Raw genomic sequence first — 57,239 nt, 5'->3', positions numbered from 1 at the left:
GTCACCGACGGCACCATCGACTCCGCCGTCAAGCTCGCCGACGACATCAAGGGCAAGCGGTACGACGCCGTGGTCGGCCTCGGCGGCGGCAAGATCATCGACGTGACGAAGTACGCGGCGGCGCGGGTCGGCCTGCCGATGGTCGCCGTCGCGACGAACCTCTCGCACGACGGTCTGTGCTCGCCGGTGTCCATCCTGGACAACGACAACGGCCGCGGCTCCTACGGCGTACCGACCCCCATCGCCATGGTCATCGACCTCGATGTGATCCGCGACGCCCCGGTCCGGTTCATCCGGTCCGGGATCGGCGACGCGATCTCCAACATCTCGGCGATCGCGGACTGGGAGCTGTCCCACCGCCTCCACGGCGAGCCGATCGACGGACTGGCCGCCGCCATGGCCCGTACGGCGGGAGAAGCCGTACTCCGCCACCCCGGCGGGGTCGGCACCGACGAGTTCCTCACGGTCCTCGCCGAATCCCTCGTGCTGTCCGGTATCGCCATGTCGATCAGCGGCGACAGCCGCCCCTCGTCCGGCGCGTGCCACGAGATCAGCCACGCCTTCGACCTGCTGTACCCCAAGCGGGCCGCGAGCCACGGCGAGCAGGTCGGCATCGGCGCCGCCTTCGCCATGCACCTGCGGGGCGCGTACGAGCAGTCCGGTCTCTTCGCCGAGGTGCTGCACCGGCACGGCCTGCCGGTGCTGCCGGAGGAGATCGGCTTCAGCGTCGACGAGTTCGTCAAGGCCGTCGAATACGCACCGCAGACCCGCCCGGGACGCTTCACGATCCTGGAGCACCTCAACCTGTCCACCGACCAGATCAAGGACGCATACGCCGACTATGCAAAAGCCATCGGTAGCTGAGCTGCGACCGGTCGTTCACCCCCCGGGTGTGAAGGACCGGCGCAGCGGCGAGCACTGGGCCGGCCGGCTCTACATGCGCGAGGTCTCGTTGCGCGTCGACCGGCATCTGGTGAACACACGGGTCACGCCCAACCAGCTGACCTATGTGATGACCGTCGCGGGTGCCCTCGCCGCTCCGGCACTGCTCGTGCCGGGCATCACGGGCGCCCTGCTCGGCGTGCTGATGGTCCAGCTCTATCTGCTGCTCGACTGCGTCGACGGCGAGATCGCCCGCTGGAAGAAGCAGTACTCGCTCGCCGGGGTCTACCTGGACCGGGTCGCCGCCTACCTGTGCGACGCGGCGGTCCTGGTCGGCTTCGGCCTGCGCGCCGCCGACCTGTGGGGCGAGGGGCGAATCGACTGGCTGTGGGCCTTCCTCGGCACCCTGGCCGCACTCGGCGCGATCCTGATCAAGGCCGAGACCGACCTCGTCGGCGTCGCCCGTCACCAGGGCGGGATGCCCCCGGTGAAGGAGTCGGCGTCCGAGCCGCGCTCCTCGGGAATGGCACTGGCCCGCAAGGCCGCCGCGGCGCTGAAGTTCCACCGGCTGGTCCTCGGGGTCGAGGCATCCCTGCTGATCCTCGCCGCGGCGATCGTGGACAGTGTCAGGGACGACCTGTTCTTCTCGCGGCTCGGTGTCGCCGTCCTGGCCGGCATCGCACTCCTGCAGACCCTGCTCCACCTCGTGTCCGTCCTCGCTTCCAGCAGGCTGAAGTGACGGCCGCGGGCACGGGCACCGGCCTGAAGGTCGGCGCCGTCATCATCACGATGGGCAACCGGCCGGACGAGCTGCGCGCCCTCCTCGACTCGGTCGCCAAGCAGGACGGCGACCGCGTCGAGGTCGTGGTGGTCGGCAACGGCTCCCCGGTCACCGGTGTCCCCGAGGGCGTACGGACCGTCAACCTCCCGGAGAACCTCGGCATCCCGGGCGGCCGCAACGCCGGTATCGAGGCGTTCGGACCCAGCGGCGCCGAGATGGACATCCTGCTGTTCCTCGACGACGACGGTCTGCTGGCGCACCACGACACGGCTGAGCTGTGCCGCCAGGCCTTCGCCGCCGACCCGAAGCTCGGCATCATCAGCTTCCGGATCGCGGACCCCGACACGGGTCAGACCGCGCGCCGCCACGTGCCGCGGCTGCGCGCTGCCGACCCGATGCGCTCCTCGCGCGTGACGACCTTCCTCGGCGGCGCCAATGCCGTACGTACCAAGGTCTTCGCCGAGGTCGGTGGGCTGCCGGACGAGTTCTTCTACGCTCATGAGGAGACCGATCTGGCCTGGCGGGCGCTCGACGCCGGCTGGATGATCGACTACCGCGCGGACATGGTCCTGTACCACCCGACGACCGCTCCTTCCCGGCACGCCGTCTACCACCGCATGGTGGCCCGGAACAGGGTCTGGCTGGCGCGCCGCAATCTGCCGGCCCTCCTGGTGCCCGTCTACCTCGGCGTATGGCTGCTGCTCACGCTGGCGCGGCGCCCGTCCGTACCGGCGCTGAAGGCATGGTTCGGTGGCTTCAAGGAGGGGTGGACGACCTCGGCGGGACCACGCCGTCCGATGAGATGGCGTACCGTCTGGCGACTGACCCGGCTCGGACGACCTCCTGTCATCTGACAAGCTCGGGTCTGAAAGCATCGGGTGCACGCGGACCTGTAGCCCGTTCCTGCGCCTTACTGCCTGCGCATCTTGAACACGAAAGTTTCAACTTGTGAGTGACACAACCCATGACGGTGCGGTCGCGACGAGCGCCCCGCCATCTCCCGACGACGGACTTACCCCGGCGGAGCTCGCCGCCAAGTACGGCCTGTCGGTGAGCGGTGCCCGGCCGGGGCTGATCGACTATGTCCGGCAGCTGTGGGGCCGCCGCCACTTCATCCTCGCGTTCTCGCAGGCGAAGCTGACCGCCCAGTACAGCCAGGCGAAGCTCGGCCAGCTGTGGCAGGTGGCGACTCCGCTGCTGAACGCCCTCGTGTACTTCCTGATCTTCGGCCTGATCCTGGAGGCCGACCGGGGCATGAAGCGGGAGGTGTACGTCCCCTTCCTGGTCACCGGTGTGTTCGTCTTCACGTTCACCCAGAGCTCGGTGATGGCCGGTGTCCGGTCGATCTCCGGCAACCTGGGCCTGGTGAGAGCGCTGCACTTCCCGCGCGCCTCGCTGCCGATCTCGTTCGCGCTCCAGCAGCTCCAGCAGCTGATGTTCTCGATGATCGTGCTGGTGATCATCGCGATGGCCTTCGGCAGCTACCCCTCGCTCGCCTGGCTGCTGGTCGTCCCCGCGCTCGCCGTGCAGTTCGTCTTCAACATCGGCCTCGCGCTGATCATGGCCAGGCTCGGCAGCAAGACCCCCGACCTCGCCCAGCTGATGCCCTTCGTGATGCGTACGTGGATGTACGCGTCCGGCGTGATGTTCAGCATCCCGGTCATGCTCGCCGACAAGGACCTGCCCGGCTGGGTCACGGACGTGCTCCAGTGGAACCCGGCGGCCGTCTACATGGATCTCATCCGCTTCGGCCTGATCGACGGGTACGGCTCCGAGAACCTGCCCCCGCACGTCTGGGGCGTCGCCCTGGGCTGGGCGCTGCTCGTGGGCCTCGTGGGCTTCGTGTACTTCTGGAAGGCTGAGGAGAGGTACGGCCGTGGCTGATGACAACAAGCAAGGACGCGTCCCCACGGTCATCGCGGACGACGTGCACATCGTGTACCGCGTCAACGCCGGCGCGGGCGGTCGCGGCAGCGCCACCGCCGCCCTGAACCGCATGATGAAGCGCGGCAAGGGCGATTCACCCGGGGTACGCAAGGTGCACGCGGTACGCGGTGTCTCCTTCACGTCCTACCGGGGCGAGGCGATCGGCCTGATCGGTACGAACGGGTCGGGCAAGTCGACCCTGCTGCGTGCCATCGCGGGCCTTCTGCCCACCGAGCAGGGCAAGGTCTACACCGACGGCCAGCCCTCGCTGCTCGGCGTGAACGCGGCGCTGATGAACGACCTGACCGGCGAGCGCAACGTCATCCTCGGCGGCCTCGCCATGGGGATGACGCGCGAGGAGATCCGCGAGCGCTACCAGCAGATCGTCGACTTCTCCGGCATCAACGAGAAGGGCGACTTCATCACGCTGCCGATGCGCACGTACTCCTCCGGCATGGCGGCGCGCCTGCGCTTCTCCATCGCCGCCGCCAAGGATCACGACGTACTCATGATCGACGAGGCGCTGGCGACCGGTGACCGGAAGTTCCAGATCCGCTCCGAGCAGCGCATCCGCGAGCTCCGCAAGGAGGCCGGCACGGTCTTCCTGGTCAGCCACAGCAACAAGTCGATCAGGGACACCTGCGACCGCGTCCTGTGGCTGGAGAAAGGCGAGCTGCTGATGGACGGTCCCACGGACGAGGTCCTCAAGGCGTACGAGAAGGAAACCGGCCGCTAGGACACCCGGGGGCGGAGCTCGTCGACCTCGTCGACGGGCGGGGTACCCCCGTCGGGGCGTCCCGGCGGGGGTACCGCGTTGTCTGCGTGCCCGCGTGTCTCCGCGACGCGAGCGGTCCGGCGCGCCGTAACATGCCGGAATCGTCAACTCCCGCCACCTTCGGGAAGGTTGAGGCATATTGCTGCCTTGTTGTAATGCGGCCAACACCCCGGGACGGTGCTGGTCGTTGTACAACGTAAGCTGTACCGGTGGGCGGCGTGTCCGAAATGGGATGTATTAGGTCGGCAGTGTAGAACGGGAGATGTGACGGCAATGGCTATGGGAACTCTCCAGCTCGAAGACGCTTACGCCGTCCCCGCACCGGGCAGCCCGCGATGACCGGAACCCGGCAGGTGCGCACCGACGCACACGCGCGCACGACCCTGGACAAGGCCGCCGACGAGAATTTCCCGGTGGCTCCCTTCTTTCTGCCCCGCGCCTGGCGGGACGATCTGATGGCCGTCTACGGCTACGCCCGCCTCGTCGACGACATCGGCGACGGCGACCTCGCACCTGGCGGCGCCGACGCCCGCCTGCTCGGCCTCGACCCCGCCCTGGCCGACGACCGTCTCCTCATGCTCGACGCCTTCGAGACCGACCTGCGCCGCGTCTTCGACGCCTCGGGCGACGGCCCGCGCCACCCGCTCCTGCGCGCCCTCGTCCCCACCGTGCGCCGCTGCTCGCTCACCCCCGGGCCGTTCATCGGGCTCATCGAAGCCAACCGGCAGGACCAGCTCGTACGGCGCTACAAGACGTACGACGACCTCCTCGCGTACTGCGAGTTGTCAGCGAACCCCGTCGGCCGGCTGGTCCTGGCGATCACCGGCACCGCGAGCCCCGAGCGGATCCGCCGCTCGGACGCGGTCTGCACCGCCCTGCAGATCGTCGAACACCTCCAGGACGTCGGCGAGGACTTCGGCCGCGACCGGATCTACCTGCCCGCCGACGACATGGCGCGCTTCCACGTCGGGGAAGCCGATCTCGCCGCGCCGTCCGCGAACGCCTCGGTGCGCGCGCTGATCGCGTACGAAGTGGAACGCGCCGGGTGCCTCCTGGATGAAGGCATCCCCCTCGTGGGCAGCGTCAACGGCAGACTCAAGCTGCTGCTCGCCGGTTTCGTCGGCGGCGGACGCGCCGCGCTCACGGCGATCGCCGCCGCCCACTACGACGTGCTTCCCGGACCGCCCAAGTCCACCAAGCTCAGCCTGCTGCGCGCGGTGGGAGCCGTTCTGCGATGAGACCGAAGAGAGGGGTGAGCCGGCCCGTGGAAGGACTCACGCAGATGTCCGCACCCGTACTCGCCGCGTACAGCTACTGCGAGGCCGTGACCGGACAGCAGGCGCGCAATTTCGCGTACGGCATCAGGCTTCTGCCGACCGACAAGCGCAACGCGATGTCGGCCCTGTACGCGTTCTCGCGGCGCGTGGACGACATCGGTGACGGCGTCCTCGCGCCCGGCGTCAAGCAGGTGCGGCTCGAAGAGACCCGCGCGCTGCTCGACCGGATCCGCGCCGGCATCATCGACGACGACGACACCGACCCGGTCGCCGTCGCGCTCTCGGACACGGCCCGCCGCTTCCCGCTGCCGCTGGAAGGACTCGACGAGCTCATCGACGGCGTCCTCATGGACGTACGCGGCGAGACCTACGAGACCTGGGACGACCTGAAGGTCTACTGCCGGTGCGTCGCGGGCGCCATCGGGCGGCTCTCGCTGGGCGTGTTCGGCACCCAGACCGGCGCGCGCTCCACCGAACGCGCCGCCGAGTACGCCGATACGCTCGGCCTCGCCCTCCAGCTCACCAACATCCTCAGGGACGTCCGCGAGGACGCCGAGAACGGGCGCACGTACCTGCCCGCCGACGACCTGGCCAAGTTCGGCTGCTCGGCGGGCTTCCAGGGCGCCACCCCGCCGGAAGGGTCCGACTTCACGGGCCTGGTCCACTTCGAAGTGCGCCGTGCCCGCGCCCTGTTCGCCGAGGGATACCGGCTGCTGCCCCTGCTCGACCGGCGCTCCGGCGCCTGTGTCGCAGCCATGGCCGGCATCTACCGGCGGCTTCTGGACCGCATCGAGCGCGACCCCGTGGCCGTGCTGCGGGGCCGGGTCTCGCTGCCGGGACGCGAGAAGGCGTATGTCGCCGTACGCGGCCTGTCGGGCCTCGACGCCCGCCACATCACCCGCCATCACACCAGGAGGCGGGTCTGATGAGGCCCGTTGCGGCCGGCGGGACGAACGGGCACAAGGGAGGCGCGACCCCCCGGCGGGCTGACGCGTCCCTGACTGCAACGGCCCGTCACGCGTACATCGTCGGCGAGGTCCGAGGGGAGGGCGCATGACACGCTCCATGCCGGCCAGGCCCGGGGTCCCGGGACACGCGGTCGTCGTCGGAGGAGGACTGGCCGGAGTCACGGCCGCGCTCCAGCTGGCGGACGCCGGGATGCGGGTGACGCTGCTCGAAGGGCGCCCGCGCCTGGGCGGCCTCGCGTTCTCCTTCCGCCGCGGCGACCTCACCGTCGACAACGGCCAGCACGTCTACCTGCGCTGCTGTACCGCCTACCGCTGGTTCCTGGAGCGGGTCGAGGGCGCCGCGCTGGCGCCGCTGCAGAGCCGTCTCGACGTACCCGTGCTCGACGTCGGCCGGGCGGCGGGGCCCCGGCTCGGACGGCTGCGCCGCACCGCGCTGCCCGTACCGCTGCACCTGGCCGCGAGCCTGGCGACGTATCCGCACCTGTCTTTCGCCGAGCGCGCGAGCGTGGGACGGGCCGCGCTCGCCCTCAAGAAGCTCGACCCGGCCGATCCGGCCCTGGACGGCGTGGACTTCGCCACCTGGCTGGGCCGGCACGGGCAGTCGCCGCGCACCATCGAGGCCCTGTGGGACCTCGTCGGCGTCGCGACGCTCAACGCGACCGCGCCGAACGCCTCGCTCGGCCTGGCCGCGATGGTCTTCAAGACCGGGCTGCTCTCCGAGCCGGGCGCCGCCGACATCGGCTGGGCGCACGTACCGCTCGGTGAACTGCACGACACGCTCGCCCGCAAGGCGCTCGACTCGGCGGGTGTACGGACCGAGCTGCGCACCCGGGCCGGCTCCATCTCCCGCTCGACAGAGGGCGATTGGGAGGTCGAGGCGGCGGGGGAGCGGATCGCGGCCGACACCGTCGTGCTCGCCGTACCCCAGCGCGAGACGCACGGACTGCTGCCCGAGGGCGTCATCGACACCCCCGACCGGCTGCTCGACATCGGCACCGCCCCGATCCTCAACGTCCATGTCGTGTACGACCGCAAGGTGCTGCGCCGGCCCTTCTTCGCCGCGCTCGGCAGCCCCGTCCAGTGGGTCTTCGACCGCACGGAGTCCTCCGGGCTGAAGGGCGGCGGACAGTACCTCGCCCTCTCCCAGTCCGCGGCCCAGGACGAGATCGACGCGCCCGTGGCCGAGCTGCGCGAGCGCTATCTGCCCGAGCTGGAGCGGCTGTTGCCCGCCGCGCGCGGTGCGGGCGTACGCGACTTCTTCGTCACCCGGGAGCGGACAGCGACGTTCGCCCCCACCCCCGGCGTCGGACGGCTGCGCCCCGGCGCCCGTACGCACGCGCCCGGCCTGTACCTGGCCGGCGCGTGGACCGCCACCGGATGGCCCGCGACCATGGAGGGCGCCGTGCGAAGTGGCATCACCGCCGCCGGCGCGGCCCTCTCCGAACTCGGCCGCGTCCATGAACATCCGTTGCAGGAGGCGGTATGAGCACTGGTATGGAAACAAGAGGAGAGCCTGTGACCCCGGTGAATCCGGTCGACAACACCACGGTGGACATCGCCGCGCTGCTCGAGCGCGGCCGCACCATGTCCACGCCGGTGCTGAAGGCCGCCGTGGACCGGCTCGCGCCGCCCATGGGCACCGTCGCGGCGTACCACTTCGGGTGGATCGACGCCCAGGGGCGGCCGGCCGACGGCGACGGCGGCAAGGCTGTACGGCCGGCGCTCGCGCTGCTGTCGGCGGAGGCGGCGGGCGCGCCGCCCGAGGTCGGCGTCCCCGGCGCCGTCGCCGTCGAACTCGTACACAACTTCTCGCTGCTCCACGACGACCTGATGGACGGCGACGAGCAGCGCCGGCACCGCGACACGGTGTGGAAGGTGCACGGTCCCGCGCAGGCGATCCTCGTCGGTGACGCGCTCTTCGCGCTCGCCAACGAGCTGCTGCTGGAGATGGGCACCGTCGAGGCGGGGCGCGCCACGCGCCGGCTCACCACCGCGACCCGCAAGCTCATCGACGGCCAGGCACAGGACATCTCCTTCGAGCACCGCGAGCGGGTCACCGTCGAGGAGTGCCTGGAGATGGAGGGCAACAAGACGGGCGCGCTGCTCGCCTGCGCGGTCTCCATCGGCGCGGTGCTCGGCGGGGCGGACGACCGTACCGCCGACACCCTGGAGGCGTACGGCTACCACCTCGGTCTCGCTTTCCAGGCCGTCGACGACCTGCTGGGCATCTGGGGCGACCCGGATGCCACCGGAAAGCAGACCTGGAGCGATCTGCGCCAGCGCAAGAAGTCCCTGCCCGTCGTGGCGGCGCTGGCCGCGGGCGGTCCGGCGTCGAAGCACCTCGGCGAGCTGCTCTCCGCCGACGCCAAGAGCAGCGACTTCGAGAGCTTCTCCGAGAAGGAGTTCGCCACCAGGGCGGCTCTGATCGAGGAGGCGGGCGGCCGCGAGTGGACGGCGCAGGAGGCCCGCAGGCAGCATGCCGTCGCCACCGAGGCGCTGGACGGTGTCGACATGCCCCCGCAGGTCCGTGCGCAGCTCACCGCGCTCGCGGACTTCGTCGTCGTACGAAAGAGATGATCAGCATCCGCCTCATATGACTCGCAAGTCGCCGTCCGGCGTCAGGGAAACCTGGCGCCGGACGACGTCAGACCCCAGCACAGCAGATGACCAACTGCCACGAAGGGGAAGCCATGACAGCGACGACCGACGGAAGCACCGGGGCCATGAAGCCCCGCGCAGCCGCGGCCAGCGAATTCGCCCATCAGACCAACACCCCCAACGCCAACACAAACACCACCGACGTCCTGGACGCGGCGCGGCGGGCCACGGACCGCGCGGTCGCGCATCTGCTCGCCAAGCAGGACGACCAGGGCTGGTGGAAAGGTGACCTCGAAACCAATGTGACGATGGACGCAGAGGACCTGCTGCTCCGTCAGTTCCTTGGTATCCAGGACGAGAAGACCGTCGGGGCCGCCGCCCTCTTCATCCGCGGCGAGCAGCGCGACGACGGCACCTGGGCCACCTTCTACGGCGGACCCGGCGACCTCTCCACCACCATCGAGGCGTACGTCGCCCTGCGGCTCGCCGGAGACCTGCCCGACGCCGCGCACATGGAGCGCGCCGCAGCCTGGATCAGAGAGCGCGGCGGGATCGCCGCGAGCCGCGTCTTCACCCGGATCTGGCTGGCGCTGTTCGGCTGGTGGAAGTGGGACGATCTGCCCGAGCTGCCACCCGAGCTGATCTTCCTTCCCCCGTGGTTCCCGCTCAACATCTACGACTTCGGCTGCTGGGCCCGGCAGACCATAGTGCCGCTGACCGTGGTTTCGGCGAAGCGGCCGGTGCGTCCCGCGCCGTTCGCGCTCGACGAGCTGCACACCAACGCGCGCGTCCCGAACCCGCCCAAGCAGCTTGCCACGCCCACCAGTTGGGAAGGCGCCTTCCAGCGGCTCGACAAGGCCCTGCACGTCTACCGCAAGTTCGCGCCGGCCCGGCTGCGAGGCGCCGCGATGAAGCGCGCCGCGCGCTGGATCATCGAGCGGCAGGAGAACGACGGCTGCTGGGGCGGCATCCAGCCGCCCGCCGTGTACTCGCTGATCGCGCTCCACCTGCTCGGATACGACCTGGACCATCCCGTGATGCGCGCCGGCCTCGAATCGCTCGACCGGTTCACGGTGTGGCGCGAGGACGGCTCCCGCATGATCGAGGCCTGCCAGTCGCCGGTCTGGGACACCTGCCTCGCCACCATCGCGCTCGCCGACGCGGGGGTACGGCCCGACGACCCGGCGCTCGTCAAGGCCGCCGACTGGATGATGCGCGAGCAGATCGTGCGGCCGGGTGACTGGGCCGTACGCAGGCCGGAACTGGAGCCGGGCGGCTGGGCGTTCGAGTTCCACAACGACAACTACCCGGACATCGACGACACCGCCGAGGTCGTTCTGGCGCTGCGGCGCGTCGCGCACCCGGACCGGGCGCGGGCAGAAGAGACCATCGAACGCGGCGTCCGCTGGAACCTGGGAATGCAGTCCAGGAACGGCGCCTGGGCCGCCTTCGACGCCGACAACACCAGCCCCTTCCCGAACCGGCTGCCCTTCTGCGACTTCGGCGAGGTCATCGACCCGCCGTCCGCCGACGTCACCGCCCATGTGGTGGAGATGCTGGCCGTCGAGGGCAAGGCGCACGACCCGCGCACCCGGCGCGGCATCGAGTGGCTGCTGGGCAACCAGGAGCCGAACGGCGCCTGGTTCGGACGCTGGGGCGTCAACTACGTCTACGGAACAGGGTCGGTCGTACCGGCACTGACCGCGGCCGGGCTGCCCACCGCCCACCCAGCGATCCGCCGCGCGGTCGACTGGCTGGAGTCCGTCCAGAACGACGACGGGGGCTGGGGCGAGGACCTGCGCTCGTACCGTACGGCCGACTGGGCCGGTCGCGGCGCCTCGACCGCCTCGCAGACCGCGTGGGCGCTGCTCGCGCTGCTCGCGGCAGGGGAGCAGGAGGCCAAGTCCGTCGAGCGGGGCGTCGCCTGGCTCGCCGAGACCCAGCGGGAGGACGGCTCCTGGGACGAGCCGTACTTCACGGGGACCGGATTCCCGTGGGACTTCTCCATCAACTACAACCTCTACCGACAGGTCTTCCCGCTCACCGCTCTCGGGCGGTACGTCCACGGGGAGCCCACTTTCCCGGACCTGGGAATCCGGGAAGGGACCTGATGGGCCTGACGGATCCGATGGATTCCATGCGCCGGACCTCGCAGCCGCTGCGGCCCGCACCGCTGCTGATCGCCTGCGCGCTCGGCATCGAGCGGTTGGCGCTGCGCAGCGGTGCGCGCAGGGAGGTGCCGGGGCCGCCGGTGACCGTTGTGCGTACGGGCATGGGGCCCAAGGCGGCCGAGGAGGCCGTCACCCGGGTGCTCGCCCCCGGCGGACCGGCCGAGGACGCCTGTGTCATCGCGTCCGGCTTCTGCGCGGGACTGGCACCCGGGATGCACCCCGGGGACCTGATCGTCGCCGACGAGACCCGCGGCCCCCGCGGCAGCACCGCCTGTACGGGAGTGGAGCTGCTGGCGAAGGCGCTGGCCAGGGCGGTGCCCGGGCGCACTGTCCACACCGGCCCGCTGACCGGCGCCGACCACGTCGTACGCGGACACGAGCGGGCCGAGCTGCGGGCCACCGGCGCCATCGCGGTGGACATGGAATCCGCCGCGACGCTCTGGAGCGCGCTGCGGGCCGGGCCGCGTCCGGTTGCGGCCGTCCGGGTGGTCGTGGACGCTCCGGAGCACGAGCTCGTACGCATTGGGACGCTTCGCGGTGGAATATCAGCCTTTCGTGTTCTCCGCTCAGTTCTGCCGGCTTTTTTTGAATGGCACCGTTCTTTGCTGCTCCCCAGGAGGTGAGCTAGATGGCCATGCCGCTCCGTCAGACCATCAGGGTCGGGACGTACCTCGTTGAACAAAAGCTCCGCAAGCGTGAGAAGTTCCCGCTCATCGTCGAGCTTGAACCTCTTTACGCCTGCAACCTCGCATGCGAGGGCTGCGGCAAGATCCAGCACCCCGCCGGGGTTCTGAAGCAGCGCATGCCCGTGGCCCAGGCCGTGGGTGCGGTACTTGAGTCGGGTGCTCCGATGGTGTCCATCGCAGGCGGCGAGCCGTTGATGCACCCACAGATCGATGAGATCGTGCGGCAGCTGGTGGCGAAGAGGAAGTACGTATTCCTCTGCACCAACGCGCTGCTGATGCGCAAGAAGATGGAGAAGTTCACGCCGTCGCCGTACTTCGCCTTCGCCGTGCACATCGACGGGCTGCGGGAGCGGCACGACGAATCGGTGGCGAAGGAAGGGGTGTTCGACGAGGCGGTGGAGGCGATCAAGGAGGCCAAGAAGCGCGGCTTTCGGGTCACCACCAACTCCACCTTCTTCAACACCGACACGCCGCAGACGATCATCGAGGTGCTCAACTACCTCAATGACGACTTGCAGGTGGACGAGATGATGATCTCGCCCGCCTACGCGTACGAGAAGGCTCCCGACCAGGAGCACTTCCTCGGCGTCGAACAGACCCGGGAGCTGTTCAAGAAGACGTTCGCGGGTGGCAACCGGCGACGCTGGCGGCTGAACCATTCGCCGCTCTTCCTGGACTTCCTGGAGGGCAAGGCCGACTTCCCGTGCACGGCGTGGGCGATTCCCAACTACACGCTCTTCGGGTGGCAGCGGCCCTGCTACCTGATGAGCGACGGGTACGTCGCGACGTACCGGGAGCTCATCGAGGACACCGACTGGAGCAAGTACGGGCGGGGCAAGGACCCGCGGTGCGCCAACTGCATGGCGCACTGCGGCTACGAGCCGACGGCCGTCCTCGCGACCATGGGCTCGCTCAAGGAGTCGCTGCGCGCGGTCCGCGACACCGTCTCGGGAAGCCACGGGTGACGTGATGAGCGTTGCTGAGCCTGTAGCACTGGGGCTCCCCGAGCTGCCAGCCCGGCCGCTGGCGGTGCGTCGCGCTTCGCGGCGTATCCAGGTCGGGTCGGTGGCGGTCGGCGGGGACGCGCCATCCTGGAGGCGCTCAACCTCAAGCAGCGCCGCCTGGAAATCGTGTCCTGCCCGTCCTGCGGCCGCGCCCAGGTCGATGTGTACAAGCTCGCCGACCAGGTCGCCGCCGGCCTCGACGGCCTGGAGGTCCCGTTGCGCGTCGCCGTCATGGGGTGCGTCGTGAACGGTCCGGGCGAGGCCCGCGAGGCCGACCTCGGTGTCGCCTCCGGCAACGGCAAGGGTCAGATCTTCGTCAAGGGCGAGGTCATCAAGACCGTGCCCGAGTCAAAGATCGTCGAGACGCTCATCGAAGAGGCGATGAAGATCGCCGCGGGCATGGAGGACGAGGGCACCCCTTCGGGGGCACCCGCCGTCACTGTGAGCTGAAGTATCAGAGAGAGGGGGCCCGAGCATGACGATCTTGGAAGGCATCCGGGGGCCGCGCGACCTGAAGGCTCTGGCAGAGACCGAAATCTGTCAGCTGGCATCCGAAATCCGGGAGTTCCTGGTACAGGCAGTGGCCCGGACGGGCGGTCATCTCGGCCCCAACCTCGGGGTGGTGGAACTGACCATCGCCTTGCACCGGGTCTTCGACTCACCCGTCGACCGCGTCCTGTGGGACACCGGCCACCAGAGCTACGTACACAAACTGCTCACCGGCCGACAGGACTTCTCGAAGCTGCGTGGCAAGGGCGGCCTCTCCGGCTACCCGTCGCGCGAGGAATCCGCGCACGACGTCATCGAGAACTCGCACGCATCGACGGTCCTCGGCTGGGCCGACGGACTCGCCAAGGCCAACCAGGTGCTCGGCAGGCGCGACCACGTCGTCGCGGTGATCGGGGACGGCGCGCTCACCGGCGGCATGGCCTGGGAGGCGCTCAACAACATCGCCGCCGCCCGCGACCGGCCGCTGATCATCGTCGTCAACGACAACGAGCGCTCGTACGCCCCCACCATCGGCGGGCTCGCCGACCACCTCGCCACCCTCCGCACGACGGACGGGTATGAACGGTTCCTCGCCTGGGGCAAGGACGTGCTCCAGCACACGCCCGTCATCGGGCAGCCGCTGTACGGGTCGCTGCACGGCGCGAAGAAGGGCTTCAAGGACTTCATCGCCCCGCAGGGGATGTTCGAGGACCTCGGGCTCAAGTACATCGGTCCGATCGACGGCCACGACGTTGCCGCCGTCGAGTCGGCACTGAGCCGCGCGAAACGCTTCCACGGGCCGGTGCTGGTGCACTGTCTGACCGAGAAGGGGCGCGGTTACGCCGCTGCCGAGCAGGACGAGGCCGACCGTTTTCACGCGGTCGGTGCGATGGACCCGCTGACCTGCGAGCCCATCGCGCCGTCGAACGGCCCCTCCTGGACATCGGTGTTCGGCGACGAGATCGTGCGGATCGGCGCCGAGCGGCCCGATGTCGTCGCGATCACGGCGGCCATGCTGCACCCCGTGGGGCTGACCAAGTTCGCCGAGGCGTTCCCCGACCGGGTCTGGGACGTCGGCATCGCCGAGCAGCATGCCGCGGTATCCGCCGCCGGGCTGGCCACCGGCGGGCTGCACCCCGTGGTCGCCGTCTACGCGACGTTCCTCAACCGCGCCTTCGACCAGCTGCTGATGGACGTGTCACTGCACAAGTGCGGCGTAACCTTCGTCCTCGACCGGGCTGGCGTCACTGGGGTCGACGGCGCCTCGCACAACGGCATGTGGGACATGTCGATCCTCCAGTGCGTCCCTACGCTGCGGATCGCCGCGCCGCGCGACGCCGACCAGCTTCGCGCCCAGCTGCGCGAGGCCGTCGACGTCGACGACGCGCCGACCGTCGTGCGCTTCCCCAAGGATTCGGTCGGGCCCGCGATCCCGGCGGCCGGCCGGCCGGGTGGGAGGGATGGACGTACTGCGCCGCGGCGGCGAATCCGAGGTACTCCTGGTCTCCGTCGGCGCGCTCGCGTCCGTCTGCCTGGAGGCCGCCGCGCTGCTGGCGGAGCGCGGTGTCGGCTGCACGGTTGTCGACCCGCGCTGGGTCAAGCCCGTCGACGAGCAGCTCGCACCGCTCGCGGAGCAGCACCGCCTGGTCGCGGTCGTCGAGGACAACAGCCGCAGTGGCGGGGCAGGTTCGGCCGTCGGGCAGGCGCTGCGGGACGCCGGAGTCGACGTACCTCTGCGTACGTACGGCATTCCCGAGCGGTTCCTCGCGCACGCCAAGCGCGGTGAGGTGCTGGCCGACATCGGGCTCACGCCCGCATCGATCGCGGGGCGGATCAGCCTGGCCCTGGCAGCCGGGGAAGAGCGGGCGGCCCCACTGGTGAACGCTAAGGAGACCGTGGAATGACGGACGGCGCAGGGGAAGGGTTCGACCTGGCGAAGCTTCTCGCCGAGCGCGGGGCCGAGCGCTACGAGCTGCATGGCAGACACCTGAACCACCAGTTGCCCCGCATGCTGCGCACCATCGGATTCGACAAGGTCTACGAGCGGGCAGAGGGCGCCTACTTCTGGGACGCCGAAGGCAACGACTACCTCGACATGCTCGCGGGCTTCGGCGTGATGGGCCTCGGCCGGCACCATCCCGTCGTACGCAAGGCGCTGCACGACGTCCTGGACGCCTCGCTCGCCGACCTGACGCGCTTCGACTGCCAGCCGCTCCCCGGTCTGCTCGCGGAGAGGCTGCTCACCCACAGCCCGCACCTGGACCGGGTGTTCTTCGGCAACAGCGGCACGGAGGCCGTCGAGACCGCGCTGAAGTTCGCCCGGTACGCGACCGGCAAGCCCAGGATCCTGTACTGCGCGCATGCCTTCCACGGACTGACCACCGGCTCGCTGTCGGTGAACGGTGAGGCGGGCTTCCGGGACGGGTTCGCGCCGCTGCTGCCCGACACTGCGATCGCGCTCGGCGACCTGGACGCCCTGGAGCGGGAGCTGAAGCGCGGCGACGTGGCCGGTTTCGTTGTCGAACCGATCCAGGGGAAGGGCGTTCACGAATCCCCGCCCGGGTTTCTCCGGGCCGCCCAGGAGCTTCTTCGGCGGCACAAGGCGCTGCTGATCGCCGACGAGGTGCAGACGGGGCTCGGCCGGACCGGTGACTTCTACGCGTACCAGCACGAGGAGGGCGTGGAACCCGATCTGCTGTGCGTCGCGAAGGCGCTCTCGGGTGGTTACGTACCGGTCGGCGCGACCCTCGGCAAGGACTGGATCTTCAAGCGGGTCTACTCGTCGATGGACCGGGTGCTGGTCCACTCGGCCAGCTTCGGCTCCAACGCGCAGGCCATGGCGGCGGGGCTGGCCGTCCTCGCGGTGATGGAGGACGAGGAGATCGTCGCGAACGCCCGGCGCTCCGGCGACCTGCTGCGCGAGCGGCTGGCCGCGCTCATCGGCCGTTATGAGCTGCTGCACGACGTACGCGGGCGTGGGCTCATGATTGGCATCGAGTTCGGCCGGCCCAGCTCGCTGAAGCTGCGCAGCCGGTGGACCATGCTCCAGGCCGCTCGCAAGGGACTCTTCGCACAGATGGTCGTTGTACCGCTGCTTCAGAAGCACCGCATCCTCACCCAGGTCTCCGGCGACCACCTTGAGGTGATCAAGCTGATTCCGCCACTGACGGTGGGCGAGAAGGAGGTGGACCGCTTCGTCGACGCGTTCACGGCTGTGATGGACGACGCGCACAGCGGCGGCGGTCTGATGTGGGACTTCGGCAAGACGCTGGTGAGGCAGGCGGTGGCCAGTCGGTAGCTCTGAGTGGCTCCGCCGAATCGCTGCGTAAAGCATCTGGTACGCTCGTCGCTCCGTCGGGGACGACAACCAAGTCCCCGACGACCCGAGTGAGTCACGTACTTGCTCCGGCGGCCGGGAGGGTCGTCGCCGGACAGGCATGCCTGTCAAACTCCCCGGAGCGATCCAGGAGAGAGTCTCCTGGGTTCAACCGGGAGAGAACTTCAAGGTACGACGGTGTCCGCCCTCCTCGGCGAGACACCGGCTGATCGGGACGCCGTACTGCGTGCGGATGAGGCCGAGGCGGACGAGGTCGACGGCTGGACGTACCACAGGGCCGACGGTCCGGGCCTGTGGTACGCAGGCGCTGCGGGTGCATGTGCCGTACGGCGCTCAGGGCGACCTGGTGCGGGTCCACTCCTGTGAGGAGTGGCTGTACGTTCTGTCGGGGCGGCTGCGGCTGGTGCTCGGTGAGAGCGTCCATCAGCTCGATGCCGGGGACAGCGCGCATTTCGACTCGCTGACCCCGCACCGCATCGCGGCCACAGACCCGGCCGGGGCGGACCTGCTGTTCGTTCACACGTTGTTGCAGAGCGCCGCCGCCGGGCTGTGCCTCCCCCAGGAGACCTGAGATGCCGTTGCCCGATGAGAAGACTCCCGCGCGCCGTTTCGTGGAAGAGAAGATCCCCGGGGGGCTGGCGATCCGTGTCTTCGTGTACGTCGTCGCGGGCCACCTCTTCGCGGCCTTCGTCTTCCTGCTCTTCACGCTGGGTGGCGAGCGCTGATACCGGCTGCGCTCAGCTCTCGTCGAGCAGGCGCGTCCGCAGCCGCTCGCGGATCTCGGGCGTGACGTTCAGCCCCTGCGAGAGGTAGCGGTCCGTGGTGCCCCAGACATCCTCGATGGTCTCGAAGGCGGCGGCCAGGTACTCCGCGCGGGCCTCGAAGAGAGGGCTGAGCAGCTCCATCACCTCGGGCGACATACCGGTCGACGAGTTGTCGCTGCGATGCACCTTGTAGCGGCGGTGCGGGTCGTTCGACTTCAGGTAGTCGGCCTCGATGGCCTCGCGCTCGACGCCGACCGCCAGCAGGGTCACGGCTATCGACAGGCCCGCGCGGTCCTTGCCCGCCGCGCAGTGCATCAGCGCGGGGACGGCTTCCCCGGCGAGCGCGTGCAGCACCTGGCTCTGCTCGGCCTTACGCTCCTTGATGATCATCCGGTACGTTGCCGACATCCGGTCCGCGGCCTTGCCGTCCGCGAGGATCTCGCGCAGCTCGTCGAGGTTCCCGTCGCGAACCATCTTCCAGAACACCGCGCCGTCGGCCGGGTCCGTCAAGGGCAGGTTGACGTTGCGCACCCCCGGCAGCTCGATGTCGGGGCCTTCCAGCTTCTGGTCCGCCTCATTGCGGAAGTCGAAGATCGTGTGGAGGCCGAGCGAACCGAGGAACGCCGCGTCCGCGGGGGTGGCGTGCGCCAGGTGACCGCTGCGGAAGAGGACGCCGTGCCGGACCCGTCGCCCGTCCACCGTCGGCAGGCCGCCCACATCGCGGAAGTTGCGCACTGCGGCAAGCTCGGGCTCGGTCTGCTCGGGCTCTGTCGACGGGACCTGCGGCAGCTGCTGTGTCACGTGGGCTCCTGAAGTCTGCCGTCGGCGCTGCTCGCCGACTTCGGCGCGTCTCGACGATACGACATGGGTTCCTGGGGCAATCATCTCGGACCGGCCCGCGCGGTCGTTGCACCGGAGAGACCGGACGTACGAAGATGTTCGTACCTGTGCGAATCTGGGGGACTTGATGATCGAGACCCGTGGCAACGGCCGTACCTGGCTGCTTTCCGGGGCGGCAGGCAGCTACGCGCTGCACCTCACCGACCGCGACGAGCTGGTTCACCTGCACTGGGGGCCACGGATCTCCCTCGCCGACGCCGAGTCGCTCGCCGCCGAACCGCCGCCGCAGTACTGGCCCTTCGAGTCGCAGCTCGACGGACGTGAGGAGTACCCCGTCGAGGGCGGCCCCCGTTTCGTGCGGCCGGCCCTGTCGGTGCGTACGCCCGCCGTACGCGGCACCGAGTGGCGCTGCGCCGGGTCCACCACGGCCGGCGACGAACTGCGGCTGCGCTTCACCGACCCCGTCCATCACCTCGGCCTCACCCTGCACTACCGGATGCGCGCGGACTCCGACGTCGTGGAGCGGTGGGCCACCGTCGCGCACGAAGGACCGGCCGACGCCCCCGCCCTTGAGCTGCTGCGGGCCGACGCCGCCGCCTGGACGCTGCCCCGGCGCGAGCGGTGGCGGCTGAGCCAGCTGCACGGCCGGTGGGCGGCCGAATCCCGGCTCGTACGATCGGACCTCGCCCCCGGCGAGAAGGTACTCGGCAGCCGGCGCGGCCACACCGGCCACCAGCACCTGCCCTGGGTCGCTCTCGACGCGGAGGGCGCCACGGAGGAGAGCGGCGAGGTGTACGGCTGCGCGCTCGGCTGGTCCGGGTCGTGGCGCATCGCCGTACAGCAACTGCCCGACGGGACGGTGCAGATCACCGGCGGGGCGGGACACGACGACTCGGGTCTGCTGCGGCTGGCGCCCGGCGGAACGTACACCACGCCCGTCTTCGCCGGACTGTGGAGCGACGGCGGGTTCGGCGGGGCGAGCCGGGCCTGGCACGCCTGGCAGCTCGCGCACGTCATGCCCGACGCTCGGAGCTCGCGGCCCGTTCTCTACAACTCCTGGGAAGCGACCGGGTTCGACATCTCCGAGGGCCAGCAGCTCGCGCTCGCGCGGCGGGCCGCGGACATCGGCGTCGAGCTGTTCGTCGTGGACGACGCGTGGTTCGGCGCGCGGGTCAGCGACCGCGCCGGGCTCGGGGACTGGACGCCGAATCCGGACCGCTTCCCCGGTGGGCTGAAGCCGCTGGCTGATGAAGTGCACGGGCTGGGCATGCGGTTCGGGATCTGGGTCGAGCCCGAGATGGTCAACGCCGACAGTGATCTGTACCGGGCGCATCCCGACTGGGTGCAGCATCATCCCGGGCGCACCCGCACGGAGTTCCGTAACCAGCTCGTCCTCAATCTGGCGCGGGACGACGTCCAGGCGTACCTCTGGGAGCAGCTCGACGGGCTGCTGTCGAGCGCGCCCGTCGACTATGTGAAGTGGGACTTCAACCGCTGCTTCACCGACGCGGGCTGGCCGGGCGAACCGTACCCGCAGAGGCTGTGGACCGAGCACGTGCACGCCCTGTACGCGCTCCTCGACCGGCTCCGGGCCGCGCATCCCGGCGTCGCCTTCGAGTCGTGCTCGGGGGGCGGCGGCCGGATCGACCTCGGGATTCTGTCCCGTACCGACCAGGTATGGACGTCCGACAACACCGACCCGCTGGACCGGCTCGCCATCCAGCACGGCTTCAGCCAGCTGCACCCGGCGCGGGCGATGGCCGCGTGGGTCACCGACAGCCCGAACACTCAGCTCAACGGACGGGTCAGCTCGCTGCGCTTTCGCTTCGTGAGCGCGATGGCGGGCGTGCTCGGCATCGGGGGCGATCTGACCGGGTGGGGCGAGGACGAGATCGCCGAGGCGCGCGAGTGGGTGGACCTGTACAAGGAGATCAGGCCGGTTGTGCAGCACGGCGAGCTGTACCGGCTGCGCGCGCCCGACGGCGGGCTCAGCGCCGTTCAGTACGTGCGCGGTGACGACACCGTCGTCCTCGCCTGGCTCCAGGCGCAGCATTACGGCGAGGAGCAGCCGCCGCTGCGTCTGCGCGGGCTGGACCCGGATGCGGCGTACGCCTGCCTCGACACCTCTGCCGTGCACCGGGGTTCCGTACTGCTCCACCGGGGGCTGCGCACCGCGCTGCGCGGCGATCTCGACGCGGCGGTCTTCCGGCTGCGGAGGATGTGAGCCCTGGGATTTGACGCCCTTAAAGTGCAGTGTGGGAGGTAAGTGGCAGTTGGGGCGAAACGGACCATTTCGGTGTAACTCCCCCTGGGGGTACGGGAAATGGCGGGGCCGCTGGTGAGCAGGATCATATTCGTGACGGTGCGTGGCGAAGCTCCGCGAGTAAATGCCAGTTGGCGGGCGGGGCGTAAAGATCCGTAATCCACAGAGGGTGACGGGAATTGCGTCATGAATTCTCGTGGGGCAATGGCGTAATGAATGGACCGGCTTGTACGGGAGAGCCGCGTCGGCTTACGGTCACCGTCAATCCGGGTGGACCGCCGAATCCTGCCACCTCCCGGAATCCGCACTCACACTCACTCACGCGTGGCAGGAGCGGGGGACCCAGGTAAGTACGCCGGTCATCGGGGAAGTTTCACCGTCCGGACCGGCTTTGGGGTTAAGTCGCGCACCAGCGCGGCCGGGCATCTCCAGCCCGAACCCGACAGCTCACCTCGTAGGCGCCGGAGAGGAATGTTCCATGCCCGCAAAGGGTAAGCACCGCCGCCCGAGGTCCAACTCGCTCACTCGCGGATTTGTCGCCGCCGGAACGGGCGGGGCCGTACTCGCACTTCCCCTCATCGCCGCCACCGGTGCGAACGCCGCGGAGAAGGCAGCCCCGGCCGCCGCGTCCGCCGGCAAGTCCGCCGCCTCGGCCGTTCCCGAGAAGGCCGCGCCGAAGAAGAAGACCGGCACCAAGACCTACTCCGTGGTCTCCGGCGACTACCTGTCGAAGATCGCCGACGAGCAGGACGTGCGTGGCGGCTGGCAGAAGCTGTACGACGACAACCGTGAGGTCGTCGGCGGCAACCCCTCGCTGATCCTGCCCGGCATGAAGCTGACCATCGGTGCGAAGGCCGCTGCCCCCGCGAAGGCTGCCGCCCCGGCGAAGGCCGCTCCGGCGAAGCCCGCCCCCGTGAAGGCCGCCCCGAAGGCCGAGGCCCCCAAGGCCGCCCCCGCGGCTGCCGCGCCGAGCACCGGATCCGGCTTCACCGCCCCGGTCTCCGCGGGCGTCACCACCCCGTACCGCATGGCCGGCGGCAGCTGGTCCAGCGGCTACCACACGGGCGTCGACTTCTCCGCGTCCAGCGGTACCCCGGTCAAGGCGGTCGGTGCCGGCACCGTCGTCTCCGCGGGCTGGAGCGGCTCGTACGGCAACGAGGTCGTCATCAAGCACGAGGACGGCCGCTACTCGCAGTACGCCCACCTGTCCTCGCTGTCCGTTTCCTCCGGCCAGAGCGTCGGCGGCGGCACCCAGATCGGCCTCTCCGGCAGCACGGGCAACTCCACCGGCCCGCACCTGCACTTCGAGATCCGGACCGGCCCGAGCTACGGCTCGGACGTCGACCCGCTGGCCTACCTGCGCGGCCACGGCGTCACCATCTGATCTGTCTGATCCGACTGGGCGCTTCTGAACGCTCCTGTACGCCCCCTTTTCGCTGCCACATCCGGCGGCAAAAGGGGGCGTACGTGCTTTTTCGGTCTATTCCGGGTTGGGTGAATCTTGACCGGTGTCGTATATCACGCCGCGTCAACCCCTCCCTACGGTGGCGTAGGTCACTCGCTCCAGTGAAGGATGTACCGACGTGGCAGACGATTCGAGATCATTCAATGCAGTCACCATCGGGTCGTACGCGGCGATCGGCGACAGCTTCACCGAAGGCGTCGGCGACCCCGGACCCGACGGTACGTTCATCGGCTGGGCCGACCGGCTCGCCGTACTCCTCGACGACCGCGTCCCCGAGCACACCTTCCGCTACGCCAACCTCGCCGTACGCGGCCGCCTCCTCGACCAGATCGTGGCCGAGCAGCTCCCGCGCGCAAAGGAGTTGGCGCCCGATCTGGTGAGCTTCTGCGCCGGGGGCAACGACATCCTCCGGCCGGGCAGCGACCCCGACGACGTCGCCGAGCGCTTCGAACGGGCCGTCGCGGACCTCACCAACGCCGTGGGCACCGTCATGGTGACCACCGGCTTCGACACGCGCGGCGTTCCGGTGCTGCGCCATCTGCGGGGCAAGATCGCCACGTACACGGCGCACGTACGGGCGGTCGCCGACCGCTACGACTGCCCGGTGCTCGACCTGTGGTCGCTCAAGTCGGTGCAGGACAGGCGCGCCTGGGACGGCGACCGGCTGCACCTCTCGCCCGAGGGACACACCCGGGTCGCGCTGCGCGCCGCCCAGGTGCTCGGGCTCGACGTACCGGCCGACCCGGACCAGGCGTGGCCGCCGCAGGCGCCGCGCGGCACGCTGGAGGCGCGCCGGGACAACATCCAGTGGGCGCGGGAGCACTTGGTGCCGTGGATCGGGCGGCGGCTGCGCGGGGAGTCGTCAGGTGATCACGTCGAGGCGAAGAGGCCCGATCTGCTGCCCCTCTGAGGGGAGACGGGTGGCGGCCGGGACGCGCTCCAGGACGCCGCCCGCGAAGACGTCGTACAGCGGCAGCGTCTCCAGGTGGACGTAGCCGATGTGACAGTCGCAGGCGGCGAGGGGGCAGGCGCGGGGGCGCAGTGACCGGCGGTACGAACCGTCGTAGAGGTTGCCGAGTTCGGCGGGCACGAAGTGGCAGCGGCGTACCGTACCTTCGCCGTCCACCGAGATCACCGACTCGCCGGTCCGGCAGGGGAGACCGGCGGAGCGGTGGGGGTGGCGGCTGTACGGGAAGAGGGGGTCCAGGGCCGTCCAGTGGCCGGCTTCCTCGTCCGTGTAGGTGCGGCCTTCCGCCGCGTTGATCCACAGGTAGACCTCGGAGGGGAGCGCGGCGCGCAGCCTGCGCGCCTCTTCGAGATGTTCGGGGAAGCCGACGACGCCGACACTGAAACGCACGCCACGGGCGGTGAGTTCGCGGCACTTGGTGAGGAAGCGGTCGTACGGCGTCTGGCCCGGGTGGTACGTGCACCACAGCGCGAGCGTGCCGAGATCGGCCCCGGATTCGGATTCGGCTTCGGTGAGCCAGTCGGTGCGGAAGCTCAGGTTCGTCTGGATGGCGACGCGCCGGATGTGCGGCAGCCGGGACAGCTCGGTGAGGGCGCGGCGGTACCAGGAGCGGACCAGGCCCTCGCCCCAGGGTGTGAAGAGCACCGAGAGGCGGTCGCCGGTCTGCGCGGCGGCCCACTCGGTGAAGCGCTCCAGTGCGGCGCGGTCGGCGCTCAACTGCTCACGGCTGTCGCGCCGCTTGGCGAACGGGCAGTACGGGCAGTCGTAGTCGCAGGAGGCGAGGGGGCCGCGGTAGAGGATCGTGAGGTCCATGGCCGGGCTCACTTCAGTTCGTACGCGGCCATGGCGGCCCGTACAGCGGGGGAGAACAGCTCGGGGCCCAGCGCGTCGGAGTGGGCGAGGCCTTCGGGGGACAGGCGCAGCAGGTCCTTCGGCGCGCTGTCGTCGAGCCAGCCGCGGGCCGCGAAGCGGTCGAGCTCGGCGGGGAAGTCGGCGGCCGGGTCCGCGGCGAACCGGTCGCGGTAGCCGGCCAGTGGCATTCCCCCGGCCTGGAGGAGCGACTGGAGGAGGTGGCGGCGGCGGGCCTCGTCGGCGTCGACGTGCCGGCCCACCTCCGCGCGGGAGAAGTCGTCAGTGGCGGTGTAGTCGTCGATGATCTTGCGGACCTCGCGCATGTCGACGGCGTAGTCGAAGGAGTAGTGGAGCGCCGAGGTGTACGAACGGGCTCCGCAGCCGAGGCCGATCATGCCGTCGGTCTGGCAGGCGTAGTCGTCGGCCGTCTGCTTCGGCGCGTCCGTGCGGCGGAACATCCGCATCGAGACCTGCTCGTAGCCGTGGGCGAGGAGATGGTCCCTGCCCTGGCGGTAGAGCCGCAGCCGCTGGGTGTCCCAGGCGGCGTCGGCCTCGGCGCCGAGGCGGCCCAGGCCGGTGAGCGGGCGTACGTACAGGGGGTAGAGGTAGAGCTCCTCCGGCCGCCAGGCGAGCGCGGCGTCGAGCGAGACGCGCCAGGTGGCTGGGGTCTGGCCGTCTATGCCGTAGATGAGGTCGATGTTGAGGACCGGGATGCGGGCGTCGCGGACGGCGGCGAGGGCTGTCTCGACGTCGGCGCGGCGCTGGGGGCGCACGGCCGCCCGGGCCTCGGAGTCGACGAAACTCTGGACGCCGAGGCTGAGGCGGGTCGTGCCGCGGTCGGCGAGCACGGCGAGACGGTCGGGGGGTCGCGGTGGCCGGGGAGGCCTCGACGGAGAGGGGCACCGAGCTCAGGTCCGCGCCCATCCGCTTCTCCGCTATGTCGCAGAGCCGTTCGAGCTCGCCGGGGTCGAGGAAGGTGGGGGTGCCGCCGCCGAATGCCGCGGCGGCGAATCCCACTCCGTCGTCGCCCAGGGCTTCGCGGACGGCGGTGGCCTGACGGTCGAGGGCGTCGAGGTAGCGGCCGGTCAGTTCGTCGGGGGCGCCGATCCGGGTGAAGAGATTGCAGAAGCCGCAGCGGACCTCGCAAAACGGTATGTGGAGGTAGAGGGAGAGGGCGCTCTTGGGCTCGTTCGCCCACAGGTCACGGAGCGCGGGGCGGTTCCTCAGTTCGTGGTACGCCGTCTTGTGCGGGTAGGCGTAGACGTAACTCTGGTAGGGGCGGGGCGGCGTGGTGCTCATGGGGTGGCCCCTTGATCGAGAGTGAAGTGGGCGTAGGGGACGGTCCAGACGGCCTCGTGGCCGAGGCGGTGGCCGGTGTAGCCGTCGTCGCCGTACGCCGTGCCGTGGTCGGAGCAGACGATCGCGAAACAGGGGCGGCGGCTGCTCGCGGCGGCGAACAGGCGGCCGATGTGCTCGTCGACGTACTCCAGAGCGGCCGCGTGGGTGGCGCGCGAGTCACCGGCCTCGCGGGTGGCGCCCGGCAGGTGGAACCAGTTGGGCTGGTGCAGGGCGGAGACGTTGACGAACAGGAACAGCCGCTGGTCCGCCGGGAGTCCGGCGACGACCTGCTCGGCCCGGGTGACCTGCGCCTCGAAGGACGTGGGCGAGGCTACGCCGAACTCCGGCTCCCAGTGGCTCTCCTGAAACATCCCCGGCAGCACCGAGCCGAGCGCGCCCTGCCGGTTGAAGAAGCCGACGCCGCCTATGCACGCGGTGCGGTAGCCGACGTCCGCGAGGCCGGAGACGAGATCAGGCGCGTCGAAGACGAAGGTGCGCTCCGCGGTGGTCTCACTGCCCGCGAAGCGCGCGGCGAACAGCCGGGGGTGGGGACCGGGCGCGGCGGGCGTGGGCAGGAAACCAGCGAAGATCGCCTGGTGCGAGGCGTAGGTGAAGCTGCCGGGGGCGTGCCGCTTCTGTCCAGACCCTCGGCGCCGCTGCCGGGCAGGCCGCTGAGGCGCGGCAGCAGATCGCCGAACGCGTTGACCTCGCAGACGGCGAAGCGGCGCCAGCCGACGGCGGGCAGCAGATCGACGCCCACACAGAGAGTGCGGGGGAAGCACGCGGCCGCCCGCTCGCACACCTCCATGGCCTCGTCCCAGCTTCCGCGGCCATGGCGGCGCGGGCGCCGTCGAGGTCCCCGCGCGTGCCGCCGAGATGAAGGTTGGTCATGGGGGAGCGGCTGGTTCGTACGACGGCGTGTGTCGCCCTGCCGCCGACCACCACGACCCGCAGGTCGGCGGCCCGGCCGCGCTGCGCGGCCTTGGGCAGCCAGCGTTCGACGTGGAGTCCGTCCGGTGCGAGCGCGTCGACGATCGCCGCGACCTCGCCCTCGGTCGTACAACGGCGTACCCGCAGGGAGTTGAAGAGGCGGCCCTGCGGATCGCGCTCGACGGAGGTGGTGGCCCGTACGCGGCCGGGGCCCGCCGTTTCGACCGCCAGCACACCGGAGGCCGACGATCCGTGCGCGAGCTTGACGAAGGCACGCGGCATACGGTGCGCGCGCAGCAGTTCGCGTACGTCCGGCCAGCCGCGTACGACCGGTCCTGTGGGACCGGAGGTGGGCGACGGCGGCACGGGGACGCCCGCGTCGTGCAGCACGGCATGGCACAGCCGCTTGTCGAACAGCACCGCCAGCTCCTCGGGGTCGTCGAGCAGGGCGCAGCCCGCGGCCGCCCGGCCCACTTCCCGTACGGCCTCGGTGAACCGCTCGTACCAGCGCGCCGAGCCCTCCACCCGGGTGGCGTCGCCGACGCCCCGCAGCAGCCGCTCGACCTCTGGATCCTCGCCGGGCGAGTCGATCCGTACGGTCTCGCCCGGCCGGAACGAGGCCCGGCCCCCGAGCACCTCCAGCCAGGGGACGACCCGGGCGGCGGGGAGCCCGGCGGCGGCCACGGCGTCCCGGAAGAGCGCGACGCGGCGGTTGGCGGGGTTGCCGACGACGGCGAAGCGCGGCTCCCGGCTGTTTCCGTTACTCGTCGACGGCGACATAGCGGGGTTCGTCGTCCTCGGGGTCCCAGTAGTCGGGTCCGTCGAGGTTCAGCCGCACACCGTGCGGTTCGAGCGTCTTGCGTATGCGCTGCTGGATGGGCTCGGTGATGTAGTGGTGGTGCAGGTCCAGTTCGCTCAGGTGGGTGAGCGGCTGGCCGTCGAGCAGAGCCTGTGCGCCGGCGTCACTGAGGGTGCCCATCGACAGGGCGAGCGAGTCGAGTTGGGCGACGACGGGCGCCGCCGCCACGGCTGCCGCGATCTCGTCCTGGATCTCGCTGTTCTGTACGCCCAGGTGGCGCAGGCGCGGAAAGGCGCGGCCGGACAGCAGGGGAGCGAGGTCGGCGACCGTCGCGTCGCCTCCGTAACCCGTGACACCCAGCCACAGTTCCAGGCGCTCCAGGGCGGGCAGCCGGGATGCACCGACGGCCCGGACGACGGAACCGGGCAGGCCGCCCGATTCGAAGCGCAGTACCTTCAGCGAGTCGTGGACGACCGGCCGCAGAGACAGCGTTTCCATGTGGGTGAGCGGCTCGCCGCAGCCGCGCACAACCAGCTCCTCGAGCCGCGGGAACGCTTCGATGCACGGGGTTACGTCGGTCAACTCCAGCCAGGACAGCTCGCACTCCTCGCTGATGACGTCTCCGAGGAAGAGTCCGCGCAGCGCGGGGAAACGATCCGCGTCCGCGAGGATCCGTTCCAGGACGGGACGCAGGTGCTCGTAGTCGCCGTGCCACCAGGGGCCGATCAGCAGTGCGCGGACCCGCGTCGAGTCAACGGAGTCGAGGAAGCGAGACCACAACTCGGCGAAGGGATTGTCCTCATTCCACAGACAGTCCAGACGCCAGGCCACGGAGTCCGCGGGCGGGAGAGGCGGGGCGTGCGGGTCCCCGGGCTCGGGCAGAGTGAAGACGGGGAGCCCGTGGAAGGTCTCGGGGTGCTGGATGTCGGTCATGTCCGGCTCACTCCGCCACTGCGGTGTAGCGGCCCTCGGCGCCGCGGTTGTCCCACGGCTCCAGACGGTCCGACAGGTCGACACTTACGCCGTGGGGCTCCAGGGCGTCTGCCACTCGCTGCTCCATTTCCTCGGAGAGGAAGTGGTGATGCAGATCGAGATGTTCGAGATGGGTGAGCGGCTGTCCTTCGAGCAGTGCGGCGGCGCCCTCGTCGCCGAGGGTTCCGTTCGACAGGTCGAGGGTGTCCAGCCGGGCGACGACGGGTGCCGATGCCACGGCCGCCGCGATCTCGTTCTGGATCTCGCTGTTACGCAGGCCGAGATGGCGCAGCCCGGGGAAGAGGGTGCCGGAGAGCAGCGGCGCGAGGTCGGCGATTTCGGCGTCGCCGCCGTACTCGGAGACGCCGAGCCACAGGTCCAGGTGGTCCAGGCAGGGCAGCTCGCTCTCGGTGATGCCGCGCACGACCGTCGCCGGCAGACCGCCGGATTCGAAGACCAGCGAGCGCAGGCGCTCGTGCCGCACCGGCGGGAAGCGCAGGCCCTGACCACCGCGGACGCCGAATTCCAGCAGACGGGGGAAGGTGCTGAGCAGACCCGTGACGTTGGACTGTTCGATCCAGGAGATCTCGGCCTGCTCCTGAGTCAGGTCGCCGATGAAGACGGCTTCCAGCGAGGTGAGCCGGTCGGCCGCGGCGATGACCAGGTTGATGGGGTAGCTCGAATCCTCTTCGTACGACTCGCCCCACTGGCCGATGATCAGCGCGCGAACCCGCGCGGGATCGACCGCCTTCAGGAACTCTTCGAACCTTTCCTCCCACGTCCCGTCCTCGTCCTCGTACGGGTCCACGGAGATGCGCCACGCCACCGCTTCCGCAGCGCGCAACGGCGCGCAGGGGTCGGGACGGAAGTCGACGGCCGGGAGGCCGAGCAGTTCCTGCAGATGGTCCACACCGGACATGGCCCTGGTCTCCTGACACTGTGCGAGTGACTGACGTGCGAAAGGTTTATCAAGCGGCACTGACAATCCCGCCAGTGGGTTCCTTTTCGCAGGTCAGCGACGATTGTCAGACCCTGCCCGTAGCGTTTTCCCCATGGTGGGCACAGGGTGTGCGGCCCGGGAGGGGAGACAGCCATGTACCGGCAAGGGGACGTACTGATCGTGCCGTTGGACGAGTCGGCGGTGCCGGCACATCTGGCGGACGCGTCCGGCGAACGACGCGACGCGCGGGGACGGTTGGTGCTGGCACTGGGGGAAGTCACCGGGCATGCGCACGCGGTGCAGGGGCCCGGAAGGCTGGTGCGGCAGGCGGGCCCGCTCGATCCGATGCTGCTCCATCTGCCCGACGGCGGACGCGTCGTGCACGAGGAGCACGCGGCGATACCCCTGCCCAAGGGCTGGTACCGGGTGGTGCGCCAGCGCGAGTACGTACCGGGATCAGTCCGTATCGTCGCGGACTGAGCGGCGCGGGAACCAGTGACGACGCGGGATCAAGGGCCAGGGATCAGGGATCAGGGATCAGGGGACAGGGAATTCGATGGAGCATGTGAACACTTGGCGGGCCGTCGCGGCGGCGACCGGCGGGGCGGACCGCTCGGCTGCCGAGGAGGGCGTGCGGCTCGCCTACCGCACGGCGGGTCTCGCGGAGCCGGAGCGGATCATCTGGGCGGCCTCGCCCAAGGCTGCCGTCGAGACCGTCGAACGGCTCACCGGTGCGGGAAGGCCGGTGCGCGACGAGGTGCGTACCGGGCCGTGGGCGGAGGAACGGCGCCGCCTGCACGACGAGTTGGGTCCCGGCGGCTGGGCCGATCTCTGGTCCGCCACCGGAGCCCAGCTGTGGGACACCACCCGGGAACTGGCCGAGCGGATACGGGCCGGAGTCGTCGCCGAGCTCATGGAGCACCCGGAAGACGAGTCCGATGTGCGGCTGGTCATGCTCGACGCCGTGCTCGGTCAGCACGACGCCGCCTGGCTCGCGGCGTTCGACGGCCGGGGCGAGCGGCTCGCCGGACTGGCGCAGGTGGCCAGGCACGCCGGCTGGTGGTGGCCGTACGAGAACACCGTGGTGATCAGCGAACGGCCGGTGGAGCTCCACCGGGACGAGGCGGGACGGCTCGACCGGGGCGACGGCCCCGCCCTGGCCTTCCCCGACGGCTTCGCGCTGTACGCCTGGCGCGGCATGCCCGTACCCGCCGCGTTCCTCGACGAGCTCACGTCGTTGACACCTGAGCGCATCCGGGCGGAGGAGAACGCCGAGCTGCGCCGCGTGATGCTGGAGCACTACGGCTACGACCGCTATCTCAGCGAGTCCGGCGCCCAGCCGGTCCACCGCGACGAGACCGGCATCCTCTGGCGCATCGCCCTGCAGGGCGACGAGGACGTGGTGATGGTCGAGGTGGTCAACTCCACCCCCGAGCCGGACGGCACACACCGGACGTACTGGCTGCGCGTGCCGCCCAGGACGAGGACCGCGAAGGAAGGAGTGGCCTGGACGTTCGGGCTCGGCCAGGACGCGTACGAACCGGTGAAGCAGACCTGAGAAATGCCCACGCGGCTCTAGGAGGAGAGGAGGTCACCCGGTCCGATCAGGTCCGTGTTGCCCTCCGTCGTGCAGGCGTGCGCGCCGGCCAGCGCGCCCAGACGGGCGCACTCCTCCAGACCCCGGCCGGCGAGGCGTCCGTACAGGAACCCGCTGACGTACGCGTCCCCGGCGCCGTTGGAGTCCACCACCGGGCCCTTCGGCACGGTCGCGGGGATCGGGCGCGGGGTGCGGCTGCCGTCCCTCGTCAGCAGGTACGAGCCGCCCGCACCCGCCGTGGCCACCACGGCCTCGGCGCGGCCTTCGCGCAGGATGTCGCGCATCACGGCGGCAATCCGCTCGCCGGCTCCCGCCGCGCTGAGGAACACCAGGTCGGAGCGGAGCGCGAACTCCCGGTGATGATCGGCGAGTCCGTCCCAGTCGTGCAGATCCGTCGAGACGGGGACGCCGAGCTCCTCGATGTCGTCGAGCAGGTGCCGGGCGAAGTCCATGATGGACAGGTGCACATGCCCGGCCCGCCGCAGGTGGGGGAGGTAGAAGTCGCGGGGCATGCGCAGATCGCCGGGGTCGCGGGCGTCGTAGAAGGACATCCGGCGGCCCGTCGCGCTGTCGACGAGGTTCACCGCGCGGCGGGTGCCCGCCGGTGAGATCAGCGGCTCGAAGTCGACACCGCCCTTGGCGAGCCGCTCCCTGACCTGACCGCCGACCCAGTCGTCGCCGATGAAGTCGAGGAATTTCACGTCGAGTCCAAGAGCCCGGCAGCCGAGCGCGACATTGCCTCCCGTATGCCCCGGCCACTCGCGGATCGGTGGCACGCCGAACGAGTCGGCGACCGGTACGGGCAGCGAATCGACACGGACGACCGTGTCCACCCCGCTGCCGCCGATGACCAGGACGTCGTACACCGCCTGCTCACCATGCTGGTCGGACTGCTGTTCGGACAGCTGTTCAGACACCGCAACCCCTTCCGGATCCCCGCTGAGGCACAGTATGGCTGGTACGGAGAGGTGACAGGGCTGGAGTGGCGCGACCGGTCCGGCGGCGGCCGGTGCTGGGATGGCCCTCCTACCTCTGGAAGGACCACCTTCATGTCCGTGACTACGGCCCTCACCGCCGCTGCGCTCACCGGTGGACTGCTGCTCGGCGGCGCCGTCGCACCCGCCTTCGGGGCAGCCCCTGCGGCAGCCGCGCCGGCTCCCGCCCCGGTCGCCGACGCCGTTACCGTCTCCGCGGGCGGCGAAGGCAGAGCGTCGGCCGCCCCCGACATGGCGGTGCTCACCGCCACGGTCGAGGCCACGAAGCCCACCGCGAAGCGGGCGCTGGCCGCTCAGTCCGCGGCCGCCGACGCGCTGCTCGCCGCCGTACGCAAGCAGGGCATCGCGGACCGCGACGTACGGACGGAGGGTCTGTCGCTGAACGCGGTCTACCAGCACACCGACCGGCCCTCGAAGCTGACCGGTTATCAGGCGGGCCAGTCGTTCTCCGTCAAGATCCGCGACATCACCAGGACCGGCGCTGTCGTCGAAGCCGTGACGCAAGCGGCGGGCGACGCGGCCCGGATCAACGGCGTCACTTTTGACGTGGCCGACCCGTCCGCCCTGCGCGCCAGGGCCCGCGAGGCCGCCCACGCCGACGCACGCGCGAAGGCCGAGCAGTACGCACGCCTCAGCGGCCGCCGGCTCGGGCGGCTCGTGTCGCTCGCCGAGACGGGAAGCGGCATGCACCGCCCGCTGGACGTGCCCGGCGCGGCGTTCGACGAGGGGAAGGTGCAGGTGGCGACCGGCGAGATCCGGGAAGAGGTCACCGTCACCGCGGTATACGAACTGGACTGATCCGGCGGGACGGGACGGGGCGGGACAGGACAGGGCGGGACGGGGCGGGGCGGGGACTTCAGCGCCCCGCGGCTGCCAGCACATCGCGCTCGACGCCCAGTTCGCGGGCGAGCGCGTCATCGGTCCACTCCAGCATGGCGGCACGGGACAAGGACCCGGCGTACGACGTCATCTGGACCGCGAGTCCGTCCAGCAGCGCGGTCAGCCGCCAGGCCGCGGACACGGGGTCCTCGCACTGGAACTCGCCCGCCTCCGCGCCCTCCGCGATGACCTCGGCCAGCGCCGCCTTCCACCGCTGATCCAGATCACGGGCCACCTCGCGGAGGGCCGGTTCACGCAGCGAGGCCGCCCAGCCCTCGATCCACAGCTTCCACCCCTTGGCCTGCCCGGTCGGCGCGTACCAGCGGACCGCGGCGCGCAGCCGGCGGACGGCGCTGGTACGACGGCCGAGCAGCTTGCGCAGCTGTGCGAGATCACCCTCGGCGGCGTACGTGAAGGCGGCCGCGACGAGCTTCTCCTTGGTCGAGAAGTGGTAGAGGACCAGCGCGTTGCTCACGGAGAGGGCCGAGGCGACGTCGGCGATGCGTACGGCGCTCACACCCCGTGCCTCGATCTGCTCGACTGCGGCGCGCAGCATTTCCTCGCGCCGCTCCTCCACGCTCAACCGGACTCTTGCCACGCGGTAACCCTACACACGGGTCACTTGACCAGGCCGGTCTCACGGATGCCGTCGAACCCTTGACAGCGCACTGTGGCGCGGGCCACAGTCGCCTCTACTGACTGGCCATTCAGTCAATGTGAAGTGTGAAGAAGTGCCGCGCCTGTACGCACTCGCCCGTACCGCCGTAGGAGTCAGCCCCGTGACCCAAGCACCTCCCTCCCGGACAGAAACAACAGCAAGAGCAGCGGCAGCCGCCGGAGCCCCCGACCTCTCCGAGGGCTGGGGCGAACAGCGCGGCAGGCTGCACAAGGACTTGCGCCGCCTCGATGTCCTCTTCTTCCTCATATGCACGCTGGTCGGCCTCGACACCATCGGTTCGGTGGCCGCGCAGGGCCCCCAGGGCCTGACCTGGATGGCGATCCTCGCCGTCGCCTTCTTCCTCCCGTACGGACTGCTCGTCGCCGAGCTCGGATCCGCCTTCCCCGTGCAGGGCGGCCCGTACGTCTGGACGCGGCTCGCCTTCGGGCGGCTCACCGCCGGCGTCAATCAGATCCTCTACTGGATCTCCAACCCGGTCTGGGTGGGCGGCAGCCTGTGCATCATCGCCCTCACCACCTGGGAGGAGTTCTTCACTCCGCTGCCCGGACTCTGGAAGTACGCCGCCGGACTCGTCTTCATCTGGGGCGGGGCGCTCGCCGTCGTACAGTCCGTGCGCATCGGCAAGTGGGTGCCGATCGCCGGCGCGATCGCCCGGATCGTACTGCTCGGCTTCTTCCTGGTCTCCGTCGTCGTCTTCGCCGCCAAGAACGGCGTACACACTTTGCCGGCCGGTGAGTTCGCCCCCACCTACGTCGGCTTCGTCGCCCTCGTCCCCGTCCTGATCTTCAACTTCGTCGGCTTCGAACTCCCCAGCTCCGCCGCCGAGGAGATGAAGAACCCGCGCCGCGACATCCCCCTGTCCATCCTCCGCTCCGGCCTCGCCTCCCTCGTCCTGTACGGCGGCCCGATCCTCGGCATCCTCTTTGTCCTCCCCAGCCAGGACATCGGCAGCCTCGGCGGCTTCATCGACGCCTGCAAGGCCGTCTTCACCGTCTATGGAGGCTCGATCGCCGCCGACGGTACGGTCACCCTCACCGGCGCGGGCTCCGTCTTCGGCGGGATCGCCGCGGCCGGCCTCATCATCGGGCTGCTGACCAGCGGCGTCACCTGGGCCATGGGCGCCCACCGGGCGCAGGCCGTCGCCTGCGCCGACGGAGCGGGCCCGGCCTGGCTCGGCGCGATCTCCGAGAAGCACGGCACGCCGGTACGGGTCAACCTGCTCTCGGCCGTCCTGGCGTCCCTGCTCTTCGTCGTCGCACTCAACCTGACCGGCGGCGACGGCGAGAAGTACTTCGCGGCCGGTCTCGGCCTGACGATCTGCACCACCTTCATCTCGTACGTCATCACCTTCCCCAGCCTGGTCGTGCTGCGCCGCAAGTACCCGGACGTCACACGCCCGTACGCCGTCCCGGGCGGCCGCGCCGGAGCATGGCTCGTCACATCGCTCGCGACCGGGTTCGTGGCCTTCACCGTCGTCGTACTGATCTGGCCGGGCTTCGGCGTCGGCTGGTTCGGCACCGAGGGGACGGCCGCGGACTCGCTGCCCGAGGCCTTCGCGGGCGAACGGCTCCAGTACACGCTCAGCCAGGTCGTACCGCTGCTGCTGTTCCTGGGCATCGGGCTGGTCTTCTACGCGCTGGGGGCGAAGACCCGCCGCGCGAAGGGATGACGAATACGGGATAGCGTGCGGCGCATGGGCGATGCGTACGTATGGGTGGCCGACCTGGACGCCCGGCCGGAGGAAGCCGCCGAGCTCGCCGGCCGGGTCATGGACTGGCTGGAGCACCAGGGCATCGTCGAGGGCGAGCTGACGAACTGCCTGCTCGGCGACGAGCTCGGCAGGCCGCCGGGACCGCACGCCGCGTGCGCCGTCACCGAGGACGAGGTGACGGTGGGCGGGGCGTGCGGTGTCGGCATGGAGATCGAGCGCCGCGTATACGTGTGCGCGGACCTCTGGACGGCCACCTGCCCGCACTGCGGTGCCACGACCGAGCCCGCCGACAGCGGCCCCGACATGTGGACGCGCGCGTGGGCCCCGCTGCTCGACGACCTGTACGCCTGGTTCGGCGGTACGGGCCCGGGCAGCGGGGCCTGCGTGCGGTGCGGGGAGAGGTCCGGCTTCCTCGCGTGGAAGATCGACCCGCCGGTCGCGGTGGCTCACCTGGGAATGGTCCTGTGGAACTGGCCGCCGCTGTCGGAGCGGTTCCTCGCGGAGCTCGGCGCGGTTCTGGGGGGCCATCGGCTGGTGACCGCGAGGACGGCGGTGTGACCAGGCAGGGACCAGGCAGGAACCGGGCAGGGAACAGGTACGGATCAGGTACGCGTCGGGAATTTCGCGGTGGCGAGGACGGAGCCGTCGGTCGCCAGCAGCTGTGCGCCGGACACCGTCGCCGGGTCCACCGGGGCCGGGGCTCCCCAGTAGCCGTAGCCGCCCTTGAGTGAGAACGAGCCGACGGGGACCGTGGTGCCGTCGGAGCGTTCGAGCCGGCAGCGGACCGTTCCGCCGCCGTCTTCGAGGTCGACGGACATGTACACCCAGCCCGGCGAACCGGGATAGACGTATATCCGGCCCACCTCCTGTACGCCCGCGACGAGGGCAGCCTGGAGCAGAACGGGCTGCCCCTGGGCCTGCGACGAGGGGGCGGGGGCGTCGTCGAAGGAGGTGCCGACGGCCCAGCCGCCGAAGCCGCACGCGATGGCGAGCGCAGCCGCGGCCGCTGTGACCCGCAGACGCCGGCGCAGGCGTAGGCGGGGCGTCGCCGACCGCTCGGGGTTCATCCGGTTCGCGACGCGGGTTTCGAAGCCGACCGGAGGCTCAGTGCCCGGAAGCAGCCCCAGCAGGCCGTCTCCGACGAGAGTCAGCTGCTCGATGTCCTGCCGGCAGCCGGGACAGCGGTCCAGATGCGCGACCGCCTGCGCCCGCTCCTGGGCGGGCAGGATGCCCAGCGCCAGCTCGGCGGCGAGGTCCCGCATCCGGTCGCAGGTCATGCCTCCTCCCGTGCTCATCATCGGCTCACCTCGCTCCCGAGGGCCGTGCGCAGTTTGCGCATCGCCGTCCTGATCCGCGTCTTGGCGGTGCCCAGCGGAATCCCCTCGAACTGGGCGATCTGCTGGGCGGTCATCCCGTAGATCCCGGCCATCACCAAGGCGCGGGCCTGTTCCCGGGGCAGGGCCGCCAACGCCGTTCGTATCCGGGCCGCAGTCTCGTCGGCGAGCGCCTGCCGTTCGGGGGTGTCGGTCATGATGTCGAGGAGTGGGTCCAGGTCTTCGGGTGCGACGGGAGTGGCCCTGCGCGCGCGGACCGCGTCGATCGCCAGGTTGTGCGCGATGGTCATCAGCCAGGTCTTCACCGACCCGCGGCGGGAGTCGTACACCTGGGCGTGCCGCCACGCACGCTCGAACGTCTGCTGCGCGATGTCCTCGGCGAGCTGGGGATCGCCGACGACGGCGATGGCCACGCCGAAGACCGTGCGCTGGAAGCGGCGCACGAACGCGACGGCGATTTCGGGGTCGCCCGTCGTCAGACCTGACAGCAGTGCCTCGTCCGGTGCGCGTCCGAGGGGGAGGCCCATTCTCCGCATACCAGTGGATACGGTCGGCCTCCCCGAAGGGATTGCTCCGCCTCCACGGGAAGTCACACTCGTCATTCTCCTGCCAATCCATCGGCGCGGTTCATCCGTATCCACTGCACGACGGAACTCCTGCGGAGGGCTGAGCCATGGCGAAGCCGCGTGGGACTGGGGCTCGCGGCCGCAGCGCTGGCGGGCGTGCTGGCGGGCTGCGGGGGCGGCAACGGAGGCGGCGAAGGGCGCGGCGATACGACGACATCCGCACCCCCGGAGCGGACCACCGAAGCGGGAGTCACACGGGTGAACGCCGACATGACCGACTTCCGCATCACCCTGTCGGAGAAGACGTTCAAGGCCGGCGACCACACCTTCGTCGCCAAGAACAACGGCAAGCACGACCACGCCCTGGAGATCGAAGGCCCCTCGGGGGAGCACCGCACCAAGACGCTCGCTCCCGGAGCCTCCGAGACGCTCAGGGTCACCCTGAAGTCCGGCACCCACGAGGTCTACTGCCCCGTCGGCGGGCACGAGGACCTGGGCATGAAGATGGAGATCACCGTGGGCGGCGGCGATGCGCCGGTGAACGAGACCCCGTCGAGGAACAATGGCTACTGAGCGTGCTCCCTGTGTGATCGCACTGCGACTGGTAAGTGCCGCGCTGACCGCGGCGATGGGCGCGATCCACCTCTACCTCTGGGACGACGGCGGCTACCGGGACCTGGACACCATCGGCGTGCTCTTCCTGCTCAACGCCATCGGCAGCGCCCTGCTGACCTTGGCACTGCTGGCCTTCCCCACGCGTTACGTCGGCGTTCCGGCCGCCCTCGGAGCGCTGTTCACGGCCGGCACGCTGGCCGCCCTGGTCATCAGCCTCACCATCGGCCTGTTCGGCTTCCTGGAGTCCCTCGACGGAGAACTGGTGTGGCCCACCATCGCCGTCGAATCGGCAGGGGTGGTGGCACTGACGGCGCTGACCCTGCTGGCGTACGACCTGCGGCATCGCGGACGGAAAACACGCACTCAGGCGCCGGAGGGGCTCCATCGCGGCCCGTCCGGCGCTTGAGGGCGCACACGCGAAGGGTCAGGGGGCGGTGGTGGCACCGGTCCGTCCGTACACCTGCTTGCCGAGCCACTGTCCGCCGTCCACCGTCAGGCACTCGCCCGTCAGGTACGACGCCCGCTCACCCAGCAGGAACAGCGACGCGTCCGCGATCTCGTCCGGCTGGGCGAAGCGGCCGGCGGGAACGGTCGCGAGCACCTCGGCCCGCGCCTCGTCCGTCGCCCACAGCGCGGCGCCCGCACCCGCGGTCTCGGTCGGCCCCGGAGCGATGCAGTTGAGCCGGATACCGAGCGGGGCGAGCTCGACGGCGAGCGTACGGGTCATGGCGAGGACCCCGGCCTTCGCGGCGGCCGAATGGACCGTGCCCGGGTGGCCGTGCCAGGCGTACGTCGCGATCACCGAGAGGACCGAACCGCCGGTGCCCTGCTCGCGGAGCTGCCTCGCGACGGCGCGGGTGCAGTAGTACGAGCCGTTGAGGACGATGTCGACGACCGCGCGCCAGCCGTTCGGGCTGATGTCGATGCCGGGCGCGACGAAGTTCCCCGCGGCGTTGTTGACCAGGCCGTCCAGCTGACCGAAACGGTCTGTGGCTGCCGCGACGAGCGCGTCGACGCCTGCCGGGTCCCGTACGTCCGTCGGTACGGCGAGGGCCTGGCCGTCCTCCTTCTCGATCAGGGCGACCGTCTCCTCCAGCTTCAGGGGGGTACGGCCCGCGACGACGACCCGGGCGCCCGCCGCGCCGAGGGCGAGGGCGATCGCACGGCCGATGCCGCTCCCGCCACCGGTCACGACGTACGTACGCCCCGCGAACTCGGAACCACTTGTGTCCTTCAGCTTTCTCAACGGAGCACTCCATGCGCATCGAGGGCGATCGCGCCGCCCGGGTGGACCAGCAGGGGATTGACTTCGAGCTCGGACAGCTCCGGATGCTCCGCGCAGGCCCGCGCGAGCGCGCACAGGGCGGCGGCGGCCGCGTCCAGATGTACGGGCGGCGAACCGCGCCAGCCGGTCAGCAGCGGGGCATGGCGCAGCGACAGCAGCAACGCGCGGGCGCGGCCGGGCGTGAGCGGTGCGAGTGCGACGGCCGTGTCGGCGAGGAGTTCGGCGGTGACTCCGCCGATGCCGACCATGGCGACGGGTCCGAAGGCCGGGTCGCGCCGTACGCCGGCGATGAGTTCGACGGCGTACGGGGGAGACGCCATCGCCTCCACGGCGTAGCGGGCGGCGCCGGTGGTGGACCGCATCCGCGCGAAGACGGCGCGCAGCCGGTCCTCGTCGTCGATGCCGAGGGCGACGCCACCCGCCTCCGTCTTGTGGGCCAGGCCCATGGCCTTGAGAGCCAGGGGGTAGCCGGTGCGGTACGCGGCGTCGGCCGCCTCGTCGGCGGTCGTCACGAAGCCGGCCGCCGGGAAGGTGAGGCCGTACGAGGCGAGCAGCTCACGCACGGCTTCGTAACCGCCGTCGGGCACGGTGAACGAGGCCGGAGGCGGCGGCGGGGGCGGAGCCGCCACGACGGTGGCGTGCAGCCTGGCGGTCCCGGCGAGGGCGGTGGCGGCCTGCTCGATCCGCTCGTACACGGGCACGGCGTGCGCGCGCAGTACGGCGAGGGCGGGGGAGTCGCGCGCCATGGTGTGTACGACGAGCTGCCGCCCGGACTCCCGTGCCGCTGCCGCGAGTTCAAGCGCGACTTCGCACTCCCCGTCCGCCTGGGCGGGGTTGGCGGTGGCGTAGTCGCCGAAGTACCCGGTAAGTACGACGGCGTCGGCGTCTCCGCTGAACAGCAACGCGCGTGCGATACGTGCGTAGTTGGCCAGATCCGCCTCGCCTGCCCCGGCGAGATCGACGGGGTTGCCGCAGGCCGCACCGGGCGGCAGATGAGCGGCGACCTCGCGCGAGGTGTCGGCGCAGAGCCCGGGCACCTCAAGCCCACGCGCCACCAACGCATCGGCGGCCAGGGCCCCCTGTCCCCCACTGTCCCCAACGACACCAACCCGCAGCCCACGCCGCCGACCACCGGGGGATTCCGCCTCCGAGCCCCGCGCATCCCCGCCAGACAGCGCGCCCACGCGCTCCACCGCCGGGGACGCCCCGACCTCCGCCCCGAGGCCCGACGCGCCCCGCTGCCGATCCGCGTGGGCGAGCCACCCGCTGCCGGCGGCGCCGGTGAGCGGGCGGGCGGTGCGCCGTTCGCTGTGGGTCTCTCCCACTTCGGGGACGGCGTTACGTGTTCGGTGGCCTGCCGGCTCCGGCCAGCCGTCGGCATCGGCCCCGTCCCGGGCTTCGCCGGAGGCCACCCGCTCCTTCTCCGCGTCGGACGCGGCTCCCGTGCCGCCGCGTGCGTCGCACATGTGCCGCACGTGGTGGGAGGATTCGGCCGCTTCGGTGCTCACGGTGTGCCTCGCGCCCGCGGCTGCCCCGACGGGCCGTCCGTCGCGCGCGGCCGGCGCGTGCCTCAGGCCCCCGTTCGCCGGCGGTCGTAGCGCCGATGCCCGTGACGGCGCCGCCAGTAGACATATCGCCGTATCCACGAGCTCGCCCGCCGTGTCCAGCAGCAAGGCTCCCGCGTCGCGGCACACCGCCTCCACCGTCGCGCGGGCGCTGACCAGGGCTCCGGTGTGGGAGGCCGCTGCTCGGCCCGAGGCTTCGCTGCGGCCTACCGTCAGCAGCAGCACCGGCTTGCCCGCCGCGTGCGCCGTGGTCAGGGTGCGGGCCAGGCGGCGGCCGTCGCGGAAGTCCTCGACGTACGCCGCCACGATCCGGGTGGGGCCGTGCCCGATCAGCGCGTCCAGCGCATCCGCCGCGTCGATGTCGCGCTGGTTGCCGAGCGACACGAAGCGCGAGAAGCCCTGACCGGCGCGGGCCAGCAGCCTGCCGATCTCCAGTGCCAGATTGCCGCTCTGCGAGACGAGGCCCACCGCACCCGCCGGGAAGTCACCCCAGCTCAGGCGCAGGGCGGTCGTCGTGTCCACCACGCCCATGCAGTTGGGGCCCAGCAGCCGGGCTCCGCACCCGGTGACCAGGGAGGCGAGTTCACGCTCCTCGTCCGCGCTCGTACCGCCCGACGTGATGACCGTGAAGCAGCGGGCCCCCGCCGCCAGACCCTCGGCCACCAGGGGCCTCACCTGCCGCGGAGGTACGGCGACGACCACGTGCTCCGGCGGGTCCGGCAGGCCGTCCAGGCCGGGCAGGAAGGGTACGCCGTGCAGTTCGCCGCCACGCCGGTTCACCAGGTGGACCGTACGGCGATCACGTCCTTCGAGGGCCCCGGAGGCCAGCCAGTACCCCCACTTCCCCGGGTTGGCGGAAGCGCCGACGACAGCGACCGATCCTGGGTCGAAGAGCGCTTCCAGGCCGGTGCGCGTCACCTGTACCACCCGAACCGCTCCGCGATCACCGGCAGGCGGTCGGCGACGATCGCGTGCGCCGCGGCGCGCGGCGTCGTGCCGTCCGCCTCGGCCCGCGCCAGCATCTGGTCGATCAGCGCGCGCATCGAGCGCCGCGTGTACGCGAACGCCTCGTCCGCGTCGGCGCCGATGTCGCCGAAGAGGGTCCACCACCACCAGGCGTTCGTACCGGAGTTGACGACGACGTCCGGCAGGACGCTCACTCCACGCTCCGCCAGCAGCAGCTCCGCGTCGGGCAGCACCGGCATGTTGGCCGCCTCGACGATCCAGCGGACGGCGGCGCCGATGCGCTCCTGGTTGGTGGCATCGACGGCGTACGAGACAGCCGCCGGAATCAGCACCTCCGCCTCTGCGGACAGCCAGGCGTCGCCCGGCAGTTCGAGGTCCCCGGCGCGCAGCACGCCCCGGTCCACCGCGCCGTACGCGTCGCGCGCGCCGAGCAGCGCTTCGACGTCCAGGCCGTCCGGGTTGGCGACAGTACCCTTCACGTCGGCCACGGCGACGATCTTCAGCCCCGCCAGGGACAGGAAGCGGGCCGTCGCGCCGCCCATCGTGCCGAGGCCCTGTACGGAGACACGGGTCCCCTCGTACGCGACCCCCGCGCGGTCGAGCGCCGCGAGCACAGATTCCGCGACTCCGCAGCCGCCGACCAGCTCGTCGAGGCCGATGCCGTCGACCTCGACGGCGAACGCGTCGGCGAGCCGCTGCCGCGCCGCGCTCTCGTCGTCGAGCAGCGGATAGACGGCCTGGATGGAGGAGACGAGGCCGGCCTCGGTGGCGGCCTTGTCGACGATGTCCTGGGTCAGGCCGAGGTCCTCGCCGGTCGTCCAGAAGTTCTCGATGTGCGGCCGCATGGCGCGCAGGTAGCGCACCAGGATGCCGTACGCCTCGGGGTCCCGCGGGTCGCAGTCGATGCCGCCCTTGGCGCCGCCGAGCGGGATGTAACGGCCCTCGGCGTTGTAGTGGAGGGCCTCCTTCATCGTCATGCCACGGGCCAGTCCCGCGACCTCGTCGAGCGTGCAGCCCGCGCGCATGCGCAGGCCGCCGCTGGACACGCCGCGTACGAGCCGGTCGACGACCAGGAAGCCCCGGCGCCCTGTGACGTGATCGGTCCAGATCTGCGAGATCAGGGGGGCGTTCATACGGTGCTCTCCTCGGGAACGGTGATGACGGTCGGACCGGGGGTCTTCAGCGCCCGCGCCAGCGCCTCGGCGAGCGCGCCGGGGGACGCGGCGTGCGTGCCCCCGCCGCCGTACGCACGGCACAGCGCCGGCAGGTCTACGCGCGGCAGGTCGACGGCGGTCGGTGTGTCGCCGCGGGCGTTCATCTCGTCGCGGATCTCGCCGTAGCCCCCGTTGTCGAACACGACGACGGGCAGCGGAAGTCCGAGCTGCGCGGCGGTCGCCAACTCCTGCACGGTGAACTGCAGCCCGCCGTCGCCGCTCAGCGCGACAACCTGCCGCCCGGGATACGCCGACTTCGCGCCGATCGCGGCAGGCAGGGCGTATCCGAGCGTGCCGAACCCGGTCGGATGGAGGTAGCGGCCACGGGGACCGACGGGCAGGTGCGGGATCGCGCCGTAGTAGCAGCACTGCGCGCTGTCCGAGGTGATGACGGCGTCCTCGTCCAGCACGCCACGGATCGCGCGCAGGTACGGAATCCACCGCGCGTCCCGGGCGGCCGTCTCCGCGTCCCGCTCGCCGCGCAGCGCCGCGACGGCGCTGCTGAGCGTGGCCGGGCTCGTAAGGCGCTGACCGGCGGTGGCCTTCCGCAGCGCCCTGAGCGAGTCGCGCGCGTCGCCGACGAGCGCCACGTCCGCGGGCATTGCGGCGTACATCTGCGCCGGGTCCACATCCACCCTGATCAGCGTCCCGCCGAGGGCGGACGGCGGCGCCGACCACAGGTCCGACTCGGCGAGCTCGGTCCCGACGGCAAGGACCACATCGCAGTTGGTCAGCGCCTTCTGTACGGACGGACTGTGCAACGAAACGCCGAGCGACAGTGGGTGGGACTCGTCGACAATCCCCTTGCCGTTGGCCGTGGTCACGACGAACGCACCCAGTTCCTCGGCCAACGCGCGGCACTCCGCCCCCGCCTCCCGGGCGCCGCCGCCGAGAACCAGCGCCGGCCGGCGAGCCGCCAGCAGGGCAGCCGCGGCCTCCCGCACGGGCGCGGCGCCGGGCGGCCGCTCGGCGGACGGCGGCGCCAGGCGTACGCCGCCCACCCGCTCCGCGTCCTCCAGCAGATCCAGCGGTACTTCGATGTGTACGGGACGGGGGCGTTCGGTGCGAAAGAGCGTGAAGGCCCGTGCGACCGCCGCACCGATCTCCTCGACCGTCGACACCCGGTGGCTGAAGGCGGCGACCCCGCGCAGCGTCTGGGTCTGGCTGCGCATCTCGTGCAGCATGCCGGTCGGCTGCCGGGGGTGGCGCAGGGGCATGCCCGGCGAGACGATCAGCAGCGGCACACTGTCCGAGTACGCCTGGCCCGCCGCCGCAGCGATGTTGAGCAGGGCGGGCCCGGTGGTGGTGACGGCGATGCCGGGTTGGCCGGTGACCCGGGCGTAGGCGTCGGCGGCGTACCCCGCGCCCTGTTCATGGCGGGGTGTCACATGCCGGATGCCGTACGGCTCCAGATGCCGGTAGATCTCCAGGTTGTGCGTGCCGGGGATACCGAACGCCATGCGGGCGCCGTGCGCGGCCAGCGCCCTGACCAGGGCTTCGCCGCCGGTCATCGCGGCCTCGGGGCCGTAACGCCCGTGGGATGTCACCCCTCGCGCCGCCACCTCAGACACTCCGCGAGATGACCAGGCGCATGATGTCCGAGGTCCCCTCTTCGATCTCTTCGAGCCGCGCGTCACGCATCCACTGCTCGACCGGGTACTCGCGCGAGTACCCCCAGCCGCCCAGCGTCTGGACACCTGCCCAGGTGCAGTACGCCGCCGTCTCCGAGGCGGTCAGCTTCGCCATCGCCGCCTCGGGCGTCGCGTCGAGCCCCGCGTCGAGCCGCTTGGCGGCCCGCCAGGTCATCAGCCGCGCCTGCTCGATGCGCGTGCGCATGTCGGCGAGCCGGAACGCCACCGCCTGGTGCTCGATGATCGGCTTGCCGAACTGCTGCCGGGTCGTCGCGTAGTCGCGGGCGTATTCGTACGCGGCCCTGGCGACGCCCGTCGCTGCTGCGCCCAGTACGGCGCGCGAGATGTCGAACGTACGCATCAGTCCGCTGAAGCCCTGCCCCTCGTCGCCGAGGCGGTCGGCGTCGGGAACGAAGACGTCCGAGAGGAAGATCTCGCGGCAGACGATCGCGCGCTGTCCCATCTTGCGCATCGGCTCTCCGAACGACACCCCGGGCGTGTCCTTGCGGAACAGGAATGCCGTCACACCGCGCGAGCGCTGCGAGGGGTCGGTCTTGGCGAAGACGACGTACTGCTCGGCCTCTCCGGCGTTGGAGATCCACGACTTCTGGCCGTTGATGCGGTAGCCGCCGGCGGTGCGCGTCGCCGTCGTGACGATCGAGGCGGCGTCGGATCCCGAGCCGGGTTCGGTGGTCGCCAGGGACGTCATCGGGGTGTCGGGCCCGGTGAGCGGGGTCAGCCATTCACGCTTCTGCTCGGGGCTGCCCAGCTCCATCAGGGGGTCGGCGAAGAAGCCGTTCGAGCAGAGCAGATTCCCGATGCCGAGGTCCCCGACGCACAGCTCTTCCTGCACGAGGCACTGGGTGAAGACGTCGGTGAAACCGCCGCCTCCGTACTCCTGGGGGAGCATGAATCCGGTGAGGCCGACCTTGGCGGCCTTGCGCCACAGGTCCCAGGGCGTCTCGGTGTCCGCCTCGTCCACGGCGCGCGCCCGGGGCCTGATCTCCTCACGCGCGAAGGTACGAGTGAGCTCGACGATGTCGCGCTGCTCCGCGTTGAGCGGAACGAGCTCGGTGGGGAGGTCGGACATGGGTGCCTCCAGGCACGACGGCGGTGTCGCAACGGTGGATTAACTGAACCGTCAGTCAGTATCTGGAGCCGGAAGCACCCGTGTCAACGAGATCTGTTACTGAACCGCCAATCAGTTCCGGCCATACATGCGGCTGTCCCGCGGCTGTCCCGCGACTGCTCCGCGCCGCGCGCCGTACCCCGGCTCGTACGCCGTCCCGTACCGGGTCCGTAATGGCCCCGTTCCCGCGCTGTCGTACCCGGCACTCATAATGGGCGAAGACGCTGAGCCCATGGAGGTCCTGTGACCGGCGCTGACGCTCTGCCACCGCTGCGTTCCCGGCTGCGCTCGCTGCGGACCGCCGCCTTCGGCGCGGATCCGGCCGGGGAGCGGATGGAGCGCATCAGGCGCTCGCCCAACTTCGCCGACGGGGTCTTCCAGAACCCGGTGGGCGCGCGGACGAGACCTTCGGGATCGACGCTCGAACTGGCCAAGGTCTACTTCCGCAAGGAGGAGCGGCGCCGTAGGACGCCGGCCGGCCCCGTACCTCTTCACGCAACGACCCTCACCGACCTGGCCGAGCCGCCCGCCACCGGACTGCGCCTCACCTGGATGGGCCATTCGAGCGTGCTCGCCGAGATCGACGGGCGGCGCGTGCTCTTCGATCCGGTGTGGGGCGAGCGCTGCTCCCCCTTTTCCTTCGTCGGGCCCAAGCGGCTGCACCCCGTTCCCGTGCCCCTGGCGTCGATCGGCCCGCTGGACGCCGTCGTCATCTCGCACGACCACTACGACCACCTCGACATGCCTACGATCCGGGCGCTCGCCGGCACCCGCACGGCCTTCGCGGCGCCGCTCGGCGTCGGAGCCCACCTCGAGCGCTGGGGCGTACCCCCCGACCGCGTGCACGAGCTGGACTGGAACGACACGGTGAAGATCGCCGGGCTCGGTCTGACCGCGACCCCGGCCCGCCACTTCTGCGGCCGCGGCCTGCGCAACCAGCAGCACACGCTCTGGGCGTCCTGGGTCGTCACGGGACCGGAGCGCCGGATCTACCACAGCGGCGACACCGGCTACTTCGAAGGATTCAAGGACATTGGCGCCGAGCACGGCCCGTTCGACGCCACCATGATCCAGATCGGTGCGTACAGCGAGTACTGGCCCGACATCCACATGACGCCCGCAGAGGGCATCCAGGCGCACCTGGACCTCCAGGGCGGCCCGTCGGCCGGTCCGTCGAGCGGCCCGATGCTGCCGATCCACTGGGGTACGTTCAACCTCGCCCCGCACCCGTGGTCCGAACCGGCCGAGGGCACCCTCAAGGCCGCCGCCGACACGGGAGCCCGGATCGCGCTGCCGCGCCCCGGCGAGCCCTTCGAGCCCTCGGTGCGAGCAGCCCTCCCCGCCGCGCCGTGGTGGCGCGCGGTCGCCAAGGGGTCGGCGGCGGACCGTACGGGCGGCGGCATGCCCGCGGCCCCCGGGCGGAAGGTGGGTTCCGGCCGCATCGCGGGCACCGGCGAACCGGAGACCGCGCCCGCCGTTTAGGGCCGCGGGAGCCATCAGTTTTTCGGTCTGTAGTACGAGGCGTCATACCAGAGCGGGACGCTGCGCGGGCAAGTTTGGCAACTGCGCGTCGATCATGAAAGGTTGCCGACTACTGTGAGTGCCCGGTGATCAACATGGGGCCACATCGCCCAAGTTGAGCCCAGACCGACCGTGGTCGAACAGACGCAGTACGCCGATCCCTGGGGCCCCACGTACCGAGGACGCTGATGTCTCAACTTCGCGCACCCGCCGCGCGCGCAGACCGCCGCGAAGGCGGGCGGCACGGACGCCCGGGCGCCCGGCCTCATCCCGCGCAGCCGATGCCCGACTTCCACATACGCCCTCAGCTCCTGCGCGCCGCCGTACTCCCGGCCGTCGTCGTCGCCCTCAGTGGCGCCGCGGCCGTGCTGTTCACCCTCCGCGCCACCGCGGCCACCGCCACCGCCGCGACCGCCGCCGAGTCGGCGCGCAGCTTATGGGTAGCGCTCGCGGGTGCCGGAGCGCTCGTGATCGTCTCGCTGGCGGCGGCCGTCGTGGGCGCCGACCGGGCTGCCAAGACCGTCCTCGACCGCTGCAACGCGCTGCGCAGGACCAGCGCGCGCGGGCAGGCCGACCTGCGCGCGGTCGTCGAGCAGCTGCGGCGCGGCGAAGGGCCGCCCGCACGGCGTACGCCACCGCCCGCCGCGCAGGGCGACGACGAATTCGACCTGCTGGAACGGGAGTTGGGACGCGCCCACGAGGCTGCCGTGGGCGCCGTCGTGCAGGCCTCGCAGCTGTCCAGCAGCACGGGCACCGACCAGAAGGTCGAGGTCTTCGTCAATCTGGCCCGCCGGCTCCAGTCGCTCGTACACCGGGAGATCCAGCTGCTCGACGAGCTGGAGAATGATGTCGAGGACCCCGAGCTGCTCAAAGGCCTCTTCCACGTCGATCATCTCGCCACCCGCATCCGCAGGCACGCGGAGAACCTGGCCGTCCTCGGCGGCGCGGTGTCCCGGCGTCAGTGGAGCAACCCGGTGACCATGATGGAGGTACTGCGTTCCTCGATCGCCGAGGTCGAGCAGTACTCACGGGTCAAGCTGGTGCCGCCCATCGACGGCACGCTGCGCGGCCACGCCGTCGCCGACGTCATCCACCTCCTCGCCGAGCTCGTCGAGAACGCCACGGTGTTCTCCGCCCCGCACACCACTGTGCTGCTCCGCGCCCAGCACGTCACCGCGGGCCTGGCCATCGAGGTCGAGGACCGGGGCCTGGGCATGCCGCTGACCGAGCAGAACAAGATGAACGCCCTGCTCCACGACCCTGACAACGTCAACGTCGGCCGTCTTCTCCAGGACGGGCGCATCGGCCTGTTCGTGGTGTCGGCGCTGGCCCGCAGGCACGGCATCACCGTCCGCCTCCAGGCCAACATCTACGGCGGCGTACAGGCCGTGCTCGTGCTGCCGCAGGGGTTGCTGGGCGGGGAGGACCAGGGCGGTCTCGGCCGGGCGGCGGCCGCCGGCACCCGGCAGACTGTCCCGGCACCCGCGCCGGTGACGCCCGGGCCCCCTCTCACGTCGCCGCCCGCGCACACGCCCGCGCCCGCCAGTCCCGGACCCGCCCACGCCGCACCCGCTTCCCCTCCCGCCATCAACGGCAACGGCAACGGCAACGGCAACGGCAACGGTCACAGCAACGCACACGCGCCGCTCCCCGTGCGCGGCGCGCAGGAGGACCGGCCCACCCCGGCCGCCGCCCGCCCGGGCATCGGCTCCCACCGGCCCGATCTCTCCGCCGAGCCGGTCCACACGCAGGCCCAGCCGCGCGCCGACGGATACGTGCGCGGCACCATGAGCCGCCCCAGCCTGCCGAGACGCCGCAGCCAGGAAAGCCTGGTGCCCCAGCTCAGAGAAGCCCCCGTCGCGCGCCAGGACGACGAGTACCCCGCTCTTCACGACCCGGGTCTGATGGCGGCCTTCCAGCGAGGCATCGGCCTGGCGGAGGCGCAGCCCGACCCGCACCTCCTGCCACACGCGGATCAGGCACCGGACCCGGCCACGACCCAGGCGCCGCCTCCGGCCCCTGCCCCGGAGCGGCATCCGCAGCCGTACCACCCGAGCGAGGGCGACGCAGGCTGACCACTGCCTCCGCCTCAACCCCTCCCTTTCGCCCCTCCCTTTCGCCCCTCCACACCTTCCGCCCGCAGTACCCCAAGGAGTAGATGCACCATGGCGAGTGATGCGCCGACCGGCCAAGTGTCCGATCTCGACTGGCTGTTGAGCGGCCTGGTCCAGCGTGTTCCCTTCACACGCAGCGCGGTTCTGCTCTCCTCCGACGGCCTGGTGAAGTCGCTCCACGGGCTCGACACCGACAGTGCCGACCACATGGCCGCCCTCGCCTCCGGCCTCTACTCGCTCGGCCGCAGCGCGGGTGCCCGCTTCGGCGACGGCGGCGAGGTCCGCCAGGTCGTCGTCGAGCTGGACTCCACGCTCCTCTTCGTCTCCACCGCGGGCTCCGGCACCTGCCTCGCGGTGCTCGCGGGGCGTGAGGCGGACGCAGCGGTGCTGGGTTACGAGATGGCGATGCTCGTCAAGAGCGTACGGCCGTATCTGATGACACCGGCCAGGCAGAGGGCGGGCGCGGCGAGCGCCACGGGACGCTGAAGGTGCTGCCCCCGCACGACGGGCCGTGGCTCGACGACGCGGCCGGCCGGCTCATCCGTCCGTACACGGTGAGCGACGGCCGGACCCGCCCCACGACCGCCTTCGACTTGCTGACCATGGTGCGGGCCACCGGAACGGAGCCCCTGATGCACCTCGGTCCCGAGCACGCCCAGGCGCTCGGACTGTGCGCACACCCCACCTCGGTGGCGGAGATCGCGGCGTATCTGCGGCTTCCCGTGGTCGTCACCAAGGTGCTGCTTTCCGATCTGGTCGGCTGCGGGGCGCTCACCACCCACGCGCCCCGCTTCGACGACCAGCCCACCGACCTATCCCTGCTGGAGGCAGTGCTAGATGGCCTACGACGACGGCTCTGATCTGTTTCCCACCGCACTCAAGATCCTCGTCGCGGGCGGATTCGGGGTCGGTAAGACGACCTTTGTGGGAGCGGTCAGCGAGATCGCACCGCTCAGTACGGAGGAACTGCTCACCCAGGTGAGCGTCGGGACCGACAGCCTCGAAGGCATCGAGGACAAGGCCACGACGACCGTCGCCATGGACTTCGGCCGGATGACCCTCGACGAGCACCATGTGCTGTATCTCTTCGGCACACCCGGCCAGGAACGCTTCTGGTTCATGTGGGACGAACTCTCCAAGGGCGCCCTGGGCGCCGTTGTGCTCGCCGACACCCGCCGCCTCCAGGACAGCTTCTCGGCGCTGGACTTCTTCGAGCGGCGCGGCATCGAATTCGTCGTAGCCGTCAATGAGTTCGACGGCGCGCACCGCTACGAGCCGGAAGAGGTACGGGCCGCCCTCGGCCTGGGGACAGAGGTCCCCGTCGTGCTGTGCGACGCCCGTATCGCCAGCTCGGCGATCAAGACGCTGGTCACCCTCGTCCGGCACCTGCTCACCATCATCCCGGCCTCGCCGACTTCGTCGGCCGCGTCGAGTTACGGAAACTACGGAGCACCCACATGACATACGACCGGATCGGTCAACTGCTGCTCACCCCCGTCGACCCGGAGGCGCCCGCCCGCGTGCGGCGGCTGCATGAGCTCGGGCTCGGCGACCGGGCCGTGCCTGCCTTCGACATGTTCGCCGACCGGCTCGCGGAGGTGACCGGAGCGCCGTACTCCATGGTCAACTTCATTGACGAGAACCGGCAGTTCTTCGCCGGTCTGCACACCCCGACCGGCACTCACAGCGGCACCGACCTGGGATCGGTCGCCGCGACGAGCCGCATCGGCAGGTTCCTCGCCCGCGATCACGGGTACTGCCCGCACGTCGTCGCGCGGCGCAAGGCACTGGTTCTGGAGGACGTCTGCGACTACCCGCGGTTCGCGGGCAATCCGGTCGTAGACGAGATCGGCATCCGGTCGTACATGGGCGCGCCCGTCCTCGACCGTACGGGCATCCTGCTCGGCACGGTCTGCGTCGTCGACACCGAGCCAAGGCAGTGGGGGCGGGCGGGACTGGAGACCATCAAGGCGATGGCCGCGGAGCTGGCCGAACTGATCCGGCGCCGCGAGGACGGCGGCATCTGACACTGCATACGTCCGTGACGTCGATGGTGACGGCCTCGCGCAGCGCATGCGGTGTGGACCGTGTCCCGGGGCAGGGCGATGAGGGACACGTGCCGCATCCCAGCCGTGCAGGGCGACGACCGCGCTGGTCAGGCCTTGCTGCCGCGCAGTCCGTAGCCGAGTACGCCGATACGCAGGTCGGTCCGCGGTCGGGAAGCCCCTCGACATCACCGTCGAGCGCTGCGACGAGATCCTGCGGACCGTGTACGAGACAGACCAGAACACGGAAAGACGCTGCCTCGGCGCGGGGCGGTGAGGCCACCCCGAGTCCGAGAATCAGCGCCAGCAGGGTTCCGACAACGGTGAAGGGCAGAAGGAATCTTCGCGCGGGGTGACTCATGGGCGCTCCCGGTGCTGGTGAGGCGGCCGCGGGTGCAGAAAGCGCTTTCTGAAGTGCGTCGCTCAGAGTAGGTTCCCGCCAACAGGCGGTCAATGGGTCGGCAGAGGTCCGGTGTGAGCCGCTCTCCCGTGGGGAGGTCAGCAAGTACCGGAGCACATACACCAGCAGACACACCCAGGAGGCGCGACCGATGAGCACCGCACACCGCACGGGAACGGCGACCGCAGGCGACGGCGCCCAGATCGCCGCGTACACCTGGCTGCCCGACAGCGGCAGGCCCCGCGCCCTCGTCCAGATCGCCCACGGCGCGTGCGAACACGCTCTGCGCTACGACCGTTTCGCCCGGCACCTGGTCTCCCACGGTTACGGCGTGATCGCCTCCGACCACCGCGGCCACGGCGCGACCGCCGCCGGCACCGGCGGCTACGGCGTGGTCGGGGAGAACGGCTGGCGTGCGATCGTCGACGACCTCAAGGCGGTGGGCGACCAGGCCAGGGGCCTTCACCCCGGGGTGCCGGTCGTGCTGCTCGGCCACAGCCTCGGCTCGATGCTGGCCCGCGACTACGCCCAGGAGTACCCGGACGGCCTCGCCGGCCTCATCCTCTCCGGTACGTTCCGTACGCTCCCGGGAGCCGAGCTCCACGCGTCGATCGCCGGTCTGGAGGCGGAGATCGCGGAGCGCGGCCGCACGGCTCTTTCCCCGTACCTCCCCGCCCTCTTCTCCTCCTTCAACGACCCGTATCAGCACCGCACGGGCTTCGAGTGGCTCTCGCGCGACGAGGCAGAGGTCGACGCGTACGCGGCGGACGAGCGCTGTGGCTTCGCCTTCAGCGCGGGCCTCACGCTGGACTGGGTGCACGCGGTCCGCAAGATCAATGACCCGCGCAATCTCGCCCGCATCCCCGCCGACCTGCCCGTCCACATCGCCGTCGGCACGGAAGACCCCTGCAACCAGCGGATGACCCTCGTCTACGAACTCCTGGAGGACTTCCGTTACCTCGGCACCGAGGACCTCACCTGGAAGGGATATGAAGGCGCCCGCCACGAGATCCTCAACGAGACCAACCGGGACGAGGTCCAGGACGACCTGACCGCCTGGCTGGACAAGCGCGTCTGAGTACACGGAGCCAAAAGCCGTTCGTGACCACCGGCCCAAGTGCGGTATTGTTCTCAAGCGCGTTCAGCCAGGGGAAACCCCAGGCAGACGGGCACCGGGACGTGGCGCAGCTTGGTAGCGCACTTGACTGGGGGTCAAGGGGTCGCAGGTTCAAATCCTGTCGTCCCGACTCGAAAGAGTCGAGGTCAGGGCCGGTTTCGGAGCAATCCGAAACCGGCCCTTGATCATTTTTGGGGACCAGTTGGGGACCAGCGGTCCTTGACCAGCGTCAGCGGGTGACGACGATCGGGCTCGGCAGGGAACGCGGGGCGCGCAGCACGTTCAGGTGCGCCGAGAGTGCCGCACCGGCGGCCGTGATCTTGTGTATTTCCGGGTGGAGGTAGCGCTGGGTGGTGGTCAGCGATCCGTGGCCGGCGATCCTTCGCAGGACGTGTACCTGCACTCCTGCGTCAGCGAACCAGGTCAGGCCAGTGTGCCGGAGGTCGTGGCGGCGCAGATGTTCGTAGCCGAGTCGGGTGACCACGTCGTCCCAGTGCGTCGCGTCACGCAGGACAGCGGTGGAGATACGCCCGCCGCGCGGGCCGGTGAACAAGCGGGCGTCGGGGTCGGGGCCGGCGGACAGAATGCGCTGGGCCACGAGGGGCCGGATCTCCTCGATGATGGGAACCTTGCGGGCCCGCTTGCCCTTGGTGCCTTTGTCGGTCAGCCCGCCGGGTGCGGGTGTGGTCTGACGCCGCACGGTCCAGATCCACTGGCTGGTGTCGATGTCGCCGACGCGGCAGCCTGAGACCTCGCCGATCCGGGCGGCGGTGCACGCGGTGAAGAGGACGACGTTTGCCCAGCCGCGGTACCGGTCGTGGGAGGCGGCCACGAGTGCGTCAGCCAGCCGGACGAGAGTCTGCCAGTCCGGAAGGGCTAGGGCGCGGGGGTCGAGGAGTTCGTCCTCGGCCTGCTTGTAGAGCTTCTGCCAGCCGGTGACACGGGCTGGGTTGACCTTGATGATGCCGTCTCGGACTGCCTGCTCCATGACGCGGACCAGGACGGCGATGGTGTTCTTCACCGTCGAGCGGCTGTGCTCGTCGGTGATCCAGTTCTGCACGCTGCGGTCGACGACACCGTTGGTGATCATCCGCACCGCGAGGTGGCCAAGGGCAGGGACCACGCGCGTCCGCCACCCCGCCAGGTAGGGGTCCAGCGTCTTCAACTCCAGGCCGCGCAAGGCGAGGTCCATGTTCGCTTCGCCATATTCGGCGAGCTTCATCGTGGCAAGGGTGGGTGCTATTCCGGCTTGCGCGGCCTCGATGATGGTCTGGAGCCACTCCTGGGCTTCTTCTTCGCTGCCTTTCCCCTCCGACAGTGACTGGCGGAGCTTGCTGGTTGGATCGGTCCAGCGGACTCGTGCCCGATACGGAGCGGGGCGATCAGGGCGGTATTCGATATCGGTGGAGAGCCGGACGCCGACAGGAACAATGCTCTTATCAGCCATTGCGCCCCTTGCCGGGAACGGTACGCCGACTGCGCAGCCATTCCTCAACATCGAGAGAGCTGTACATGATGACGCGTCCCGATATGGAAATGAATGGCGGCCCTTGGAGTGGCCGGGCAGTGCGCCAGCGGCGGAGGGTGGAGGCGTCCAGGCGTAGGCGAGTGGCGAGCTCATTGGTCGAGTACCAGGCATTGGCCAGGAGGGGCGGTCGGCTGTGGGACGGGGCGCGACCGGGGCGGTGGGGTGCGGGGTGCGGGGTGCGCTGCAGCCTCCTTCTCGCATTGCGGCTCAATGCCGGTGGTCTGTGCTATCTGTTCGGCGGGCAAGTTCGGTTGATCTCCGGGCAGTACGGAACACTAAACGGATCTGCGCAACAGTCCAGAGACGGACGACACAGTTCGCGAACGGAGAACGCGCTGCAGTCGTCCCGAGGCGAGATGGGCCCTCACTGGACGCTTCGATCCGAGATGGTGCTCGGGCGAACGTCGGGAAACCATCGTCCCGAGAAACACCGGTTTGGCTAACCGGCCATTCCAAGCTATGTTCCGCCACTTGGACCCTGGGGCCTATCAGGCCGCGGTTGGCGGTTCGCCGCCTTCATGTGTGCACGGGGACGGTGGGCAGCTGGTCGATACTGCTTGCCGGAAGGGCGAGAATCCTTTCGCTCCTACCAGGATGGCGACGTGGTCCTGGGGATTGTGCAGGACCACGTCGCCATCGGGGTTCGTCCTACGGCTGTACGACCTTCGCTTCGACTCTCGACTGGTCGAGGCCGACTACCGGGGCCCCTTCGGAATGAAAGCTTTTGCGGCCAGTTGCGGCCGTGATCTGCGGAGACGCGTCTTCGACGAGGCTCCGCACCATTGGTAGACCGTGCGTCTCCTCGCCCCTCCGTTCTCCGCCACCACCCACCACCTCGACCGGGTGCGTGTACCTCGCTGTTGTGGAGGGCGGGCCCCGAACTGGCTGGACACGGCTGGACGGTAGACGATGCCGATTCGGATGCACGGAACGTTGGTGAAGGCTGGTTGTTGGGAATGGCCTTTTGGGCCTGCTGGAACTCGCAGTTGGTGCCGTCACATGCCAGCATGTTCAGGCGCTGGCGGCGGTCCTGTATGCCGGTCTCGGAGCGTGTGCTTCCATGGCTCGCCAGTAGGGCAAGGTTCACTGGCGGCTTTCTCGGGCGGTCTGGACCAGTGTGCAGATCAGGGCGAAGGTCACGCGGCGGTCTCGAAGCTCCGCCAACGTATGCCGTCGATCAACTTGCCGACGCACACATATCGGCGGCGGCTGCAGCGGCCCGTATGGAGGGCAAGGAGTACGTCACGCAGGATGGAGACGTGGTGGAGTTCCGCTTCAACGTGTAGCGGGTGACGACCACCACGTCCTTGACCTGACAAGCACGCAGAGTAGAAGGGCCCGCTCTTCGAGCTCGGGCCGCTGGCTTTGCCCGTCGCTCGGAAACCTGACGCGTGTCATTGCCCGCAGTGCAGGGTGGCGCTCTACTTCCCAGAGCGCAGTCTGAGGTGCCAGCGGTGCATGAGATGGGGCAGGCGCTTCGAAGCGGCCCGCTCTATTTGCTTGCTTGGGAATCCGTGCTGGCGGCCATGCCTGGCGCCTTTACCACGGGATCGCCGGTTGGCCAAACCGGCGTTTCTCCTGATCATTGTTTGCGCTCGCCGACGGATGTCGCGATTTCCTGGTCCGCGGCAAGCGCATCTTCGGTGCTTCGCCGTTGAGGTCACGTCCCGTTTTTGCAGTGCGGGTGCGTGTCGTATGTGCGCGCAGCGGCTTGTCGGTGGGAGATGGTGCGGCATCGGCCTGGGGACCAGGTCTGGGGACCAGTGCCCGGTACACGCAGTGGCGTCGGTGTTGACCAAGAGCATGCAAAAGATGAAGCGGCGTTCTTCGGTGGTTCGGCGGAGCGCCGTTCTGGTGTCTGAAAAGGGGTGTCGGTGTTGCTTGGCTCTAGGCTTCGAGGAGGAGAGATGGGGGGACTTGTGGGTGGCAAACTGTCGATGGCTGACGTTCCACTGGGGCCGTTCGCGGGCTCGTTGATCACGGTGTATTCGGCCAAAAGCAAGGCGGCCAATCTGCACGTGTCCAGGCGGTGCGGACAGCTACGCACGTCCGACGTGAGAACTGTCGACGTGCCGCTGGAAACGACGACGATGCAACGGTTGTGCTCGCGATGCGCCGCATTGGGCGCCTGGGGCCGACCGACTACCGCGCTGGGCATATTCCTGCGGGCTCTCGGCGGGGTGGGCCTGTTGTTCGAGTTGCAGTCCTACACGGAGGCGGACGAGGAAGAGTGCTGGACCGACGAGGAGGCGGGGGACGCCGCTGCGCTTCTTCGTAGTGAACAGGATCTCGACGGCGATGACGACGAGGGTGTGGAAGGTGGCACATCGCTTGCTGAAGCACGTGAGGACGCCGAGCGTCTGCGCGACCTGATCTTCTCCCACTGGCGTGGCGCGGGACGGAGTCTGTATCGGGCACAAGCCGTCCTCGCTCACTTTCCCTGGCTGCAGGAGTGGGCGAAGCCATCGCTGACGGCCAAGATGCGGTACCTGGAGATGCTGCGAGGCCAGGCAGCCCGGTTCGTAGAGCCCGAGGAGCTTCTCGTAGCTGCTTCCGCAACAACTCTCCCCACGCCCGAGTTTCCGTGTGCGGAACCGGCTTTCGCGGTGCTCGGGAGCAGCAGCCGGGTGTCCGTGGCACTCGTGGACCTGTGGCGCCGGTGGCAGAGCGCGGCTGGACGACCCTGGGACCGGCCGGGGGTGCGTGCCTACCTTTCGTACGAGATCGTGCGAGACGTCCGCAGCAATCGGAAGGGCTACGACGCGGCCCGAGCCACAGCCGCGCGTCTCATCGAGTCCTGGGAGGAATGGGCCCGGACGGCAGCGACGTCGGCGGACCGGGCACCGACGCGCCGGCTGACGGTGCGTGTGCCGGAAGCATCCGAAGCCACGGCACGTCACGATGGCCGGGACTTCCTGGACGGACTGGATATGTGGACGCTCGGAGTTCTGGTCACGTGGACCGTCGATGCCGACTGGGGGAGCCGCGTCCTCACACTGGAAGTCCCCGACCTCGTCGCCGAACGGCTGCTCGACCCGACGAGCGACCTTTCCTGTAGCCCAGTTGGTGGGGCAGCGGATCCACCTGAGCGCGACCGTGATCCGGAAATTCAGCCGGGCATCGTTCGTCCGGGCGTCTTCGACGACACCCCGGTCTTCGACCGACGTCCTGTCACCCTCGATCACATCCGTGCACTACGCACGCTGGCGCCCGAAGCCGACCAGCTTTATCTAGTCTTCTCAGCGAGCGGGGGAGCGGAAGTCCTGCCTCTCGACACCATCGAGAGGCGGCTGGCCAAGGGGTAGCTAGAAGACTCATGAAGAT

The 57,239-nt window shown here is 70.3% G+C and carries 48 protein-coding genes, 1 tRNA gene, 6 pseudogenes and 1 riboswitch (1 of these 56 running past the window's edge); of the genes and pseudogenes, 37 read left to right on the top strand and 18 right to left on the bottom strand.

Translation table 11 applies throughout. The features are described from left to right. The 17 genes and pseudogenes from J7E89_RS33605 to J7E89_RS33525 form a co-directional block, all read left to right on the top strand. Positions 1-864 carry the 3' portion of an iron-containing alcohol dehydrogenase family protein gene (locus J7E89_RS33605; protein ID WP_214979054.1) on the top strand. The gene continues 198 nt to the left of window position 1, outside the view, so the window shows 864 of its 1,062 coding nt (coding positions 199-1,062); the start codon falls outside the window, past its left edge; the stop codon is at positions 862-864. Continuing rightward, entirely contained in the window at positions 842-1,621 is a 780-nt protein-coding gene (locus J7E89_RS33600) for a CDP-alcohol phosphatidyltransferase family protein (RefSeq protein ID WP_214979052.1), read from the top strand. Before J7E89_RS33605 ends, J7E89_RS33600 begins: the two co-directional genes overlap by 23 nt. A gap of 50 nt (positions 1,622-1,671) precedes the next feature. Further along, positions 1,672-2,517 (top strand): glycosyltransferase, encoded by an 846-nt coding sequence (locus J7E89_RS33595; protein ID WP_214979112.1) that lies wholly within the window; start codon positions 1,672-1,674, stop codon positions 2,515-2,517. Positions 2,518-2,611: 94 nt separating this feature from the next. Beyond that, positions 2,612-3,547 (top strand): ABC transporter permease, encoded by a 936-nt coding sequence (locus J7E89_RS33590; protein WP_214979050.1) that lies wholly within the window; start codon positions 2,612-2,614, stop codon positions 3,545-3,547. Further along, positions 3,540-4,325, top strand: coding sequence for an ABC transporter ATP-binding protein (locus tag J7E89_RS33585; protein ID WP_214979048.1), 786 nt, complete (start codon positions 3,540-3,542; stop codon positions 4,323-4,325). The genes J7E89_RS33590 and J7E89_RS33585 overlap by 8 nt, the downstream gene beginning before the upstream one ends. Positions 4,326-4,699: 374 nt before the next feature. Then, on the top strand, positions 4,700-5,602 hold the full coding sequence (hpnC, locus tag J7E89_RS33580; protein WP_214979046.1) for a squalene synthase HpnC: 903 nt from the start codon (positions 4,700-4,702) through the stop codon (positions 5,600-5,602). 44 nt (positions 5,603-5,646) lie between these two features. Then, a complete protein-coding gene (gene hpnD, locus J7E89_RS33575) occupies positions 5,647-6,567 on the top strand; it encodes a presqualene diphosphate synthase HpnD (protein ID WP_308315684.1) in 921 nt (306 codons plus the stop codon). A 127-nt stretch (positions 6,568-6,694) separates the two neighbouring features. Continuing rightward, positions 6,695-8,095, top strand: a complete 1,401-nt coding sequence (gene hpnE / locus J7E89_RS33570; protein ID WP_214979041.1) for a hydroxysqualene dehydroxylase HpnE — start codon at positions 6,695-6,697, stop codon at positions 8,093-8,095. Further along, complete coding sequence (locus J7E89_RS33565; RefSeq protein WP_214979029.1) at positions 8,092-9,186, top strand: polyprenyl synthetase family protein; 1,095 nt, start codon at positions 8,092-8,094, stop codon at positions 9,184-9,186. The genes hpnE and J7E89_RS33565 overlap by 4 nt, the downstream gene beginning before the upstream one ends. A 113-nt stretch (positions 9,187-9,299) precedes the next feature. Continuing rightward, entirely contained in the window at positions 9,300-11,318 is a 2,019-nt protein-coding gene (gene shc, locus J7E89_RS33560) for a squalene--hopene cyclase (protein ID WP_214979026.1), read from the top strand. Positions 11,319-11,344: 26 nt separating this feature from the next. Beyond that, complete coding sequence (locus tag J7E89_RS33555) at positions 11,345-12,001, top strand: 1-hydroxy-2-methyl-2-butenyl 4-diphosphate reductase (protein ID WP_214979023.1); 657 nt, start codon at positions 11,345-11,347, stop codon at positions 11,999-12,001. Between the two features lie 5 nt (positions 12,002-12,006). After that, complete coding sequence (hpnH, locus tag J7E89_RS33550) at positions 12,007-13,029, top strand: adenosyl-hopene transferase HpnH (RefSeq protein ID WP_214979021.1); 1,023 nt, start codon at positions 12,007-12,009, stop codon at positions 13,027-13,029. A 114-nt stretch (positions 13,030-13,143) separates the two neighbouring features. Further along, a pseudogene (locus J7E89_RS33545) lies at positions 13,144-13,518 on the top strand (flavodoxin-dependent (E)-4-hydroxy-3-methylbut-2-enyl-diphosphate synthase); the annotation flags it as partial. A gap of 25 nt (positions 13,519-13,543) precedes the next feature. Then, positions 13,544-15,461 (top strand): annotated as a pseudogene (gene dxs, locus J7E89_RS33540) (1-deoxy-D-xylulose-5-phosphate synthase). After that, positions 15,458-16,855: an aspartate aminotransferase family protein gene (locus tag J7E89_RS33535; protein ID WP_214979018.1), complete on the top strand. Its 1,398-nt coding sequence runs from the start codon at positions 15,458-15,460 to the stop codon at positions 16,853-16,855. The pseudogene dxs and the gene J7E89_RS33535 overlap by 4 nt, the downstream one beginning before the upstream one ends. Before the next feature lie 201 nt (positions 16,856-17,056). Next, positions 17,057-17,465 (top strand): annotated as a pseudogene (locus J7E89_RS33530) (cupin domain-containing protein); the annotation flags it as partial. A 1-nt stretch (position 17,466) separates the two neighbouring features. After that, positions 17,467-17,619, top strand: a complete 153-nt coding sequence (locus J7E89_RS33525; protein WP_214979015.1) for a DUF6126 family protein — start codon at positions 17,467-17,469, stop codon at positions 17,617-17,619. 12 nt (positions 17,620-17,631) lie between these two features. Here J7E89_RS33525 and J7E89_RS33520 read toward each other — a convergent pair whose 3' ends face one another. Continuing rightward, positions 17,632-18,459 carry a tyrosine-protein phosphatase gene (locus tag J7E89_RS33520; RefSeq protein ID WP_308315683.1) on the bottom strand — a complete coding sequence of 276 codons (828 nt, stop codon included), beginning with the start codon at positions 18,457-18,459 and terminating at the stop codon, positions 17,632-17,634. A 166-nt stretch (positions 18,460-18,625) separates the two neighbouring features. On the opposite strand from J7E89_RS33520, the gene J7E89_RS33515 reads away from it, so the two are divergent. The 3 genes from J7E89_RS33515 to J7E89_RS33505 all read left to right on the top strand — a co-directional run bounded on the left by J7E89_RS33515 (position 18,626) and on the right by J7E89_RS33505 (position 23,136). Continuing rightward, the gene (locus J7E89_RS33515) at positions 18,626-20,722 is read left to right on the top strand and encodes an alpha-galactosidase (protein ID WP_214979009.1); all 2,097 of its coding nucleotides are present in this window, start codon (positions 18,626-18,628) and stop codon (positions 20,720-20,722) included. A 340-nt stretch (positions 20,723-21,062) separates the two neighbouring features. After that, positions 21,063-21,237, top strand: a riboswitch (cyclic di-AMP (ydaO/yuaA leader). 2 nt (positions 21,238-21,239) lie between these two features. Next, complete coding sequence (locus J7E89_RS33510) at positions 21,240-22,145, top strand: LysM peptidoglycan-binding domain-containing M23 family metallopeptidase (protein ID WP_214979006.1); 906 nt, start codon at positions 21,240-21,242, stop codon at positions 22,143-22,145. Between the two features lie 199 nt (positions 22,146-22,344). Further along, positions 22,345-23,136 carry an SGNH/GDSL hydrolase family protein gene (locus J7E89_RS33505; RefSeq protein WP_214979004.1) on the top strand — a complete coding sequence of 264 codons (792 nt, stop codon included), beginning with the start codon at positions 22,345-22,347 and terminating at the stop codon, positions 23,134-23,136. Here J7E89_RS33505 and J7E89_RS33500 read toward each other — a convergent pair. The 6 genes and pseudogenes from J7E89_RS33500 to J7E89_RS33475 form a co-directional block, all read right to left on the bottom strand. Beyond that, a complete protein-coding gene (locus tag J7E89_RS33500) occupies positions 23,089-24,006 on the bottom strand; it encodes an STM4011 family radical SAM protein (RefSeq protein ID WP_214979001.1) in 918 nt (305 codons plus the stop codon). The genes J7E89_RS33505 and J7E89_RS33500 overlap by 48 nt on opposite strands. Positions 24,007-24,014: 8 nt before the next feature. Further along, positions 24,015-25,344 (bottom strand): annotated as a pseudogene (locus tag J7E89_RS33495) (STM4012 family radical SAM protein). Beyond that, the gene (locus J7E89_RS33490) at positions 25,341-26,114 is read right to left on the bottom strand and encodes an STM4013/SEN3800 family hydrolase (RefSeq protein ID WP_374196944.1); all 774 of its coding nucleotides are present in this window, start codon (positions 26,112-26,114) and stop codon (positions 25,341-25,343) included. Before J7E89_RS33490 ends, J7E89_RS33495 begins: the two are co-directional and overlap by 4 nt. Next, positions 25,997-27,093, bottom strand: a pseudogene (locus J7E89_RS33485) (STM4014 family protein); the annotation flags it as partial. The gene J7E89_RS33490 and the pseudogene J7E89_RS33485, both read right to left, overlap by 118 nt. After that, entirely contained in the window at positions 27,074-28,045 is a 972-nt protein-coding gene (locus J7E89_RS33480) for an STM4015 family protein (RefSeq protein ID WP_214978998.1), read from the bottom strand. The pseudogene J7E89_RS33485 and the gene J7E89_RS33480, both read right to left, overlap by 20 nt. Before the next feature lie 7 nt (positions 28,046-28,052). Further along, on the bottom strand, positions 28,053-29,003 hold the full coding sequence (locus J7E89_RS33475) for an STM4015 family protein (protein ID WP_214978995.1): 951 nt from the start codon (positions 29,001-29,003) through the stop codon (positions 28,053-28,055). 174 nt (positions 29,004-29,177) lie between these two features. Here J7E89_RS33475 and J7E89_RS33470 point away from each other — a divergent pair, with 174 nt between their 5' ends. After that, positions 29,178-29,504 (top strand): hypothetical protein, encoded by a 327-nt coding sequence (locus tag J7E89_RS33470; protein WP_214978992.1) that lies wholly within the window; start codon positions 29,178-29,180, stop codon positions 29,502-29,504. Positions 29,505-29,580: 76 nt separating this feature from the next. After that, the gene (locus J7E89_RS33465; protein ID WP_214978989.1) at positions 29,581-30,582 is read left to right on the top strand and encodes a DUF6745 domain-containing protein; all 1,002 of its coding nucleotides are present in this window, start codon (positions 29,581-29,583) and stop codon (positions 30,580-30,582) included. A 17-nt stretch (positions 30,583-30,599) separates the two neighbouring features. Here the strand turns inward: J7E89_RS33465 and J7E89_RS33460 are convergent, their stop codons facing one another. Then, on the bottom strand, positions 30,600-31,475 hold the full coding sequence (locus tag J7E89_RS33460) for a carbohydrate kinase family protein (protein WP_214979108.1): 876 nt from the start codon (positions 31,473-31,475) through the stop codon (positions 30,600-30,602). A 195-nt stretch (positions 31,476-31,670) separates the two neighbouring features. On the opposite strand from J7E89_RS33460, the gene J7E89_RS33455 reads away from it, so the two are divergent. Then, entirely contained in the window at positions 31,671-32,414 is a 744-nt protein-coding gene (locus J7E89_RS33455; protein WP_214978986.1) for an SIMPL domain-containing protein, read from the top strand. A gap of 58 nt (positions 32,415-32,472) precedes the next feature. Here J7E89_RS33455 and J7E89_RS33450 read toward each other — a convergent pair whose 3' ends face one another. Then, entirely contained in the window at positions 32,473-33,093 is a 621-nt protein-coding gene (locus tag J7E89_RS33450) for a TetR/AcrR family transcriptional regulator (protein ID WP_214978983.1), read from the bottom strand. A gap of 181 nt (positions 33,094-33,274) precedes the next feature. On the opposite strand from J7E89_RS33450, the gene J7E89_RS33445 reads away from it, so the two are divergent. After that, complete coding sequence (locus J7E89_RS33445; protein ID WP_308315682.1) at positions 33,275-34,843, top strand: APC family permease; 1,569 nt, start codon at positions 33,275-33,277, stop codon at positions 34,841-34,843. Between the two features lie 24 nt (positions 34,844-34,867). After that, the gene (locus J7E89_RS33440) at positions 34,868-35,443 is read left to right on the top strand and encodes a hypothetical protein (protein WP_214978980.1); all 576 of its coding nucleotides are present in this window, start codon (positions 34,868-34,870) and stop codon (positions 35,441-35,443) included. A 44-nt stretch (positions 35,444-35,487) separates the two neighbouring features. Here J7E89_RS33440 and J7E89_RS33435 read toward each other — a convergent pair whose 3' ends face one another. Both J7E89_RS33435 and J7E89_RS33430 read right to left on the bottom strand, forming a co-directional pair. Next, a complete protein-coding gene (locus tag J7E89_RS33435) occupies positions 35,488-36,162 on the bottom strand; it encodes a zf-HC2 domain-containing protein (protein ID WP_214978977.1) in 675 nt (224 codons plus the stop codon). A gap of 17 nt (positions 36,163-36,179) precedes the next feature. Beyond that, positions 36,180-36,755, bottom strand: coding sequence for an RNA polymerase sigma factor (locus J7E89_RS33430; RefSeq protein ID WP_214978974.1), 576 nt, complete (start codon positions 36,753-36,755; stop codon positions 36,180-36,182). 150 nt (positions 36,756-36,905) lie between these two features. Between J7E89_RS33430 and J7E89_RS33425 the strand changes: the two genes are divergently transcribed. Next, a complete protein-coding gene (locus tag J7E89_RS33425; protein ID WP_308315681.1) occupies positions 36,906-37,358 on the top strand; it encodes a copper-binding protein in 453 nt (150 codons plus the stop codon). Beyond that, on the top strand, positions 37,348-37,806 hold the full coding sequence (locus J7E89_RS33420; RefSeq protein WP_214978971.1) for a hypothetical protein: 459 nt from the start codon (positions 37,348-37,350) through the stop codon (positions 37,804-37,806). The genes J7E89_RS33425 and J7E89_RS33420 overlap by 11 nt, the downstream gene beginning before the upstream one ends. A gap of 18 nt (positions 37,807-37,824) precedes the next feature. On the opposite strand, the gene J7E89_RS33415 is transcribed toward J7E89_RS33420, so the two are convergent. The 5 genes from J7E89_RS33415 to J7E89_RS33390 are packed head-to-tail and all read right to left on the bottom strand — an operon-like array spanning position 37,825 to position 45,151. Then, the gene (locus J7E89_RS33415; protein ID WP_251061434.1) at positions 37,825-38,646 is read right to left on the bottom strand and encodes a glucose 1-dehydrogenase; all 822 of its coding nucleotides are present in this window, start codon (positions 38,644-38,646) and stop codon (positions 37,825-37,827) included. Continuing rightward, the gene (locus J7E89_RS41375) at positions 38,643-41,168 is read right to left on the bottom strand and encodes an acetate--CoA ligase family protein (RefSeq protein WP_308315680.1); all 2,526 of its coding nucleotides are present in this window, start codon (positions 41,166-41,168) and stop codon (positions 38,643-38,645) included. Before J7E89_RS41375 ends, J7E89_RS33415 begins: the two co-directional genes overlap by 4 nt. Next, positions 41,165-42,349: a Glu/Leu/Phe/Val dehydrogenase dimerization domain-containing protein gene (locus tag J7E89_RS33400; RefSeq protein ID WP_214978969.1), complete on the bottom strand. Its 1,185-nt coding sequence runs from the start codon at positions 42,347-42,349 to the stop codon at positions 41,165-41,167. The genes J7E89_RS41375 and J7E89_RS33400 overlap by 4 nt, the downstream gene beginning before the upstream one ends. Beyond that, the gene (locus J7E89_RS33395) at positions 42,346-43,977 is read right to left on the bottom strand and encodes a 5-guanidino-2-oxopentanoate decarboxylase (RefSeq protein WP_308315679.1); all 1,632 of its coding nucleotides are present in this window, start codon (positions 43,975-43,977) and stop codon (positions 42,346-42,348) included. Before J7E89_RS33395 ends, J7E89_RS33400 begins: the two co-directional genes overlap by 4 nt. A gap of 16 nt (positions 43,978-43,993) precedes the next feature. Beyond that, complete coding sequence (locus J7E89_RS33390) at positions 43,994-45,151, bottom strand: acyl-CoA dehydrogenase family protein (protein ID WP_214978966.1); 1,158 nt, start codon at positions 45,149-45,151, stop codon at positions 43,994-43,996. 282 nt (positions 45,152-45,433) lie between these two features. Between J7E89_RS33390 and J7E89_RS33385 the strand changes: the two genes are divergently transcribed. The 8 genes from J7E89_RS33385 to J7E89_RS33350 all read left to right on the top strand — a co-directional run bounded on the left by J7E89_RS33385 (position 45,434) and on the right by J7E89_RS33350 (position 52,517). Then, entirely contained in the window at positions 45,434-46,672 is a 1,239-nt protein-coding gene (locus tag J7E89_RS33385; protein WP_214978964.1) for an MBL fold metallo-hydrolase, read from the top strand. Positions 46,673-46,899: 227 nt separating this feature from the next. Continuing rightward, complete coding sequence (locus J7E89_RS33380; RefSeq protein WP_214978961.1) at positions 46,900-48,786, top strand: sensor histidine kinase KdpD; 1,887 nt, start codon at positions 46,900-46,902, stop codon at positions 48,784-48,786. Positions 48,787-48,876: 90 nt separating this feature from the next. Beyond that, positions 48,877-49,311, top strand: coding sequence for a roadblock/LC7 domain-containing protein (locus J7E89_RS33375; protein WP_214978959.1), 435 nt, complete (start codon positions 48,877-48,879; stop codon positions 49,309-49,311). Positions 49,312-49,313: 2 nt separating this feature from the next. Beyond that, on the top strand, positions 49,314-49,685 hold the full coding sequence (locus J7E89_RS33370) for a DUF742 domain-containing protein (protein ID WP_374196942.1): 372 nt from the start codon (positions 49,314-49,316) through the stop codon (positions 49,683-49,685). Continuing rightward, complete coding sequence (locus J7E89_RS33365) at positions 49,663-50,286, top strand: ATP/GTP-binding protein (protein ID WP_214978956.1); 624 nt, start codon at positions 49,663-49,665, stop codon at positions 50,284-50,286. The genes J7E89_RS33370 and J7E89_RS33365 overlap by 23 nt, the downstream gene beginning before the upstream one ends. Continuing rightward, positions 50,283-50,852 (top strand): GAF domain-containing protein, encoded by a 570-nt coding sequence (locus tag J7E89_RS33360; protein ID WP_214978954.1) that lies wholly within the window; start codon positions 50,283-50,285, stop codon positions 50,850-50,852. The genes J7E89_RS33365 and J7E89_RS33360 overlap by 4 nt, the downstream gene beginning before the upstream one ends. A 569-nt stretch (positions 50,853-51,421) precedes the next feature. Continuing rightward, a complete protein-coding gene (locus J7E89_RS33355) occupies positions 51,422-52,348 on the top strand; it encodes an alpha/beta fold hydrolase (protein WP_214978952.1) in 927 nt (308 codons plus the stop codon). Positions 52,349-52,443: 95 nt separating this feature from the next. After that, positions 52,444-52,517 (top strand) — tRNA-Pro (locus tag J7E89_RS33350). A gap of 99 nt (positions 52,518-52,616) precedes the next feature. On the opposite strand, the gene J7E89_RS33345 is transcribed toward J7E89_RS33350, so the two are convergent. Together J7E89_RS33345 and J7E89_RS33340 are read right to left on the bottom strand one after the other, a co-directional pair. After that, entirely contained in the window at positions 52,617-53,834 is a 1,218-nt protein-coding gene (locus J7E89_RS33345) for a site-specific integrase (protein ID WP_214978949.1), read from the bottom strand. Next, the gene (locus J7E89_RS33340) at positions 53,827-54,126 is read right to left on the bottom strand and encodes a helix-turn-helix domain-containing protein (protein WP_251061433.1); all 300 of its coding nucleotides are present in this window, start codon (positions 54,124-54,126) and stop codon (positions 53,827-53,829) included. The genes J7E89_RS33345 and J7E89_RS33340 overlap by 8 nt, the downstream gene beginning before the upstream one ends. A 994-nt stretch (positions 54,127-55,120) precedes the next feature. On the opposite strand from J7E89_RS33340, the pseudogene J7E89_RS33335 reads away from it, so the two are divergent. Together J7E89_RS33335 and J7E89_RS33330 are read left to right on the top strand one after the other, a co-directional pair. Then, a pseudogene (locus J7E89_RS33335) lies at positions 55,121-55,201 on the top strand (DUF933 domain-containing protein); the annotation flags it as partial. Between the two features lie 621 nt (positions 55,202-55,822). Then, on the top strand, positions 55,823-57,220 hold the full coding sequence (locus J7E89_RS33330) for a hypothetical protein (protein ID WP_214978947.1): 1,398 nt from the start codon (positions 55,823-55,825) through the stop codon (positions 57,218-57,220). The last annotated feature ends 19 nt before the right edge of the window (positions 57,221-57,239 follow it).

It is taken from the genome of Streptomyces sp. ISL-100 (assembly GCF_018614615.1).
Taxonomy (GTDB): domain Bacteria; phylum Actinomycetota; class Actinomycetes; order Streptomycetales; family Streptomycetaceae; genus Streptomyces.
This window is presented reverse-complemented; position numbering and strand designations above follow the sequence as displayed.

What these genes read in the sequence shown, in the direction of transcription:
- J7E89_RS33365 (WP_214978956.1), top strand. Translation starts at nt 49,663, where the DNA reads ATGGCCTACGACGACGGCTCTGATCTGTTTCCCACCGCACTCAAGATC.
- J7E89_RS33555 (WP_214979023.1), top strand. Translation starts at nt 11,345, where the DNA reads ATGCGCCGGACCTCGCAGCCGCTGCGGCCCGCACCGCTGCTGATCGCC.
- J7E89_RS33435 (WP_214978977.1), bottom strand. Translation starts at nt 36,162, where the DNA reads ATGACCTGCGACCGGATGCGGGACCTCGCCGCCGAGCTGGCGCTGGGC.
- J7E89_RS33375 (WP_214978959.1), top strand. Translation starts at nt 48,877, where the DNA reads ATGGCGAGTGATGCGCCGACCGGCCAAGTGTCCGATCTCGACTGGCTG.
- J7E89_RS33355 (WP_214978952.1), top strand. Translation starts at nt 51,422, where the DNA reads ATGAGCACCGCACACCGCACGGGAACGGCGACCGCAGGCGACGGCGCC.
- J7E89_RS33465 (WP_214978989.1), top strand. Translation starts at nt 29,581, where the DNA reads ATGGAGCATGTGAACACTTGGCGGGCCGTCGCGGCGGCGACCGGCGGG.
- J7E89_RS33595 (WP_214979112.1), top strand. Translation starts at nt 1,672, where the DNA reads ATGGGCAACCGGCCGGACGAGCTGCGCGCCCTCCTCGACTCGGTCGCC.
- J7E89_RS33600 (WP_214979052.1), top strand. Translation starts at nt 842, where the DNA reads ATGCAAAAGCCATCGGTAGCTGAGCTGCGACCGGTCGTTCACCCCCCG.
- J7E89_RS33480 (WP_214978998.1), bottom strand. Translation starts at nt 28,045, where the DNA reads ATGACCGACATCCAGCACCCCGAGACCTTCCACGGGCTCCCCGTCTTC.
- J7E89_RS33390 (WP_214978966.1), bottom strand. Translation starts at nt 45,151, where the DNA reads ATGTCCGACCTCCCCACCGAGCTCGTTCCGCTCAACGCGGAGCAGCGC.
- hpnH (WP_214979021.1), top strand. Translation starts at nt 12,007, where the DNA reads ATGGCCATGCCGCTCCGTCAGACCATCAGGGTCGGGACGTACCTCGTT.
- J7E89_RS33515 (WP_214979009.1), top strand. Translation starts at nt 18,626, where the DNA reads ATGATCGAGACCCGTGGCAACGGCCGTACCTGGCTGCTTTCCGGGGCG.
- J7E89_RS33510 (WP_214979006.1), top strand. Translation starts at nt 21,240, where the DNA reads ATGCCCGCAAAGGGTAAGCACCGCCGCCCGAGGTCCAACTCGCTCACT.
- J7E89_RS33455 (WP_214978986.1), top strand. Translation starts at nt 31,671, where the DNA reads ATGTCCGTGACTACGGCCCTCACCGCCGCTGCGCTCACCGGTGGACTG.
- J7E89_RS33330 (WP_214978947.1), top strand. Translation starts at nt 55,823, where the DNA reads ATGGGGGGACTTGTGGGTGGCAAACTGTCGATGGCTGACGTTCCACTG.
- J7E89_RS33380 (WP_214978961.1), top strand. Translation starts at nt 46,900, where the DNA reads ATGTCTCAACTTCGCGCACCCGCCGCGCGCGCAGACCGCCGCGAAGGC.
- J7E89_RS33470 (WP_214978992.1), top strand. Translation starts at nt 29,178, where the DNA reads ATGTACCGGCAAGGGGACGTACTGATCGTGCCGTTGGACGAGTCGGCG.
- J7E89_RS33535 (WP_214979018.1), top strand. Translation starts at nt 15,458, where the DNA reads ATGACGGACGGCGCAGGGGAAGGGTTCGACCTGGCGAAGCTTCTCGCC.
- hpnD (WP_308315684.1), top strand. Translation starts at nt 5,647, where the DNA reads ATGTCCGCACCCGTACTCGCCGCGTACAGCTACTGCGAGGCCGTGACC.
- shc (WP_214979026.1), top strand. Translation starts at nt 9,300, where the DNA reads ATGACAGCGACGACCGACGGAAGCACCGGGGCCATGAAGCCCCGCGCA.
- J7E89_RS33475 (WP_214978995.1), bottom strand. Translation starts at nt 29,003, where the DNA reads ATGTCCGGTGTGGACCATCTGCAGGAACTGCTCGGCCTCCCGGCCGTC.
- hpnC (WP_214979046.1), top strand. Translation starts at nt 4,700, where the DNA reads ATGACCGGAACCCGGCAGGTGCGCACCGACGCACACGCGCGCACGACC.
- J7E89_RS33430 (WP_214978974.1), bottom strand. Translation starts at nt 36,755, where the DNA reads ATGCGGAGAATGGGCCTCCCCCTCGGACGCGCACCGGACGAGGCACTG.
- J7E89_RS33440 (WP_214978980.1), top strand. Translation starts at nt 34,868, where the DNA reads ATGGGCGATGCGTACGTATGGGTGGCCGACCTGGACGCCCGGCCGGAG.
- J7E89_RS33500 (WP_214979001.1), bottom strand. Translation starts at nt 24,006, where the DNA reads ATGGACCTCACGATCCTCTACCGCGGCCCCCTCGCCTCCTGCGACTAC.
- hpnE (WP_214979041.1), top strand. Translation starts at nt 6,695, where the DNA reads ATGACACGCTCCATGCCGGCCAGGCCCGGGGTCCCGGGACACGCGGTC.
- J7E89_RS33565 (WP_214979029.1), top strand. Translation starts at nt 8,092, where the DNA reads ATGAGCACTGGTATGGAAACAAGAGGAGAGCCTGTGACCCCGGTGAAT.
- J7E89_RS33525 (WP_214979015.1), top strand. Translation starts at nt 17,467, where the DNA reads ATGCCGTTGCCCGATGAGAAGACTCCCGCGCGCCGTTTCGTGGAAGAG.
- J7E89_RS33400 (WP_214978969.1), bottom strand. Translation starts at nt 42,349, where the DNA reads ATGAACGCCCCCCTGATCTCGCAGATCTGGACCGATCACGTCACAGGG.
- J7E89_RS33360 (WP_214978954.1), top strand. Translation starts at nt 50,283, where the DNA reads ATGACATACGACCGGATCGGTCAACTGCTGCTCACCCCCGTCGACCCG.
- J7E89_RS33420 (WP_214978971.1), top strand. Translation starts at nt 37,348, where the DNA reads ATGGCTACTGAGCGTGCTCCCTGTGTGATCGCACTGCGACTGGTAAGT.
- J7E89_RS33345 (WP_214978949.1), bottom strand. Translation starts at nt 53,834, where the DNA reads ATGGCTGATAAGAGCATTGTTCCTGTCGGCGTCCGGCTCTCCACCGAT.